The organism is Brenneria izadpanahii (assembly GCF_017569925.1).
Lineage (GTDB): Bacteria > Pseudomonadota > Gammaproteobacteria > Enterobacterales > Enterobacteriaceae > Brenneria > Brenneria izadpanahii.
In genome coordinates, this window is record NZ_CP050854.1 from 689,177 (window position 1) to 746,847 (window position 57,671).

The window sequence follows — 57,671 nt, forward strand, 5'->3', positions numbered from 1 at the left end:
TGGGTTGCCGGCTCCGTTGTGGTGCTCTGGTTGACGGTGACGATAGGCGTGCCGCTGCTGGGGGTGATGCTGCGCGCTTTTATTTCCAATTGGGGCGTTGGCGTCTCTCTCTGGGATGAGCTATCGCTCAACACCTTCCGTACGATTTGGCAGCAGCCCAATCTGTTGCGGGCCATCGTCAACTCAATGGCGATAGGGGTGATCGGCGGGGCGTTGGCCGTGGTCTGCTATCTGTTTATCGGTATAGCCATGCACCGCAAACCCGATGGCGTGACCCGTTTTCTCGACTACAGCGTTCTTGTTCCGCGCGCCGTGCCGGGGCTGTTGGCGGGGCTGGCGTTCCTGTGGGTGTTTCTGTTTTTACCCATGTGGCTGGATAAATCGCTGAAAGAGGGCTGGCTGTCGGCGCTGCCGATGGCGGAGTGGCTACGGGCGAACTGGATCGTCTGGCTGCGCTCATTACGCAGCACCATTTTCAGCGTCTGGTTGGCCTATACCGTGGTATGGATGGCATATGGCCTGCGGTTGATCTCCTCAACGCTGCTGCAGGTCGGTCCTGAGTTGGAAGAAGCGGCGCGCAGCACCGGCGCAAGCCGCGGTCAGATCACTCGTCACATCACCGTTCCGCTGTCGCGTTACGGCCTGATCGGTTCGTGGCTGCTGATGTTCCTGATCTTCGAGCGTGAATATTCCACCGGGGTTTATTTGCTTTCTCCGGGGACCGAAACCATCGGTTCCATGCTGGTTTCCCTGTGGGCGGCCGGCGCGATTGATATCGTCGCCGCGCTCTCCTTTATCAACATTATGTTGGTCGTGCTGGGGTTGGGCATAGCCCTGCGTTTTGGAGTGAATTTACATGATTGAGCTTTCAGTAGAGAACCTGCATTTGACCTATGGCGATAACCCGGTGCTAAAAGGGGTGTCCATGCAGTTGACGCGGGGAGAGGTGGTTTCGCTGCTGGGGCCGTCGGGCAGCGGTAAAACCACCTTACTGCGCGCCGTGGCCGGTTTGGAAAAACCCGCTCAGGGCCGCATTATCATCGGCCGCAATACGGTTTACGATGGCGGCGAGCGCAGTGAAATTCCCGCCGAAGAGCGCAACCTGGGGCTGGTGTTCCAGTCTTACGCCCTGTGGCCGCATAAAACCGTGTTTGAGAACGTCGCCTATCCGCTGAAGTTGCGCAAGATAGCCGCGGCGGAAATCACCCGGCGCGTGCAAGGGGTGCTTGAGCAGCTTGGGTTAGGTCATTTGAGCAAACGCCACCCGCACCAGCTTTCCGGCGGCCAGCAGCAGCGCGTGGCGATCGGCCGTGCGCTGGTCTATAACCCGCCGGTGATCCTGCTGGATGAACCGTTGTCGAATCTCGACGCGAAGCTGCGTGAAGAGGCGCGGGTATTCCTGCGCGAACTGATCATTAAACTGGGTTTGTCGGCGCTGCTGGTCACTCACGATCAGAATGAGGCGATGGCGATCTCCGATCGTATCCTGCTGCTCAATAATGGAAAAATTGAACAGCAGGGCACGCCGCAGGACATGTATGGTTCGCCGACGACCCTATTTACCGCCGAATTTATGGGGAGCAACAATCGTCTGTATGGCAAGATTCGCGAAATGCGCGACGGCAAGGCGATGATCGAAGGCAAGGATTGGGCGCTGTGGGGGCTGGCGGGAGAGGGCGTACAAACCGGCCAGCAGGCGACGGCGGTGATTCGCGTTGAGCGCGTCTGCCTGGACGACGCGCCTGGGGAGAATCAGCTTGAATTGCCGTTGCTGACCAGTATGTATCTTGGCGATCGCTGGGAGTATTTATTCCGCACGGTAGCCGAAGATTTTGTGGTGCGGGCCTACGGCGCCGAGGTGCGGCAATCCGCGTTGTACCGGCTCTCCCTGCCGGCGGAACACCTGTGGATTTTCCCCTCGGCCCAGCCATAAAAAGGGCGCTATTGTTTGAACGGTTCGCTTTCACGGCGGATAACGTGGAAGGTATTGTCAACGTCAGTGCCGAACCGGTATGGTTTTCCGTTAGCGCGTGGTCAGATTTCGGAGAAACAGCGGGAGGCGCAGTAATGCCTCTCCCCTGAGTCCGTCCGCGCAACTCGATCTCACTACAATGAGGGGAGGATAAAAAACGTTTCCGGCGTTTTTTTATGACGTGCGTCACTCTTCTGGATAGTGTCGAGTGAGAATATTTCTTTTGCAGCTTAATTCGTTTATGCTAGCTGAAGCGTTTCAGTTGTGATGTAGGTAACATTTATTCAACGATTCAGCCGTACCCGCAGCTTCCCGTATGGAAGCCTGTCTGAGAAATCAGGGAGATCTCTATTCCAAGGATTACCAGAGGAAGCAGAGGGTAACTGAACGAATCACCAGAAACTTAGTCAACTAAGTCACTGGGTGAAAATCTGTCGGGGGCGGGGTTAAACTCGGTTTACCGCGTCCGACAGGAAAGAGATTCTTGGAATGCCAATGCCGCTGCCACTTCGAGTAAGAAGGATATATCCTATGAGGGTGGTATGATCATCATTACACAGGGAATTGCATGACAATCCGTATTGCTATAAACGGTTTTGGCCGAATTGGCCGTAATGTCTTACGCGCGCTGTATGAGTCGGGCCGCCGGGCAGAGATCTCGGTGGTGGCAATCAATGAACTGGCGAGCGCCGAGGGCATGGCCCACCTGCTCAAATATGATTCCAGCCATGGCCGCTTTCCATGGGATGTCCGTCAGGAGTGCGATCAGCTGTATGTCGGAGATGATTGCATCCGGCTGTTGCATCAGGCGGAGATCCGGCAGTTGCCCTGGCGTGAACTCGGCGTTGACGTGGTGTTGGATTGTAGCGGCGTTTATGGCAGCCGGGAGGATGGCGAGGCGCATTTGGCGGCCGGAGCCAAAAAAGTGCTCTTTTCCCACCCTGGGACGCCCGACCTGGACGCCACGGTAGTATTCGGCGTTAATCACCGGGATTTAAAAACCGAACACCGCATCGTTTCGAATGCATCCTGCACAACCAACTGCATTATTCCTATAATTAAGCTGCTGGACGACGCATTTAGTATTGAGAATGGAACGGTAACGACGATCCACTCTTCAATGAACGATCAGCCGGTGATCGATGCTTACCACCGCGATCTGAGACGCACCCGCGCCGCCGGTCAGTCCATTATTCCGGTAGATACCAAACTGGCGGTGGGCATCACCCGAATTTTCCCGAAGTTTCTCGATCGTTTCGAAGCAATATCCGTTCGGGTTCCTACAATTAACGTTACGGCGATAGATTTAAGCGTCAGCGTGAAGAGAGCCGTAAACGTGAATGAAATTAATGCGCTGTTTCAAAAATCAGCGCATGAGGCATTTCGTGGTATAGTTGACTACACCGAATTGCCGTTGGTTTCGGCCGATTTTAACCATGATCCCCATAGTGCCATTGTTGATGGCACGCAGACCCGGGTTAGTGGCCAGCATCTGATCAAAACCCTGGTCTGGTGCGATAATGAATGGGGATTCGCCAACCGAATGTTGGATACAACACGGGCAATGGCGGCCTGCGGTTTCTAGTACGACGATATTGATTAACGGTCGATATCTCGCTCAAGCAACTTTAAAAGAGAATCAACAAGAGGATTCACCATGTCTGTAATTAAGATGACCGATCTGGATCTGGCTGGCAAACGCGTGCTGATCCGTGCGGATCTGAACGTGCCGGTAAAAGAAGGTAAAGTGACGTCTGATGCGCGTATCCGCGCTTCTCTGCCGACCATCGAAGCCGCCCTGAAACAGGGTGCTCGCGTGATGGTGACTTCCCACCTGGGGCGTCCGACCGAAGGAGAATACAACGAAGAGTTTTCTCTGCTGCCGGTTGTCAATTACCTGAAAGACAAACTGTCTTCTCCGGTGCGTCTGGCGAAAGATTATCTGGATGGCGTAGACGTTGCTGAAGGCGAACTGGTTGTTCTGGAAAACGTACGCTTCAACAAAGGCGAGAAGAAAGACGACGAAGTGCTGGCGAAAAAATATGCCGCGCTGTGCGACGTATTCGTCATGGATGCTTTCGGTACGGCTCACCGCGCCCAGGCTTCAACGCACGGCGTGGGTAAATTCGCGCCTATCGCCTGCGCCGGTCCGCTGCTGTCCGCCGAACTGGAAGCATTAGGCAAAGCGCTGGGTAACCCGGCTCGTCCGATGGTCGCCATCGTCGGCGGTTCTAAAGTTTCGACCAAACTGACCGTACTTGATTCACTGTCTAAAATCGCCGATCAACTGATCGTCGGCGGCGGCATCGCCAATACGTTCGTTGCGGCTCAAGGCCATAACGTCGGTAAATCGCTGTACGAAGCGGACCTGATCCCAGAAGCGAAAAAACTGTTGGAAACCTGCGATATCCCGGTTCCTACCGATGTTCGCGTGGCAACAGAGTTTTCTGAAACGGCTGCCGCGACGACTAAATCCGTCACCGAAATTAAAGACGATGAGCAGATTCTGGATCTGGGCGATGTTTCTGCGGAACGTCTGGCAGACATCCTGAAAAACGCCAAAACCATTCTGTGGAATGGTCCGGTCGGCGTATTCGAGTTCCCGAATTTCCGTAAAGGCACTGAAATCGTCGCCAAAGCCATTGCAGACAGCGCGGCATTCTCCATCGCTGGCGGCGGTGATACGCTGGCGGCAATCGACCTGTTTGGTATCGCCGATAAAATTTCCTATATTTCTACCGGCGGCGGCGCTTTCCTTGAGTTCGTAGAAGGGAAAAAACTGCCGGCAGTAGTTATGCTGGAAGAACGCGCTAAACAGTAATGTTTCAGGCTGAGCGCAGTTTACCGCCTCAGCCTTGGCCGTCCCGTCAATCGTGCCGGGACAGCCATCGATTTAACGATCGATTTTTCTAACCCCACGGCCAACGAAACAGGACACGTAACATGTCTAAAATTTTTGATTTCGTAAAACCTGGTGTCATCACTGGTGATGATGTTCAGAAAGTTTTTGCAGTAGCAAAAGAAAACAAATTCGCACTGCCAGCAGTAAACTGCGTCGGTACCGATTCAATTAATGCCGTGCTCGAAGCCGCAGCCAAAGTGCGTTCGCCGGTGATTGTTCAATTCTCTAACGGCGGCGCCGCATTCATCGCCGGTAAAGGCCTGAAATCCGACGTTCCGCAGCAGGCTGCTATCCAGGGCGCGATCTCCGGGGCGCATCACGTTCATCAAATGGCCGAATACTACGGCGTGCCGGTTATCCTGCACACCGACCACTGCGCCAAAAAACTGCTGCCGTGGCTGGACGGGCTGCTGGACGCCGGTGAAAAATACTTCGCCGCCAACGGTAAGCCGCTGTTCTCTTCTCACATGATCGACCTGTCTGAAGAATCCCTGGAAGAAAACATCGAAATCTGTAGCAAGTACCTGGCCCGCATGGCGAAACTGGGTATGACGCTGGAAATCGAACTGGGTTGCACCGGCGGTGAAGAAGACGGCGTGGACAACAGCCACCTGGATAACTCCGCGCTGTACACGCAGCCGGAAGACGTGGCTTATGCTTATGAAAAACTGAATGCCATCAGCCCGCGTTTCACGATTGCCGCTTCTTTCGGTAACGTCCACGGCGTTTACAAGCCGGGTAACGTACAGCTGACGCCGAAGATCCTGCGTAACTCTCAGGACTTCGTCTCTAAAAAATACAACTTGCCGCACAATAGCCTGAACTTCGTATTCCACGGCGGTTCCGGTTCTACCGCCGCTGAAATTGAAGAAGCAGTAGGCTACGGCGTTATCAAAATGAACATCGATACCGATACCCAGTGGGCAACCTGGGAAGGTATTCTGCAGTACTACAAGAAAAACGAAGGGTATCTGCAAAGCCAGCTGGGCAACCCGGAAGGCGCCGACAAACCGAACAAGAAATACTACGATCCGCGTGCATGGCTGCGTGCCGCACAAGGCACCATGGTAGCTCGTTTGGAAAAAGCCTTTAAAGAACTGAACGCAATCGACGTTCTTTAACTAAGATTCTTAAAGGTCTATCGCTAAGGCTCCCACGGGAGCCTTAATTTTATACGGGTTTTGCCGCAGATTGCGGTTTTTGGTGTGAAAACGAGGCTCTGTCAGGGAGCGTAAGAATCAGGAGTTATTGTATGGAAGAACTGAACGAAGGCGTGCAGCAAGCGACCGGTTGGCTGGTTACTCATCAGGATATCTTGTTGCAGTATGCGGTTAATATCGTTGCCGCATTAGTGATCCTGGTGGTCGGGCTGATTGTCGCCCGCGTGGTGTCGGGAACGATTAATAGAGTGATGGTGAGCCGCTCCATTGATAAAACGGTGGCGGATTTTCTGTGCGCTCTGGTGCGCTATGGCATTATCGCGTTTACGCTGATCGCGGTGCTGAGCCGGGTCGGCGTTCAGACGGCATCGGTGATTGCGGTACTGGGTGCGGCAGGTTTAGCTGTTGGTTTAGCCCTGCAAGGATCGCTGGCAAACTTTGCGGCGGGCGTGCTGTTGGTCATTTTTCGCCCCTTCCGTACGGGAGAGTATGTTGATTTGGGCGGTGTCGCCGGAACGGTCATCCAGGTTCAGATTTTTTCTACCACCTTGCGCACGACGGATGGCAAGATCATCGTGGTGCCGAATGGTAAAATCATCGCGGGAAATATCATTAACAGTTCGCGTGAGCCCGATCGCCGCACGGAGATTATTGTCGGCGTGGCCTATGATGCCGATATCGATGTGGTTAAAAAATTGTTGGGCGACATTGTGGCGGCCGACAAACGCATCCAGCACGATAAAGGCGTGACCATTCGTTTAAATGAGATGGCGGCGTCATCCCTCAATTTTGTGGTATGGGTATGGACCACCAATGGCGATGCCCAGGCGGTTTACTGGGATCTGTTGGAAAGTTTCAAACGGGTGCTGGACGAAAACCGTATCGGTATCCCGTATCCGCAGATGGATGTGCATTTGTATAACGCCGATCGGCAGGAAACCAACTAATTAATGCTTCGGCTTATCCGGGAAGCGATTCCCGGATAAATGCTCTTTCCCCCTTTGATCATATCTCCAGACAACATGAGTCCGCCAAATCCGTATAACGGCCGTGGTTCATTGTTATTAGTTTCTCTAATTAATAATTAGAATATTAAATTTCCATTAATGTTTAACCGCCTCTAGACTGCCGCTCATTGCAACAAGGGTTGTTTGAGGAAAGCGGTTATGTTGACGGTATATCTACAGGGATTTATCTTCGGCGCGGCAATGATTTTGCCTTTAGGCCCACAGAATGCTTTTGTGATGAATCAGGGCATTCGTCGTCAGTACCATTTGATGATCGCGCTTTTATGTTCGCTGAGCGACGTGGCGCTGATTTGCGCCGGGGTATTCGGCGGCAGCGCGCTGCTCAGCCACTCCTCATTGCTGGTGGGGGTGATTACCTGGAGCGGCGTCGCTTTCCTGCTGTGGTACGGCTGGGGAGCATTCAAGGCGGTATTCAGCAAGGATTCGGCGGTGGTTAAGCGCGAAGTGATGGCGCAGAGCCGTTGGCGCATCCTCGCAACGATGCTGGCTGTTACCTGGCTTAATCCGCACGTCTATCTGGATACGTTTGTTGTGCTGGGCAGCTTGGGGAGCCAATTTACCGGATCGGGACGCGGTTGGTTCGCTCTGGGGTCGATTACGGCGTCGTTTTTGTGGTTTTTCGCTTTGGCGCTGCTGGCGGCCAGGTTATCGCCGTGGCTGAATACGCCACGCGCGCAGCGTGTGATTAACCTGTTTGTCGGCATGGTAATGTGGATGATTGCATTACAGCTGGCCCGGCATGGCTGGCAATAAATTACATTGCTTTACACGGGTTTCGGAAATTCGCCTATATTTTGTTGTGTCAGCAATACGTTATGTTACCCGGCATACAGAACTTACCGCCGGCGCGGGCAACAAAGCGGCGGTAAAGCGGTCTGATGACCGTTTCAGCGACAAAATATAAATAAAGGAGTCATTGTGAAGCTAAGAGCCCTAACATTAGCTGCTATGGTTGGTTTAAGTACTTTACCGATGACCGGTCAGGCCGCAGAACTACCGGATGGCCCGCATGTCGTGACTTCGGGCACGGCCAGCGTCGATGCTACGCCGGATATTGCTCGTTTGGCGATTGAGGTCAGCGTGTCATCCAAAGATGCCGCCGATGCGAAAAAGCAGGTCGATGCCCGAGTCGCTCAGTATTTTGATTTCCTGGATAAAAACGGGATTGAGAAAAAGGATATCAATGCGGCCAACTTACGCACCCAGCCGGAATATGATTATCTGAAAACCGGCGGATCGGTGCTGAAAGGTTATCGCGCCGTGCGTCAGGTTGAGGTTACGCTCCGCCAGCTGGACAAGCTGAATGAACTGCTTGATGGCGCATTGAAGGCGGGACTGAATGAAATTCGCACCGTTGACCTGGGCGTGGCCAATCCCGATGGTTACCGCGATAAGGTTCGTCAAAAGGCCATTGAGCAGGCAACCAGCCAGGCTCAATCGCTAGCCAAAGGGTTTAACGCCACTCTTGGGCCTATCTACAGCATTCGTTATCACGTGACTAACTATCAACCTGTCCCCATGGCCCGGATGTTTAAAGCGGCTGATGTGGCGGTGCAGAGTGAAGCTGCTCAAACCTACGAGCAGCAAACCATTCATTTTGACGACCAGGTGGATGTGGTGTTTGAACTTCAGCGCAATCCCGAATAAGCGTTATTCAGGACTGCCGCAATACCTGATGCCCATGCGCCAACAGGGCATCGGTAACCTTCCTCATCATTCTGCTTTCCGGGGCAAAACGGTGCCAATAGAGCATCCGGCGCTGAAACAGCCCCGGCGTCAGATCAATCAGTTCATTGCTGGCCAGCTCTTTCTCGATCTGCAAATGCGGGATCATACAGCAGGTTGTGCCCTGCCGGGCCAACTGCACAAAGGCTTCCGAAGAGTTCACGATATGGCACGGCACGCTGCCGGGCGATAAGTCGAAGTTTTGCTGTAAGAACGCCTGATGCATATCATCAAGGTGATCGAACGCGACGGCCGGCGCGCGTAGCAGGGCGGATCGCGTCACGCCGTTGGGAAAATAGCGGGCGGCAAACGTCGGCGAAGCGACAAACAGATAGTCCAGGGCGCCCAGTTTATCGACCAGGCAGCTTGGCAGCGGCTGCGGCTGAATACTCACGGCGCCCACCACTTCACCGCGGCGCAGTCTTTCCTGCGTCCGGGTTTCGTCTTCCACCTGTAGATTTAAACGAATGGGCGAATCCGCCAGCACGGGTTGCAAAGCGGGCAGCAGCCAGGTCGCCAGACTGTCGGCGTTAACCGCCAGTGACAGCAGCAGCGGAATATCGCTGCTGGTTTCGTTACCTAACCACTCCTCTTCCAGCAGTTCAACCTGATGCAATAGCGCCAGGAGTTTCTGTCCCTGCTCGGTGGGGCGCGGCGGAATTGTTCTGACTAACAACGGCTGACCGAACAGGTTCTCCAACTGTTTGATGCGCTGGGAGACGGCCGATTGAGTTATGCATAATTTCTGCGCTGCGCGCTCAAAGCCCCGCTCACGGATTACGGCATCCAGAGCCTGCAGCGTTCGATAGTCCGGGCGTTTCATGAAAGTAAAAATCCCCTGAGTGAAGTCAGTTTTTTTCACTATGCCACATTTTGTGGTTTTACCATGCAGAAATCTTATTCCCGGATTTTGGTTGACGGACTATATCTATAGCAGGCGTGGATGCGGATTTGTCGCTCGTCCGGGCAGACAAATGGAGATACGATTCCCCGTCCGCCGACTGCATCTGACGCCTATTGGGTATATAATGCCCCCACATTTTCATACTTTCATATCTACGGGCCTGAAACTATGACACAAGATGAACTGAAGAAAGCAGTTGGCTGGGCGGCGCTTGACTATGTTCGTCCCGATACCATCGTTGGCGTGGGGACGGGTTCGACGGCCGCCCATTTTATTGATGCGTTGGGTTCGATCAAACATCAGATTCAAGGCGCGGTATCCAGTTCCGATGCCTCTACGGCAAAATTGAAAAGCCTGGGGATCCCGGTTTTTGACTGTAACGAGGTGGACTCGCTGGATGTTTATGTCGACGGCGCGGATGAAATAAACGGGCATATGCAAATGATAAAAGGCGGCGGCGCGGCGCTGACCCGTGAAAAAATCGTTGCCGCCATCGCCCGTCGGTTTATCTGTATTGTTGACGAATCGAAACAGGTTGATGTGTTGGGCAGGTTTCCGCTGCCGGTTGAGGTTATTCCGATGGCCAGATCTTACGTTGCCCGTGAGCTGGCGAAAATGGGCGGGCAACCGGAATATCGCCAAGGGGTAATAACCGATAACGGCAATGTTATTCTTGATGTCCACAACCTGAACATTATGGATGCAGTAGCCGTGGAGAACCATATCAACGGTATTGCCGGCGTGGTGACCGTGGGACTGTTCGCCAACCGGGGGCCGATATCGCGCTGGTTGGTACCTCAGCGGGTGTGAAAACGGTTAAGTAGCGCGGTAAGGTTATCATTGGTCGCGGCGGGCGCGAGCCGATTGCCGCGACTGAAAATTTTTCATATAAAATCCCTTGAGCGGTTAACAGCTCATTTTTGGTACTTAATATCACTTTTTCTTATTTTATTTGTCGTCAATATGGCTATGGGGCTGTTTGGCAACATTTTTCGCCAGAAATTTTGAGTGCATCTCTAACGCGTGATATGAGCGAAGCAATCGTTTGTATTGCTGACTACGTAATTTTTGTTATGTTGGCAGGGACTGTTTAGCAAACTGTCGCATCTGAAGTCTGAAAATAAGGTCGGGAAATGGCAAAGGTATCACTAGAAAAAGATAAGATTAAATTTCTGTTGGTCGAGGGAGTGCATCAGAGCGCGTTGGAAAATCTGCGTGCGGCTGGTTACACCAATATCGAATATCATAAAGGCGCGCTGGAGCCGGAAGCGCTGAAAGCCTCCATCCGCGATGCGCATTTCGTCGGTATTCGTTCTCGTACCCATTTGACGGAAGAAGTTTTTGCCGCCGCTGAAAAATTGATTGCGGTCGGTTGTTTTTGTATCGGTACGAATCAGGTTGAGTTACCGTCTGCGACAAAACGCGGTATTCCGGTATTTAACGCGCCGTTTTCCAATACTCGTTCCGTAGCCGAAATGGTGCTCGGTGAAATGCTGCTTATGCTGCGTGGTATTCCGGCTGCGAATGCCAAGGCACACCGTGGTGTCTGGAACAAACTGGCCGTTGGCTCCTATGAAGCGCGCGGCAAGAAACTGGGTATCATTGGGTATGGCCATATCGGTACTCAGTTGGGCATTCTGGCTGAAAGCCTAGGGATGCACGTTTATTTCTACGATATTGAAAGCAAGCTGCCGCTGGGAAATGCGCAACAGGTTCGTCATCTTTCAGATCTGTTGAACATGAGCGATGTGGTCAGCCTGCACGTTCCGGAAACGGAAAGCACCCAGAATATGATGGGCGCGGAAGAGCTGGCTCTGATGAAGCCGGGCTCAATTCTGATTAACGCTTCACGCGGTACGGTGGTGGATATTCCCGCGCTGTGCGATGCACTGTCCAGCAAACATATCATCGGCGCGGCGATCGACGTGTTCCCCAAAGAGCCTGCATCCAACAGCGAGCCGTTCCAATCGCCGCTATGCGAATTTGATAACGTGCTTTTGACGCCGCATATCGGCGGTTCAACGCAGGAAGCGCAGGAAAATATCGGCGATGAAGTCGCCGGGAAACTGGTCAAATACTCCGACAACGGCTCTACGCTGTCTGCGGTCAACTTCCCCGAAGTTTCGCTGCCGACCCATAGTGAACGCGCCAGCCGTCTGCTGCACATTCATGAAAACCGTCCGGGCGTACTGACGCAGATTAACCACATTTTTGCCGAGCAGGGGATCAATATTGCAGCGCAGTATCTGCAAACATCCGCCGAGATCGGTTATGTGGTTATTGATGTTGAAACTGACGGCGCGCATACGGCGCTGCAGCTGATGAAGGCGATCCCCGGCACCATCCGCGCCCGCCTGTTGTACTAATATAGCGTTAACCAGCCCCTTTCCGGGGCTGGTGTTTCCCGTCAGAAAGCGATAACCACCTTGCCGCGCATGTGGCCTTCCAGCACTTTATGATGAGCCTGTTGCAGCGTTTCAACGCTCAGCCCTTGCAAGATCTCGCTCGCCGTTCCCTGTAGTTTGCCTGCGTCGATCAACTGGGCGACCTGCTGTAGAATTTTTCCCTGTTGGCCGATATCGGGCGTGGTGAACATACTGCGGGTAAACATAAATTCCCAATGTAAGGCCGCGCTTTTAAGCTTCAGGGTATCCTGATCGAGCGGGTGCTGATTTTCCACGATAGTGCAAACGTGTCCCAGCGGGGCGATCAGCTTGCTGATCGCCGCCCAGTGGCCGTCGGTATCATTCAGACAGAAAATATAATCCACCTGGCTAATGCCTTCTTTTTTCAACTCTTCAACCAGATTGCGATAATCGACAACCAGGTGCGCGCCGCGCTGGCGGCACCATTCGGCCGAGTCAGGTTGTGATGCGGTGGCGATAATTTTTACCGGACTGCGCAAGGCGGCCAGCGAGATCGCCAGCGAACCGACGCCGCCGGCGCCGCCGATGATCAGCAGAGTTTTTTCACTATCCGCCTGCTGGATTTTCAGATGCTCAAACAGGCCTTCCCAGGCAGTAAGGGAGGTGAGCGGCAGCGCCGCCGCCTGCGGCCAATCCAGCGACGATGGCTTATGCGCCGCGATACGGGAATCGATCAACTGCTGCGTGCTATTACTGCCGGGACGGGTAATGTCGCCGGCATACCAGACTTCGTCGCCCGCCTTGAAACCGCTGACGGCGCTGCCGGTTTTCAGCACCACGCCGCTGGCGTCCCAGCCGAGGATACGCGGCTGATGTAAACCGTTTTTGCGCAATCCGGCATGTACTTTGGTATCCACCGGATTAACGGAAACGGCTTTCACCTCTACCAGAAGATCGTATTCACCCGGCTCAGGGATCTCCGGCGTAATGCTAATAAAATTTTCAGGATGTTGGGGATCAACAGCTATCGCATGAACGGTCATGTTGGCGCCTCTTGTCGTTTATTGCCGTACGTAGATGTCTTCTTGTACACAGTGTAGAACGGCATCATGGGATTGATAAGATAAACAGTGGTGGTTGGCGAGGTGATCGAGCTGGTTTTCGGACTGATATCGACCTGGCCCGGATATGTAAATCGGCCCGCGCTGGCGGGCCGTTCGGCGTTACTTGGACATCTTTTTGTATTTGATGCGATGCGGTTCCAGAGCGTCGGCGCCGAGAGTCCGCTTTTTATACTCTTCATACTCGGTGAAGTTGCCTTCAAAGAATTCCACCTTGCCTTCATCCTGATAATCCAGAATGTGGGTGGCGATTCGGTCCAGGAACCAGCGGTCATGGGAAATGACCATGGCGCAGCCGGGGAATTCCAGCAGGGCGTTTTCCAGCGCGCGCAGCGTTTCGATATCCAGGTCGTTGGTCGGTTCATCGAGCAGCAGGACGTTGCCGCCCACTTGCAATAGCTTGGCCAGATGCAGACGGCCGCGTTCGCCGCCGGACAGCTCGCCCACGCGTTTGCCTTGATCGACCCCTTTGAAGTTGAAACGGCCCACATAGGCGCGGCTTGGCATCTCGGTGTTGCCGATACGCATGATATCCTGCCCGCCGGACACTTCTTCCCACACGGTTTTGCTGTTGTCCATGCTGTCGCGGAACTGATCGACGGACGCCAGCGTCACGGTGTCGCCCAGCGTGATGGTGCCTGAATCGGGCTGTTCCTGACCGGACATCATTCGGAACAGGGTTGATTTACCCGCGCCGTTCGGGCCGATGATCCCGACAATCGCCCCTTTGGGTACGGAGAAGGAGAGGTCGTCGATCAACTGGCGATCGCCATAGGATTTGCTCAGATTGGCGACTTCAATCACCTTATCGCCGAGACGCGGACCGGGCGGAATAAACAGTTCGTTGGTTTCGTTACGTTTCTGATATTCCGTGTTATTGAGCTCTTCAAAGCGGGCCAGGCGCGCTTTACCTTTAGACTGGCGGCCCTTGGTTCCCTGCCGAACCCACTCCAGCTCTTTCTCAATGGATTTACGACGCGCCGCTTCGGCAGAGGCTTCCTGCGCCAGACGCTGATCTTTTTGCTCCAGCCAGGAAGAGTAGTTGCCTTCCCAGGGGATGCCTTCGCCACGGTCCAGTTCCAGAATCCAGCCGGCCACATTATCGAGGAAATAACGGTCGTGGGTGATCGCCACTACCGTGCCTTCGAAATCGTGCAGGAAACGTTCCAGCCAGGCCACGGATTCAGCATCCAGGTGGTTGGTCGGCTCGTCCAGCAGCAGCATGTCCGGTTTTTCCAGCAGCAGGCGGCACAACGCGACGCGGCGGCGTTCGCCGCCGGAGAGGTTGGCGACCTTGGCGTCCCAGTCCGGCAGGCGCAGGGCGTCCGCCGCGCGCTCCAACTGGTTGTTCAGATTGTGGCCGTCGTGAGCCTGGATGATCTCTTCCAGTTTGCCCTGTTCGGCGGCCAGCTTGTCGAAATCGGCATCCGGGTCGGCGTAAAGCGCGTACACTTCGTCAAGCCGCTTCAGTGCCGTGACGATTTCGGCGACGGCTTCTTCCACCGATTCGCGCACGGTGTGCTCCGGCTTCAACTGCGGTTCCTGCGGAAGGTAGCCGATTTTGATTCCCGGCTGCGGACGGGCTTCGCCTTCAATGTCTTTATCAATGCCGGCCATGATACGCAGCAGGGTGGATTTACCGGCTCCGTTCAGGCCCAGTACGCCAATCTTGGCGCCGGGGAAAAAGCTGAGGGAGATGTTTTTTAAAATATGACGCTTCGGCGGAACAATTTTGCCGACTCGATGCATGGTATAAACATATTGGGCCACGTTGCGACTTCGCCTCTTTCAGTCTGTGTTGTTATTGACATAATCGTTTATACGCCACGCGGTGCTTGCCACGTTGGGCTTATTGCCTCTGAGGGAAAAACATCTCCCCGGCGGATCGACTATTCTGATCCCGGAGTGTAGCTGGTTTCCATGTTTTATCCCAGCCATCCGACCATTTGCTGTTGTCAGTATACGAAAAAGGCCGTCTGTTAAAAAATCGCCGTTTGCGGCGGCTAAAAGGGGGCTGACAATGACGTTCGCTATAATAAGCCGCCGGGAGCGGTTGCCCGTCATAAAAAAAGTGCGTTTGGTTTGGCATTCTCTCCCGATTGGCGTGTCGTAGTCTTATGTGATGTGCCACACTTAATCCATGTAAACAAGTTCATGATGAACTTGCATGATGTGTTGCACGAGCGGTTTTGTGGTATCGATATTTTAGATTGTATTGATATCTGCATTGATAACGGATGAGGTTAACGCGGGTTATGGTCAAAGCGGGTCATTGGTGGTACGTCATTGCGGCAGTATGTTTGGCGGGGGCTTCAAGTCATGTACTGGCGGATTCTCTGGACGAGCAGCGTCAGCGCTATCAGCAGGTTAAGCAGGCATGGGATAATAATCAGTTGGATACGGTGGCGCAGATTATGCCGACGCTGCGTAGCTACCCGCTTTATCCTTATCTTGAATATCGTTCGCTGACACAAAATCTGAGTCAGGTCAGCGCGTCGCAGGTTAAACAGTTTATCGCCACGCACCCCACGTTGCCGCCGGCGCAAAATCTGAAGACCAGTTTTGTTAATGAGCTGGCGCGCCGCCAGGATTGGTCCGAATTATTGGCTTTCAGCCCGCAGCCGCCGAAACCGGTGACGGCGCGCTGTAATTTTTATTACGCGCAGTGGGCCACCGGACAGCGTCAGGGCGTCTGGGAAGCGACCCGCGATATCTGGCTGACGGGCCGTTCGCTGCCGGCCGCGTGCGACAAACTTTTTACCGTCTGGCAGCAGGCGGGTGAGCAGACGCCATTGACGACGTTGGAGCGAATTCGTCTGGCGATAAACGAGGGCAATAACGGATTAGTGAATTATCTGGTCAAGCAGCTTCCCGACGATTACAAAACCATCAGCGATGCATTGGTGACGTTACAACGCGATCCGCAAACCCTGGAAAGCTTTGCTCGTACGGTGGGGCCGACCGACTTTACCCGTAAGGTGACGCTGGCGGCGTTTAGCCGCGTGGCCCGTCAGGATGTTGATGACGCCCGTTCCATGCTGCCGGTGATTGCGCGTCTGCAAAAAATGAGCGCGGCGGAGCGGCAAGCAATGGAAGAGGTGATCGCCTGGCGTCTTATGGGCAACGACGCTACGCCGGAACAGGCGATCTGGCGTGATAACGTGGCGCAGCGCAGCGCCTCGACGGCACTGTTGGAGCGTCGGGTGCGCATGGCGCTGGGCAATGGAAATCGGCAGGAGTTGACGACCTGGATGGCGCGATTGCCGGCCGAAGCCTTGCAGAAAGACGAGTGGCGCTATTGGCGGGCCATTTTGCTGCTGGAGCAAGGGAAACGCCAGGACGGCGAGGCGTTGCTGCGCGGATTAATGGCCGATCGCGGTTTCTATCCCATGGTGGCGGCTCAAAAGCTGAATGAACCCTATCAGATAAAGATCAATACCGCCGTCAGGCCGGATCGCGCATTATCGCAGCTGCCGGAAATCGCGCGCGTGCAGGAACTGATGTTCTGGCAGATGGACAATCTGTCGCTCAGAGAATGGGTCGGACTGGTCGCCAACAGCAGCGCGCCGCAGCAGGAGGCGCTGGCCCGCTATGCATTTGAACAACGCTGGCCGGATCTCAGCGTTCAGGCGACTATCGTCGCCAAGCTGTGGGATCATTTGGAAGAGCGCTTTCCGCTGGCCTGGAACGACGAGTTTCTGCGTGCCACACAGGATAAAGGCATCAGCCAGAGTTATGCGATGGCGATAGCCCGGCAGGAAAGCGCCTGGAATCCGCAGGCCCGTTCTCCGGTTGGCGCATCGGGGCTGATGCAACTGATGCCGGCGACGGCGCAACACACCGCACAGATGAGTAATATCACCGGGTACAGCAACAGCAGCCAACTCTTTGATCCCCAAACCAACATCCTTCTGGGCACCAACTATCTGGAGTATGTTTATCAGTCGTTCGGCCGCAACCGTATTTTGGCCTCCGCGGCTTATAATGCCGGACCCGCCAGAGTGAATACCTGGCTGAGATACAGCGCGGGACGTATCGACCCGGTGGCGTTTATTGAAAGTATCCCGTTCTCTGAAACGCGGGGATACGTGAAAAATGTTCTGGCCTATGACGTTTTCTATCGCCACTTTCTGCATCAGCCCGACAAAGTGCTGACCGATGAGGAATGGCAGCGGCGCTATTAAGCGTCAGCGCGATCATCCCTCGCAACTTGTGCTATGCTGCTGTACTAGTTAAATAGTATGGCAGCCTGTTATGAATCCGTTATCTCTTACCGATCCCGCGCTCTCTGAGCAAGGAAATAATGACTGGTTACGCTTTGTGGCTTTGCTACAGCAGTCAATGAATGAAGAACTTCACCTGCCGTTATTACAATTGCTGCTGACGGCTGACGAACGTGCGGCCTTGGGAACGCGGGTACGTATTATTCAGGAGCTGCTACGCGGAGAAATGAGTCAGCGTGAGTTGAAAAGCGAACTCGGCGTGGGGATCGCCACCATCACCCGCGGCTCCAACAGCTTGAAGTCCGCGCCGCCCGCGCTGAGAAAGTGGCTGGAGACACAATTGCTCTCCGTAAACGACGGCGCCAAAAAAGGCGATTAGTTTATTGTCTGTACCGGCGTTTGATAGATGGGATTATGGAAAGGGACGAGCGCCAATAGCAGAGCCTGATGATAAACGCTGGCGCGCGACAGTTTCCCATTCGTGAAAACGCCTATCGCGCCGCCTTGATGTTTAATATTCTGAATTCCGGTCAGCCGCGCCATTTCATCGCCTAATTCTCTCCCTTCACGGATACCTTGTAATATACTTTCTGGCAGAATCAGGCCGGCGGAGCGAGATTCACCGCGCTGATGGGGGTTTTCAATCACCATCCAGGCGAATGTCATGCGTTCTTCTATTCCTGCTTCAACACCGACCCAAAAATTAGCTTCGGGGCGCACCTGGCGAGCCATCATTACCCGGTTTCTGGCTCCGGTACGGGTTTCAACCGAACCGAGCGGCTGGCGGGGAACGCCGCTGTCGACGTCGACGCCTTCTATGCGGCAGTTGTCTGCGCCAAAGACATCGGCGAATGCCGAAGTTATCGCCTCAATTTTTGCCGGATTGGTGGTTGCAGCTACAACGTGATACATAACGGTTTTATACTCTTTTAGTTAATTTGACGCAGTATAACGGAAAACAACCATGTTACAGGTATATCTTGTTCGCCACGGCGAGACGGAGTGGAATGTAGCGCGGCGTATTCAAGGGCACTCTGACAGTGCCTTGACGCCTCGGGGTGAGCATCAGGCGCGGCAGGTCGCGCAACGTATGAAAGATTCGGGCATCACGCATATTTTCACCAGCGATTTAGGGCGAACCCGCCAAACCACGGACATTATCGCCCAAGCGTGCGGCGGCAGCCAGGTCATCATTGAGCCAGGTTTGCGTGAACTGAATATGGGGGTTTTGGAGAGCCGTTATATTGATTCGCTGAGCGCGGAAGAAGAGGGATGGCGTAAACAGATGGTGGATGGCACGCCGGACGGACGGATCCCGGAAGGAGAGTCGATGGCGGAAATGGCGAAACGTATGCACGGCGTGCTGGAACGCTGCCTGGCGCTGCCTGAAGGCAGCCAGCCGCTATTGGTCAGCCATGGTATGGCGCTCGGATGCCTGCTCAGCACGATACTCGGTTTACCCGCCTGGGCCGAGCGCCGCCTGCGTCTGCGTAACTGTTCCCTGTCGCGCATCGATTACCAACAGAGCCCATGGCTGGCTTCCGGGTGGGTTATTGAAACAGCCGGAGATGTTTCGCATCTGGATACTCCGGCTCTGGATGAATTGCAGCGCTGAACGCCCGGCTAACGTTGGATAGGAATAAGGTATTCACAGCGGATCGTTTCAGGGACGTCTTCTTTTCTGTCTCTGGACGCGTTTTGTGGTTGAAAACGCTCCGCATCGTATCCTTTGCGGCGAACAAGTTGCAGCGTTGGTAAACAGGTGTCGTACAGCGTAATGATGAAATCCTGTAAGCCGTCCGGCGGGCCGCTGTAGATAAACAAGGCATAGTCTCCTCCGGGCAGGGTGATGGGCTCTCCCGGATAGATGCCTTCAGGTATGTGGCGAGGCTCCAGCGCGGTGGTGTACAGCACATGATGCTCGTCATCCCTATCTTTGTTGGGGTGAGCGTGGTGCAGACCGTACAATAGCGGCGGAATCACGTTGGTATTGGCGAGATATTGGCGCCAGTAATGAATGCGAATTTCCGTGCGAAAGTTACAAATTTGCTCCAGGCTGCATTTGTACTCTTGCGTTACGCCAAGCAGCGGCGTGTCCGGCAGCGTGATAAATTGCGGCTGCGGCATCGTGAATTCACCCAGCCGGATCGGTGGATGAATGCCGAAGGTGTTCCAGTGATCGGCGCGGCGATAGGATGCCGGTGTTTGCGCAAACTGCTTTTTAAAAGCGCGGGTGAAGGTTTGCTGAGAATCGAACCGGTATTGCAGGGCAATATCCAGGATTGGTCTGCCGGTCAGACATAATGCTACGGCGGCTTTGGTTAGCCGGCGGGCGCGAATGTATGAGCCAATGGCATGTCCGGTCACATCTTTGAACATTCTCTGTAAATGCCATTTTGAATAGCCCGCCTTTGCCGCGACATGATCAAGAGATAAAGGCTGGTCGAGATGACTTTCCAGCCAGTTAAGCAAATCACGTATTATACTGGCTTGATCCATAGATCTTCCTCATAGAACACACTGAGCGCTAAGCGTATAGATAGCTGCATCATAGCAATTTTTTTACATTGGCACTGCTTAAGATTTTTACTGCATTCGGTTTGTTATTCGGATAACGCCGTATGCTCAACCGCGGTGATTTATTTGGCATAGCCCTCCTGATATCCCGGTATTCTGCATTTTTCACGTTACGAATGTACTGGCGTCCCCGATTCCCGATTCGCAGGAGCCGAGCCTTCCAGGAGGCGGTAGGCGGCGTTCAAATGTTTGTTTCCCGTTAGCGTCGGTTACCAAGTCTTACAAGTGCGCAGGCCCGGTTATGCTCGCCTTCCTGTATCTTGAAATCTATCGGGTATAATGGGCTATCGATAATCAATGATGAACAATTTGAGAAGCAGGAATATGAATAAAAAGTTCGTAGTGGGCGCTGGTCTGCTGATGTTGTCCTGGGGTTCTGTTCAGGCTGAACAGATTGGTTCAGTCGATACAACGTTTAAGCTGTTGGGGCCGGACCACAAAATCGTGGTGGAAGCGTTTGACGACCCCGATGTCAAAAATGTGACCTGTTATCTTAGCCGGGCGAAAACCGGCGGCATAAAAGGCGGATTAGGGTTAGCGGAGGATACGGCGGATGCGGCGATTTCCTGTCAGCAGGTCGGCCCGATAGAACTTACCGATAAAATTAAAAGCGACGGTTCAAAAGGGGAAGTCGTGTTTCAGAAACGAACGTCGTTAGTGTTTAAGAAGCTACAGGTCGTGCGCTTTTACGATCAGAAACGCAACGCGCTGGTTTATTTGACCTATTCCGATCGGCTGGTGGATGGATCGCCGAAAAATGCGTTAAGCGCCGTACCCGTTATGCCGTGGTGAAGGGCAACTGCGGCAAGCAAAAAAGAAAACCGCCGGTAAGATAGGTGGGAAGGAAATGGCCGAAGCAGAGAATATATCTGCTTCGGCTGTGTAAGATTAGTCTTCCAGGTCGCCGCAGAAACGATAACCTTCGCCGTGGATGGTGGCGATGATTTCAGGCGTATCCGCTGTAGACTCGAAATGTTTACGGATACGACGGATGGTGACGTCGACCGTACGATCGTGAGGCTTCAGCTCGCGGCCGGTCATTTTTTTCAACAGCTCCGCGCGGGATTGAATCTTGCCCGGATTTTCGCAGAAATGCAGCATGGCGCGGAATTCACTGCGCGGCAGCTTGTATTGTTCGCCAGCGGGGCTGATCAGTGAACGGCTGTTGATATCCAGTTCCCAGCCGTTAAACCGGTAGCTTTCAACCAAACGGCGTTCTTCCGTGCCGCCGCCCAGATTCATGGTGCGGGACAGCAGGTTGCGGGCGCGGATAGTCAATTCGCGGGGATTGAATGGCTTGGTGATGTAGTCGTCCGCGCCAATTTCCAGCCCCAGTATTTTATCTACTTCGTTATCACGGCCGGTGAGGAACATCAGGGCAACGCTGGCCTGTTCGCGTAATTCACGGGCCAACAGTAGACCGTTTTTGCCTGGCAGATTAATGTCCATAATCACCAGATTAATGTCGTTCTCGGACAAAATATGGTGCATCTCCGCGCCGTCGGTGGCTTCGTGAACGATGTATCCTTCCGCCTCAAAAATACTTTTGAGGGTATTGCGAGTTACCAACTCGTCTTCAACAATAAGAATGTGAGGCGTCTGCATGTTTGCTACCTAAAATTGCCAACTAAAATTATAAATATCGGAAGTACAGAAGTCGCTGTTATCATTGGAGTTTTAAAGGCAATAATCACCATCTCACTCAACATTGGACTAAAGTACGTAAATTCGTTCCTGGTGCACATTTCACCTGCCTAAAGATACGGCGGACAGACGATCGTGGCGTGGTTAACCGCACTCAAAGTGGCGCATAGTTTAACCTTATTAACAGCAACATAACAGTAAGCTCTGATTTTGCTTACTGATAAATATACGGTTCTGTTGACATATATCAAATTTCATTGTAGCACGTTAACTATTTTGTGAAAAACACTTACAAGATTGCCAGCTTAGCTCACAATTTAGCATTTTTTGTGAACGATTCAGCATAGTAAATGCTGATAGTAGGAACACGGGCGTTTAATGTAAAATAAAATTAATTAACTTATTGAATTTAAATAAATAATTCCATTGTCGCCGATGATTGTTGGCGCCTGGCGAAAGCTCTTCCGTCAATCTGTTTTTCTTTTCAATAACGGCATTATATTCGATTTTTTGTTGTTTTATTGTTAACTCTTGGCGGTGGTTAATGAGAATTTTTTACGGTCGGGAGAGGCGGTGTAGCGGTTTTTTTATGGCGGGTCTTCTTTTCGCGCCGCCGCCGCATGAATGACGCCTGACGCTGCCGAGGAGAGATATGCAGTTTCATATTATTTTGGTCGAGCCCGCACGGGCTGAAAATGTAGGCGCCGCGGCAAGGGCAATGAAAACGATGGGATTTGGCGGGCTACGCATCGTCGGCAGTCGCGTTCATCAGGAACCCGCCGCCCGCAGGGTTGCGCATGGCTCCGGGGATATCCTGGATGCGGTGACGACATTTCCCACGCTGGCGGACGCATTGGCGGATATCGATTTTACCATTGCGACTACGGCCCGCAGCCGGGCCAGGTTTCGTTACTATTGCACGCCTGCCGAACTATTGGGCGTAATGCAGGAAAAACAGGCGTGGGTAGGGACCACCGCATTGGTTTTCGGACGCGAGGACTCAGGCCTGACCAACGAAGAACTTGCGTTGGCGGATATTCTAACCGGGATACCGATGAAGGCGGATTATCCGTCTTTGAATCTTGGTCAGGCGGTGATGGTGTATTGCTATCAACTGGCGGAGTTGATGCAGGTAAAACCGGATGCCGCCGCTCCGCCGCCGCCAGGGCAGCTATCGGCATTACGTCAGCGATTGGAGCGGTTGTTGGTTAATCTGGCGGTGGAGGATGATGAGAAATTACGGGACTGGATTCATCAACGGCTGGGGCGTTTGGAGAAACGGGACACCGCAATGTTGCATATGCTGCTGCATGATATCGAAAAAGCGATATCAAAATAAAAAGTCTTCAAACGGTGTTATTTTGGATGAATAAGTTGGTTTATCGCGCTTGGTAAAAAATAATTCCATACTCATGGGGTTTTTTGGTTTATTTCTCTTTTCCCCATTCCGGTTTGATGACGCGGGAAAAAAGAAATCCGTTGACTTCAAGACGCAATTGCCCTAACTAATAGGTCGGTCAAATCTAAATTTACTAAGATAAGTTTTTATGATGCGTAATATCAGCCTGATCACCACGATTATTACCACCACCATTACAACCAGTAACGGTGCGGGCTGACGCATACAGAAGAATCGAAAAAAGCCCGCACTTGACAGTGCGGGCTTTTTTTATGGCTTATGGCGAGCGATTCCAGTTTGCCACAGTGGCATTCAAAAATGCTTGCGGCGTTTTTGGCGGCGGAAATTCAGGAGAAAAGATAAAAATGCGAGTGTTGAAATTTGGCGGGACTTCAGTGGCAAATGCGGAGCGTTTTATACGCGTCGCCGATATTATCGAAAGCAATGCGCGCCAGGGACAGGTTGCCACTGTACTGTCAGCGCCGGCAAAAATTACTAACCATTTGGTGGCGATGATTGAAAGAACCGTCGCCGGACAGGATTTGCTGCCTCATCTTAACGACGCTGAAACCATCTTCTCTTCTTTGCTAAACGGCCTTGCGCAATCTCAACCCGGTTTTGACGGCGCCCGCCTTAAGGCGCTGGTGGATCAGGAGTTCGCGCAATTGAAGCAGGTTTTACACGGCATCGCTTTGCTGGGGCAGTGTCCCGATAGCGTTAACGCCTCCATTATTTGCCGTGGCGAAAAGCTGTCGATCGCCATAATGGAAGCGGTGTTACAGGCTAGGGGTTACTCCGTTGCCGTGATTAATCCGGTAGAGAAACTGCTGGCTCAGGGGCACTACCTTGAATCTACCGTCGATATCGCCGAGTCTACCCGCCGTATCGCCGAAAGCGAGATCCCTGCCGACCATGTGATCCTGATGGCCGGTTTCACCGCGGGCAACGATAAAGGTGAACTGGTGGTGCTGGGCCGCAACGGTTCGGATTACTCCGCCGCCGTGCTGGCCGCCTGTTTACGAGCGGATTGTTGTGAAATCTGGACGGATGTCGATGGCGTTTATACCTGCGATCCGCGTCAGGTGCCGGATGCCAGATTATTGAGATCGATGTCCTATCAGGAGGCGATGGAGCTATCCTACTTCGGCGCCAAAGTCCTCCACCCCCGCACCATCGCTCCTATCGCCCAGTTCCAAATTCCCTGCCTTATCAAGAATACCGAAAATCCCCAGGCTCCCGGCACGCTTATCGGGTTAGACAGTACCGATACGCAGTATCCGGTTAAAGGCATCACCAATCTGAATAATATGGCGATGTTCAATATTTCCGGTCCGGGAATGAAAGGTATGGTCGGGATGGCGGCGCGCGTATTTGCCGCGATGTCTCGGGCGGGTATCTCCGTCGTCCTGATTACGCAGTCATCTTCCGAATACAGCATCAGCTTTTGCGTGTCGCAGAATGAACTGGCCCGCGCCAAAAAGACGCTGGAAGAAGAGTTCTATCTGGAATTGAAAGAGGGGATTCTGGATCCGCTGGATGTGATGCAGCGCCTGGCCATCATCTCGGTGGTCGGCGACGGCATGCGCACGCTGCGCGGCCTTTCCGCCCGTTTATTCACCGCGCTGGCGAGCGCCAATATCAATATTGTTGCCATCGCTCAGGGCTCGTCCGAGCGTTCAATTTCGGTTGTGGTCAATAATGATATGGCGACAATCGGCGTTCGCGTCGCGCATCAGATGCTGTTTAATACCGATCAGGTCATTGATGTGTTCGTGATTGGCGTCGGCGGCGTCGGCGGCGCGCTGCTGGAACAGATCCACCGTCAGCAGCCATGGCTGCGGCAGAAGCATATCGATCTACGGGTGTGCGGCATCGCCAATTCCAAGGCGTTGTTGACCAACATTAACGGCATCCCGATGGATAACTGGCGCGAAGAGCTGGCGAAAGCCCGTGAGCCGTTTAACCTGGGCCGCCTGATCCGTCTGGTCAAGGAGTACCATTTGTTGAATCCGGTGATTGTCGACTGTACGTCAAGCCAGGCGGTTGCCGATCAGTACGCCGATTTCCTGGCGGACGGTTTCCATGTCGTCACGCCGAACAAGAAAGCCAACACCGGATCGATGAATTATTACCAGCAAATACGCAATGCGGCGTCGCAGTCGCGCCGTCGATTCCTGTACGACACCAACGTGGGCGCCGGCCTGCCGGTTATTGAGAACCTACAGAATCTGCTGAACGCCGGCGATGAACTGATCCGTTTTACTGGTATCCTATCCGGATCGTTGTCCTTTATTTTCGGTAAGCTGGATGAAGGCATGTCGTTGTCTGAAGCAACGCGGCAAGCTAAAGAAAAAGGCTATACCGAGCCCGATCCGCGTGACGACCTGTCCGGCATGGATGTGGCGCGCAAGCTGCTGATCCTGGCGCGTGAGGCCGGTTATAAGCTGGAGCTGGAGGATATTGACGTCGAATCCGTATTGCCGCCCAGTTTCGACGCCTCCGGCGATGTGGACGACTTTATGAGCCGTTTGCCGTCGGTGGATGATGAATTCTCCAGCCGTATCGCCAAAGCGCGCGATGAAGACAAAGTGCTGCGTTATGTCGGCGCGATCGAGAATGGACGCTGTAAAGTTCAAATCAGCGCGGTAGGGAGCAATGACCCGCTGTTTAAAGTTAAAGATGGTGAAAATGCGCTGGCCTTTTACAGCCGTTACTATCAGCCATTACCATTGGTATTACGGGGGTATGGCGCAGGTAACGATGTTACCGCCGCCGGTGTCTTTGCAGATTTACTGCGTACCCTGTCATGGAAGTTGGGAGTTTAATTATGGTTAAGGTGTATGCGCCCGCATCAATAGGCAATGTCAGCGTCGGATTTGATGTTCTGGGAGCCGCGGTTTCGCCGGTAGACGGTTCACTACTGGGAGACTGCGTCTCCGCTGTTGCGGCGGATCGGTTCAGTCTGCGTTGCGAAGGCCGCTTCGTCGGCAAGCTGCCGGATGATCCGAAGCAAAACATTGTGTATCAGTGCTGGGAGCGTTTCTGTCAGGAGATCGGTAAAACCATTCCGGTGGCCATGACGCTTGAGAAAAATATGCCGATTGGCTCAGGGTTGGGGTCCAGCGCCTGTTCCGTGGTGGCGGGACTGATGGCGATGAATGAGTTCTGCGGCAAGCCGCTGGACGATACCCGGCTGTTGGCGCTAATGGGAGAATTGGAAGGGCGCATTTCGGGCAGCGTGCATTATGATAATGTGGCTCCCTGTTTCCTCGGCGGCATCCAGTTGATACTGGAAGAGGGGGGATTATCAGCCAGCCGGTGCCGGCCTTTGATGATTGGCTGTGGGTCATGGCCTATCCGGGCATTAAAGTATCGACGGCCGAAGCGCGGGCTATTTTGCCGGCGCAATATCGCCGCCAGGATTGCATCAGCCACAGCCGTTATCTGGCCGGTTTTATCCATGCCTGTCATACCGGTCAGGCCTCGCTGGCCGCCAAACTGATGAAAGATGTAATAGCAGAACCTTATCGGACGAAACTGCTGCCCGGCTTTGCCGAGGCGCGGAAGGCCGCACAGGATATCGGAGCGCTGGCTTGCGGCATTTCTGGTTCGGGCCCGACGTTATTTTCCGTATGCGACGAAATGGATAGCGCTCAGCGTCTGGCTGACTGGCTACGGGATAACTATTTGCAGAACGATGAAGGTTTTGTTCATATTTGCCGTCTGGATACGACTGGCGCACGACAACTGGGATAATGCATGAAACTCTACAATCTTAAAGATCATAACGAGCAGGTCAGTTTTGCTCAGGCTATCAAACAAGGGCTGGGAAGTCAGCAAGGGCTGTTTTTCCCCCTGGAATTGCCCGAGTTCAGTCTGACTGAAATCGACGCGTTGCTGGAATTGGATTTCGTTACCCGCAGCAGCCGCATTTTGTCCGCTTACATTGGGGATGAGATGTCTGACGAAACGGTATACCAGCGCGTCAAGGCGGCATTTGCTTTCCCGGCCCCGGTCGTTTCCGTTACCGACGATATCGCTTCACTGGAACTGTTCCACGGACCGACATTGGCTTTTAAAGATTTCGGCGGCCGTTTTATGGCGCAGATGCTGACTGAAGTGGCGGGCGACAATAAAATCACCATTCTTACCGCAACCTCCGGGGATACCGGCGCCGCAGTCGCTCACGCATTTTACGGTCTGGAAAATATCCGCGTGGTGATCCTCTACCCGCGCGGCAAAATCAGCCCGTTGCAGGAAAAACTGTTCTGTACGCTGGGCGGCAATATTCACACCATCGCGGTCGACAGCGATTTTGACGCCTGTCAGGCATTGGTTAAGCAGGCTTTTGATGATGAAGAGCTGAAGCAAACCATTGGGTTAAACTCGGCTAATTCGATTAATATCAGCCGCTTGTTGGCGCAGATCTGTTACTACTTTGAAGCCGTGGCCCAACTGCCGCAAGAGGCGCGTAATCAACTGGTGGTATCCGTTCCTAGCGGCAACTTCGGCGATTTGACCGCAGGTCTGTTGGCCAAGTCGCTCGGCCTGCCGATTAAACGCTTTATCGCCGCAACCAATGCGAACGATACCGTGCCGCGTTTCCTGAGCAATGGCGTGTGGGAGCCGAATAAAACCGTCGCCACCTTATCCAACGCCATGGATGTAAGCCAGCCGAACAACTGGCCGCGTGTGGAAGAACTGTTCCGCCGTAAAAACTGGCAGTTGAAAACATTGGGTTTTGGTTCGGTAAGCGATGAAACCACCAAAACGACCATGCATGAACTCGACGCGCTGGGTTACACCTCAGAGCCTCATGCGGCGGTTGCCTATCGTTTATTGCGCGATCAGCTGCAACCCGGCGAATTCGGGCTGTTTCTGGGAACGGCGCATCCGGCGAAGTTTAAGGAGAGCGTGGAAGCGATTCTGGGTAAAAAACTGGAACTGCCCGAAGCGTTGGCGAAACGCGCCGATCTGGATTTGCTGTCGCATAACTTCCCGAACGATTTCGCGCAGTTGCGTCAGTTCCTGATGACGCTGCCGCGCTAAACGTCACCGACGGTCATTCCCGTCTGTTAGCGCCGCCGTCCCCGCGGCGGCAGGCGGGAGCCGTTGTTGAAGTCATGCGCCGTCGCAGAAATAACGGAAGGATTGGGGAGGACGCCGGCGTGTAGGGGTTATCATCATTGCTCGCGGCGTTTAAACACCAGTTCATGGGCGGAGGATTCCGCCTCGGCGAAGTAATATCCATCCAGATTAAAATCTTTCAGTTGTTCAGGCTGCGTCAGCCGGTTCTGAATGATAAAGCGGCTCATCAACCCGCGCGCTTTTTTGGCGTAAAAGCTGATGACTTTAAACTTACCGTTTTTCTCATCCAGGAATACCGGTTTGATGATTTGAGCGTTTAATTTTTTAGGGTTGACCGATTTAAAATATTCGTCAGAGGCCAGATTAATCAGAATATCGTCGCCCTGTTCGCTTAATGCCTGATTGAGCTTTTCGGTGATGATATCGCCCCAAAAGCTATAGAGATCCTTGCCTGCCTTGTTGCCGAGTTTGATCCCCATTTCCAGCCGATAGGGCTGCATTAAGTCCAACGGGCGTAAAACCCCGTATAAACCAGACAGCATGCGTAAATGTTGCTGGGCAAAATCAAAGTCGTCTTCGCTAAAATCTTCCGCCGCCAATCCCGTATAGACATCGCCTTTAAAGGCCAATAATGCCTGCCGCGCGTTATCAGGGGTGAAATCCGGGTGCCAGTCATTAAAACGCACGGCATTCAGGCTGCCCAGTTTATCGCTGATGCCCATGAGCGATGAGATCTGCGCAGGCGTCAGTTTTTTACAAATGGAAATCAACTGGCTGGAGTAATCCAGCAATTCCGGCTGGGTATAGCGTTTTGTCGCTAAAGGACTGGTGTAATCAAGGGTTTTTGCGGGTGAAATGGTTATTAACATGCGCCATGTCCTATAGAGCTGATTTCAGTGTCTATACTGTAGCAAAAATCAAGCAAGAAAACGGCGATGGCTATAACAGGGGACGGTAATCATCAGTTCGCTTGATTTATAGCTGAAAAATAATTAGCTGGTAAAGTTTTCCCATACGGCTCTTTTATCTAATGTCTGCAACGGCCGCAGGGAAACATAGTGATACGGCGCGATGAAACCGGGATGAAAAGGCTTTCTTGCGCCGGATTTCGCGCGTGTTATTATCAGATTTAGGCGACGACACAATGCCACCAGTTCATGCACTAATAATCCACGCATAAACAATGAGAAACGCCAACATGACGGATAAACTGACTTCCCTACGCCAATTGACAACGGTTGTGGCTGATACCGGTGATATTGCGGCAATGAAATTGTACCAACCGCAGGATGCCACAACTAACCCTTCACTGATTCTGAATGCCGCTCAAATTCCTGAATACCGAAAGCTGATTGATGAAGCGATTTCCTGGGCGCGCGCTCAGAGCGGCAATCGTGATCAGCAGATTACTGACGCCACCGATAAACTGGCCGTCAACATCGGGTTGGAGATCCTGAAACTGATCCCCGGCCGCATTTCAACAGAAGTTGACGCTCGTCTTTCCTACGACACCGAGGCCAGCGTCGCAAAGGCCAAGCGCCTGATTAAGCTCTATAACGATGCGGGCGTCAGCAATGACCGTATTTTGATCAAGCTGGCTTCCACCTGGCAGGGGATTCGCGCCGCAGAGCAGTTGGAGAAAGACGGCATCAACTGTAATCTGACGCTGCTGTTCTCCTTTGCGCAGGCTCGCGCGTGCGCCGAAGCCGGCGTATTCCTGATTTCGCCGTTCGTTGGCCGTATTCTGGATTGGTATAAAGCCAATGGCGATAAGAAAGAGTTCGCTCCTGGCGAAGATCCGGGCGTGATTTCCGTTAGTGAAATTTATAATTACTACAAAGAACACGGCTATGAAACGGTGGTTATGGGGGCGAGCTTCCGTAATTTGGGTGAAATCCTTGAGCTGGCCGGATGCGATCGTCTGACCATCGCGCCGGCTTTGCTGAAAGAGCTGTCCGAAAGCGAAGGCGAAGTGGTTCGTAAACTTTCTTATACCGGCGAGGTTAAAGCACGTCCGGCTAAGATGACCGAAGCGCAGTTCTACTGGCAGCATAATCAGGATCCGATGGCCGTTGATAAACTGGCGGATGGTATTCGCAAGTTTGCGGTCGATCAGGAAAAATTGGAAAAAATGATTGCCGCATCGCTGTAAAAGACGGTTGGAAAAAATAGTCGGATATCTATCCGGCTATTTTTTTGTCGCACGTAATACCGTGCTGTAAATATTGACTCTGTGTAATGTTTTTCAGTCTGCCGGCGCGCGGGTTTTATTACGCGGATTTCCCTGCGCCAGGTTTCGCTGACCCGTCGCGAGTACCGTTCGAATCCGCTCCGTCTGCCTTGCCGCCTGCCTGCAACTCGAATTATTTAGAGGATGGGCATACCATTTGACGCCCATTAGATGGGGTAATAAGTTAAGAAATGGTTCATAATCGGCGGTTTTTATTTCCCAGATAAACTGTAACTAAATAAATTGTTATTTAGCTACAGTATTTCGCACTTTCTTGGCGACATAAAGTTTTTCATCTGCCCGGTTCATGACTTCTATTAAACCCTCGGATTCAATATGGTATTCAACCAGTCCGATACTAACCGTTAAGCCGACGTCTTTCCCTAATATTTCACTGCGGGCTTTGCTGATCCTTAATCTGGCGCGCTCTGCGACTTCATAGGCCTCGCTTAACGCGATATTAGGTAAAATAATAGCGAACTCATCACCGCCAATCCGGCCGAAAATATCTTCCCGGCGGAATGAGTTTTTAAAGATATCGGCCACCAGCCGTAATGCGTCATCCCCGGCGCTATGGCCGAAGGTATCATTCACGCTCTTAAAGTGATCGATGTCGATAAGAATGACGCATAAGGGGCGTTTGGAAAAATTGGATATGCTCAGAGCCTTGTTGGCGGCCATAAAAAACGCATCCCGGCGCAGGCAGCCGGTTAAATCGTCATACTTTGCCGTTAAGGGTAACTCTATCAGGTATTTCCTGGCGAGAATGGAAAGCAGACTGCCTAGTATGGCAGTGAGCAGCACAATGCTTACGATGCCGATAATGGAAGTGGTGGTGGAAAACGTATCGAGTAGCGAAGGGTAAGGCTCGTTTGACGTTGTTCTGATGCGAATGCCCAGCAGGTCGTCCTGCGCCGACAGAATAGGGAAAATGACGGTTAGCGTGCCTTTTCCGGCAAAACTCCCAATCGATGGGAGTTTATTCTGACACACTCGAATAATGGTCATATCATTAAATTTCAGTTCCGACGTTGATAATCTATTGATACATTCACCACGAACATCACGGGTATTAAATGCAAAAGTTCTCATCCGGGCCAAAAGATAACGTCCTGTTTTCTCCGTTATATCAGCTTCTGTTACATCTCCGGAATTATATGATTCATAAGTTTTAATTATTGAATCCAGGTCATGCCTTTCTACCTTCCAGGTTCTTTTGTTTGATTCATGTATGGAAATGATGGAGACGGAAAAGGAAATAAAACCAAAAATAATGAAGGCGGACATAGGATGAGAAAAAAGTTCTAATATCTTATACTTAGCGCTATTCATGAATATTCCCTTGGCGTGACTTTTTTACTTATTATCTTTTATATGAAAATACGTGCTAACTTTACCATATTATCCAAAATCTGGTGAGGTTTAATGGCCGGGCCGACTGCTTTTTCTTTGTTTAAATGGCTTTATTTGGGAAAAATCTGAAGCTGTTTGTTCGGTGACGGAAATCGCTATGTCGCTATTACCTTTTATAGCTTCAACGCCGACGATGACCTGATTAAAATCGACTTGTTTCCTTTTTAAAACGGTATTTAATAATAATTATCATATATCGTCATGAACGATATTCCATGTCGTGATCCTGTCGTAGAATATTTCTTTCTATTGGCGCTCAAATTAGACAATATCCTGATAAAATTGGTTTTTTATTTTATTAGAGGGCTGCTATGAACGTACTGCATGTTGGTTTGGTCTCCATTTCCGATCGGGCATCCAGCGGGGTTTATCAGGATAAGGGTATTCCCGAGCTGGAAACATGGCTGGCGTCCGCATTGACGACGCCTTTTGAAGTTGAAACCCGTCTGGTTCCTGATGAACAAGTGCTGATTGAACAGACGCTATGCGAACTGGTTGATGAACGGGGTTGCCATCTGGTGCTGACCACGGGCGGTACAGGGCCGGCGCGTCGCGATGTGACGCCTGACGCGACGTTGGCCGTTGCCGATCGTGAAATGCCGGGCTTTGGTGAACAGATGCGGCAAATCAGTCTGCGGTTTGTGCCAACGGCCATTCTGTCCAGGCAGGTGGGGGTGATTCGTAAACATGCGCTGATTCTTAATTTGCCTGGGCAGCCTAAATCCATCAAAGAGACGCTGGAAGGGCTGAAAGATGCTGATGGCAACGTTATCGTCGCCGGTATTTTTGCCAGCGTTCCCTATTGTATACAGTTGCTGGAAGGGCCATATGTGGAAACCGATCCAAAGGTCGTAGCAGCTTTTCGCCCTAAAAATGCCGTGCGCGAAATAAAAAACTGAAGTTGAGCTATTTCACAAATAAGATCCAGTCTTGCTGGTGTATAAAAATTTTGCCGGTATAGTAATCCCAGCTTTACACTTAATGGTAAATTTTTGTTTATCCCGACACTGGCATGGCACGGTAAATTATGCGACGCGATCACCAACCTCATAGTCGATTGAACCGACAGGATTACAAAACACTTTCTCTGGCCGCGCTGGGCGGCGCGCTGGAGTTCTATGATTTCATCATTTTCGTCTTTTTCGCGGCGGTTATCGGCGATCTCTTTTTCCCTGCGGATATTCCTGAATGGGTTCGCCAGGTTCAGACCTTTGGCATTTTCGCCGCCGGCTATCTGGCTCGTCCGCTGGGGGGCATCGTCATGGCCCACTTCGGCGATCTGGTCGGCCGTAAAAAAATGTTTAGCCTGAGCATTTTGCTGATGGCTCTGCCAACGTTGGCGATGGGCATGCTGCCTACTTACCAATCTATCGGCATCGCTGCTCCGTTATTGCTGTTGCTGATGCGCGTGCTGCAAGGCGCGGCGATTGGCGGCGAGGTGCCTGGCGCATGGGTGTTTGTGGCGGAACATGTTCCCCGTTCCCGCATCGGTTTTGCCTGCGGTATCTTGACCGCCGGCCTGACGGTGGGGATCTTGCTGGGATCGATGATTGCGACATTGCTGAACACCCTCTTTACCCCAGAGCAGTTGGCGGGCGGCGGCTGGCGTTTGCCGTTCTTCATCGGTGGGATCTTCGGTCTGGTGGCGATGTATCTGCGCCGCTGGCTACAGGAAACGCCCATCTTCATTGAAATGCAGGCCCATAAAAAACTGGCCTCGGAATTGCCGCTGAAATCCGTGGTCGTCAACCATAAGAGGGCGGTGGTGGTTTCCATGCTGCTGACCTGGATGTTGTCGGCCTGCATCGTGGTTGTAATCCTTATGGCGCCCACTTATTTACAAAAAGTACATGGCATCCCCGCCGCACTGGCGTTGCAGGCCAACTGCCTGGCTACGATCGCGTTGATGTTCGGCTGCGTCGCCGCCGGCCTGCTGATCGATCGTTTCGGCACCAGCAAGATTTTTATTTTCGGCAGCCTGCTACTGGCCGCGTGCAGTTGGTTTTTCTACAGTGTGGCGGCAAGCGACACGGAACTGCTGTTCGTCGGCTATGCGATTACCGGATTCAGCGTCGGGGTCGTCGGGGCCGTGCCTTACGTGATGGTGAGAGCTTTCCCGGCCGAAGTGCGTTTTTCCGGGATCTCCTTTTCCTATAATGTGGCTTACGCCATTTTCGGCGGGCTGACGCCGATTTTCGTCACCTTGATAATGAAGGTGACTCCGCTGGCGCCGGCCTGGTATGTGTTAACGTTGGCTGGCGTCGGGGTATTGCTGGGAATTTATTTGCACCGAGACTTGAATAGCGAGGAGACGCCGCAAATTATCGGCGAGGAGCGTTCTCGTTCAACCGTGGGCATTTAATGCATTTTCGGTTGCCGTCGATAAAACAGGCTCCGCCGGATTAGCGGGGCCTGTTTTCATATTCAGCTTACGCGGCGTTCGCCGATGGGCAGAACCTTGCGGCCTGATTGTTCGTTCAAGACTTCCGCCATCGCCAGATAAATTGCGCTTGCTCCGCAGATAATGCCTTCGAAGCCGGCAAAGGTCAGCAGCGTATGGTTGCCGGTAAAATTACCGACGGCCAGTAAAGCGAACAGTACGGTCAAACTGGCGAATACAAACTGTAATGCAAAGTTGGCCCGCAATGTTCCAAAGAACATAAACAGCGTAAAGATCCCCCACAGGCCGAGGAATACGCCCAGGAAACGGGCATCGCTGGCTTCCGCCAGACCCATTTTAGGCAGCATGATAATGCCGACTAAGGTTAACCAGAAAGCGCCGTAGGAGGTGAACGCGGTTACGCCGAAGGTATTTCCTTTCTTATATTCCAGTAAACCGGCCAGGATCTGGGCAATGCCTCCGTAAAAGATGCCCATGCTGAGAATAATGGAAGAGAGCGGGAAAAAGCCTGCGTTGTGCAGGTTTAATAAAATCGTCGTCATCCCGAAGCCCATCAGTCCCAACGGACCGGGATTCGCCAACTTGTTCGTGTGCATAAATCCTCTGCAATAACAGATTATTAATGTTTCCTTCCGCACTTGACGTTGGCGCAGTGATGGCGGCGACTTCAAGCACATTGAGGAAGGTGTTTGGTTAAGGTGCTATTGTCGCCATCACGCCGGGAATATCCCTTTTTGCGGCGAGCGCGGCATCATATCGGGCGTTTTGCAGGGATACAACAGAGCAAATCAACAATAGTTTGATCGAACAAGGGATAAAGCCCATTTTTTTTCATTGCCCCCCTTGATGATGAAATTGTTGACCCCATCTTATTTTCAACCAAAACAGTTTGACCGAATTAAAAAGGGTTATGTTGGCCGTTGACCTTGCTTAGCGCCGTTAAATTATGGGGCTAAATGAGAGGAAAACGATGTTGCGCAGTTGAAAAGCAGCATTCCGCCCACATAGTAGGTTGAACTACCACACCGAATATGACTTTTTAGTGGAGATGTTTAGATGGGTAAGATTATTGGTATCGACCTTGGTACAACCAACTCTTGTGTAGCGATCATGGACGGTACGCAGGTTAAGGTACTGGAAAACAGCGAAGGCGATCGTACGACTCCTTCAATTATTGCTTACACGCAAGACGGTGAAACTCTGGTTGGCCAGCCGGCTAAACGTCAGGCGGTGACTAACCCGCAGAATACGTTGTTTGCAATTAAACGTCTGATTGGCCGTCGTTTTAAAGATGAAGAAGTACAGCGTGATACCAATATCATGCCGTACAAAATCATTGAAGCCGACAATGGCGATGCCTGGTTGGAAGTAAAAGGCCAGAAAATGGCTCCGCCGCAAATTTCAGCTGAAGTGCTGAAGAAAATGAAGAAAACGGCTGAAGATTATCTGGGCGAGCCGGTCACCGAAGCGGTTATTACCGTACCGGCTTACTTCAACGATGCGCAGCGTCAGGCGACAAAAGACGCCGGCCGTATCGCTGGTCTGGAAGTGAAACGTATTATCAACGAACCGACCGCCGCCGCACTGGCGTATGGTCTGGATAAAGAAGTCGGTAATCGCACCATCGCGGTATATGACCTGGGCGGTGGTACATTCGATATCTCTATTATCGAAATTGATGAAGTTGATGGCGAAAAAACCTTTGAAGTTCTGGCGACCAACGGTGATACCCACCTGGGCGGCGAAGACTTCGACAGCCGTTTGATCAACTACCTGGTTGATGAATTCAAGAAAGAACAGGGCTTCGATCTGCGTAACGATCCTCTGGCGATGCAGCGTCTGAAAGAAGCGGCGGAAAAAGCCAAAATCGAGCTTTCTTCCGCTCAGCAGACCGACGTTAATCTGCCGTACATCACCGCGGATGCGAGCGGTCCGAAACACCTGAACATCAAAGTGACTCGCGCCAAACTGGAGTCTCTGGTTGAAGATCTGGTGAATCGTTCTCTGGAACCGCTGAAAGTCGCTCTGAAAGATGCCGGTCTGTCTGTTTCTGAAGTTAAGGACGTGATCCTGGTCGGTGGTCAGACCCGTATGCCGCTGGTGCAGAAAAAAGTGGCCGACTTCTTCGGTAAAGAACCTCGTAAAGACGTTAACCCGGATGAAGCGGTTGCTATCGGCGCTGCGGTACAGGGCGGCGTGTTGTCCGGCGATGTGAAAGACGTTCTGCTGCTGGACGTTACCCCGCTGTCTCTGGGTATCGAAACCATGGGCGGCGTGATGACGGCGCTGATTGCCAAGAACACCACCATCCCGACCAAACACAGCCAGGTGTTCTCTACGGCGGAAGACAATCAGTCTGCGGTGACGATTCACGTTCTGCAGGGTGAACGTAAACGCGCCAGCGATAACAAGTCCCTGGGGCAGTTCAACCTGGATGGTATTCAGCCGGCGCCGCGCGGTATGCCTCAGATCGAAGTTACCTTCGATATCGATGCTGATGGTATCCTGCACGTTTCCGCTAAAGATAAAAACAGCGGCCGCGAGCAGAAAATCACGATTAAAGCCTCTTCTGGTCTGAATGAAGAAGAAATCCAGAAAATGGTTCGTGAGGCAGAAGCGAATGCGGAATCCGACCGTAAGTTTGAAGAGCTGGTTCAGACGCGCAACCAGGGCGATCACCTGTTGCACAGTACGCGTAAACAGCTGGAAGAAATCGGTGATAATCTGGCCGCCGACGACAAGACAGCGATCGACGACGCTCTGAAAGCATTGGAAAGCGCGCTGAAAGGCGAAGACAAGGCGGATATCGAAGCGAAAATTCAGGCGCTGGTTCAGGCTTCGGGTAAATTGCTGGAAGCGTCTCAGCAGCAGGCTCAGGCCGGCGCTGAAAGTGCAAGCGCCGCCGGTGATGCTTCTGCTCGTAAAGACGACGATGTAGTTGATGCCGAGTTTGAAGAAGTAAAAGATAAAAAGTAATCGCCCTTAAGCGGGCGCAGTAACGGTGACTAGGGACTGTTGCTGGCAACCAGCACGGGCGTTGAGGAAACTCTACGCCCGTGCACGCATGTTGAGGGCAGGAAAAAAAGAATGGCGAAGCAAGACTATTACGAGATTTTAGGCGTTGCTAAAGATGCCGATGAGCGTGAAATCAAGAAGGCCTATAAGCGTCTGGCGATGAAGTATCACCCGGATCGTAATCCTGGCGATAGCACTGCCGAGACGCGGTTTAAAGAGATTAAAGAAGCCTACGAGATCCTCACCGACTCCCAGAAACGCGCCGCCTACGATCAGTACGGCCATGCTGCATTTGAACAAGGTGGTATGGGCGGCGGCGGTTTTGGCGGCGGTGCCGATTTCGGTGATATTTTTGGCGACGTTTTCGGTGATATTTTTGGCGGCGGCCGCCGTCAGCGCGCGAGCCGGGGCTCCGATTTACGCTATAACATGGAATTGACGCTGGAAGAAGCAGTCCGCGGCGTCACCAAAGAGATCCGTATCCCTACGTTGGAAGAGTGCGACGCATGTCATGGCAGCGGGGCTAAGCCTGGTAGTTCTCCCGTTACCTGTCCCACCTGTCATGGCAATGGTCAGGTGCAAATGCGTCAGGGCTTTTTTACTGTTCAACAGACTTGTCCGCACTGTCATGGCCGCGGCAAGATCATCAAGGATCCGTGCACGAAGTGTCACGGTCATGGGCGTGTAGAAAAGAGCAAAACGCTGTCGGTGAAAATCCCGGCCGGTGTGGATACGGGCGATCGCATTCGTTTGTCCGGCGAAGGGGAAGCGGGGGAGCATGGCGCGCCAGCGGGCGATTTATACGTCCAGGTTCAGGTAAAAGCGCATCCTATCTTCCAGCGCGAAGAAAACAACCTGTACTGTGAAGTGCCGATTAACTTCGCCATGGCCGCTCTGGGCGGAGAAATCGAAGTGCCGACGCTGGATGGCCGTGTGAAGCTGAAGGTGCCGGCGGAAACGCAAACCGGCAAACTGTTCCGCATGCGCGGCAAGGGCGTGAAATCAGTACGCGGCGGCGCGCAGGGCGATCTGCTATGCCGGGTGGTGGTGGAAACCCCTGTCAGCCTGAACGAGCGGCAAAGGCAACTGTTGCAAGAGCTGGCGGAAAGTTTTGGCGGCCCGTCGGGCGAAAGAAACAGTCCGCGCTCTAAAAGTTTCTTTGACGGCGTGAAGAAATTCTTTGACGATCTGACTCGCTAACGTTGCCGCGCCTGCGCTGCAGACAAAAACCGGCTGAAAAATCATCAGCCGGTTTTTTGCGTTTGCCGGCAAGTCATAATTAAAAATGCGTCGTTCCCGCCTGCGCGAGGCGGCGTTTCTTGTGCTCCGAGCCGTCGGCGCAAAGATGACGGTGGGCGATGGTATTAGCGGGGGAGTGAGGATGCGGTCGTAAGGCGCTTCTTCGCGGGATAAAACGCTGGTGGTTTTAGATGCAAAAAAACCGGCCTGAGCCGGTTTTTTTAACAGCAATATGCGAAAACGCAATTATTGCATAGCGTTGATGCGCGCAACCAGATTGGATTTATGACGTGCAGCTTTGTTCTTGTGGATCAGGCCTTTGCTTGCCTGGCGATCCACGATCGGTTGCATATCGTTAAACGCATTCTGTGCCGCTTCTTTATCGCCAGTAGCGATCGCCGCGTATACTTTCTTGATGAAAGTACGCATCATGGAGCGACGGCTTGCGTTATGCTTGCGGCGCTTCTCAGACTGTACGGCGCGTTTCTTAGCTGATTTGATATTAGCCAAGGTCCAACTCCCAAATATATTCTATCGAGGACAATTCAAAGGCCGAGGAATATGCCCTTTTAGCCTTCGTTTGTCAATGGATTTGTGCAAATAAGCGTCGTTTGTACGTCAACGCTTGTTTCGTTGTGATGGCGCAGGATTTTAACAGCTTCAGACCGTGGAATACAGCTTTTCACGTCATAAATTTACCCGGATGTCATTAATCATCGGTAAAACCGTCAATCACGGATAAAACCCCGGCGGAACGCCTGACTTCCTAGCCGGAATAGACCCGGCCATCGGCATCCGGACAACAAAATTAGCAACGGTATCCGCAATGCTGTCAGTAAAAGGCGCGAATCGCGGGTTAACCTTACTCGCTGTACAAGGTATAATCCGCCGATTTCCATTATTTAACCCATTTGTTTTGAGCCAGCTATGCAGCTAATTCGCGGTATACACAATCTTCGGGCGCGCCACTATGGCTGTGTGCTCACTATTGGTAATTTTGACGGCGTGCACCGCGGACATCAGATGCTGCTGGAACGTCTGAAACAGGAGGGGCGCTTGCGGGGCCTCCCGGTGATGGTGATGATATTCGAGCCTCAGCCTCAGGAGCTGTTTTCCGCTGAGAAAGCGCCTGCGCGGTTGACGAGTCTGCGCGATAAAGTGAATTATTTGAAGAAAGCAGGCGTGGACTATTTGCTGTGCGTCAAGTTTGACCCTCGCTTTGCCGCTAATCATGCGCAAACCTTTATTTCTACTTTACTGGTGGAAAAGCTGGGCGTCAGGTTTCTGGTGGTGGGGGATGACTTCCGTTTCGGGGCTGGCCGGCAGGGCGATTTCCTGTTATTACAGAAGGCTGGCGCGGACGCGGGGTTTGAGGTTATCAGCACGGCTTCATTCTGTAATGATGGTAAGCGAGTGAGCAGCACCGCCGTACGGGAAGCGCTCATGAACGATGATTTAACGCTGGCGGAAAACCTGTTGGGGCATCCTTATAGTATTTCCGGGCGAGTGGTTCATGGCAATGCGCTGGGGCGGACAATAGGCTTCCCTACCGCCAATCTGCCGTTAAAGCGTCAGGTATCGCCGGTTAACGGCGTTTATGCCGTCAGCGTGTACGGCCTTGGCGATAAACCGATACCGGGCGTCGCCAATATTGGTTCGCGTCCGACGGTTACCGGAGACAAGCGCCAGCAGCTTGAGGTGCATCTGCTGGATACGACGATGGATTTGTACGGTCGTCATATAGAAGTGGTGCTGCGCAAAAAGATACGTAATGAACAGCGGTTTGCTTCGCTTGAGGCGTTAAAGCGGCAAATCGCGGACGATGTGGTGACGGCCCGGATATTTTTTGGGTTAAAGACACCGGTTTAATTTTTCTAGCCGAAGACGAAATCGAGAATCTAATGAGTGACTATAAGACTACCCTGAACTTGCCGGAAACAGGGTTCCCGATGCGTGGCGATTTGGCCAAGCGTGAACCTGGCATGCTGAAACGTTGGTATGAACAGGATCTATACGGGATTATTCGCAATGCTAAAAAGGGCAAAAAAACCTTTATTCTGCACGATGGCCCTCCCTATGCGAATGGCAGCATTCATATTGGTCACTCGGTTAATAAAATTCTTAAAGACATTATCGTTAAGTCTAAAACGCTGTCTGGCTATGACTCGCCGTATGTGCCTGGCTGGGACTGCCATGGGCTGCCGATCGAACTGAAAGTCGAACAGCTTATCGGCAAGCCGGGCGAGAAGGTCAGCGCCGCGGAGTTCCGCGCCGAATGCCGTAAATATGCGGCCGAACAGGTTGCCGGCCAGAAGAAGGATTTCATCCGTCTCGGCGTATTGGGCGACTGGGAACATCCCTACCTGACGATGGACTTCACGACGGAAGCCAACATCATTCGTACGCTGGGCCGGGTCATTGAGAACGGCCACCTGCATAAAGGCGCCAAGCCGGTGCACTGGTGCGCCGATTGCGGTTCCGCGCTGGCGGAAGCCGAAGTGGAATATTACGACAAAACGTCGCCCGCGATTGACGTTGCGTTTAACGCCGTCGATGCCGCCGCCGTCTGTGCGAAATTCGGCGTAAGTCAGGTTGATGGTCCGCTTTCTCTGGTCATCTGGACCACCACGCCGTGGACGCTGCCCGCCAACCGTGCGATTGCGCTGAATTCAGCGTTCGTTTATCAACTGGTTCAGATAGAAGGCCGGGCGTTGATTCTTGCCGCCGACCTGGTGGAAAGCGTGATGAAGCGCATCGGCGCCGAAAGCTGGGAAGTGCTGGGCGAATGCCAAGGCGGCGATCTTGAATTATTGCGCTTCCAGCATCCGTTCATGGGCTTTGATGTGCCGGTCGTTTTGGGCGACCACGTGACGCTGGATGCCGGTACCGGCGCGGTGCATACCGCTCCCGGACATGGCCCGGAAGACTATGTCGTCGGTCAGCAATATGGACTGGAAATCGCGAATCCGGTCGGGCCGAACGGCTGCTATCTGACCGGAACTTATCCCGAACTGGACGGCAAGTTTGTCTTCAAGGCTAACGACATCGTCGTCGAGATCTTGCGCGAACACGGCGCTCTGCTGCATCTGGAAAAAATGTTGCACAGCTACCCGTGCTGCTGGCGGCATAAAACCCCGATCATCTTCCGGGCCACGCCGCAGTGGTTCATCAGCATGGATCAGAAAGGTCTGCGTAAACAGTCGCTGTCTGAAATCAAAAGCGTGCAGTGGATCCCGGACTGGGGCCAGGCGCGTATTGAAGCGATGGTCGCCAATCGCCCTGACTGGTGTATTTCCCGTCAGCGCACCTGGGGCGTGCCGATGTCGCTCTTCGTCCATAAAGAGACGGAAGAACTGCATCCCCGCACCAAAGAATTGATCGAAGAAGTGGCGAAACGCGTCGAGAAAGATGGCATTCAGGCGTGGTGGGATCTTGATCCGAAAGAGGTGCTGGGCGCCGATGCGGATAACTACGTTAAGGTTCCCGATACGCTGGATGTTTGGTTCGACTCCGGATCGACGCATGCCTCCGTGGTTGAAGTTCGCCCTGAATTCGGCGGCCATTCGGCGGATATGTATCTGGAAGGTTCCGATCAGCATCGCGGCTGGTTTATGTCATCCCTGATGATTTCGACGGCGATCAAAGGAAAAGCGCCTTACCGTCAGGTACTGACGCACGGTTTCACCGTCGATGGTCAGGGACGCAAAATGTCCAAATCGATCGGCAATACCATCAGCCCGCAGGATGTCATGAATAAACTGGGCGGCGATATTCTGCGTTTGTGGATCGGCTCAACCGACTATTCCGGTGAAATCGCGGTGTCGGATGAGATCCTGAAACGTTCGGCCGATGCCTATCGCCGTATTCGCAACACCGCGCGTTTCCTGCTGGCCAACCTGAATGGGTTTGATCCGAAGACGGATATGGTGAAGCCGGAAGAGATGGTGGTGCTGGATCGCTGGGCGGTCGGCTGCGCGAAAGCGGCGCAGGAAGAGATCGTCGAAGCCTACGACAGCTACGATTTCCACCGCGTGGTGCAGCGTCTGATGCAGTTCTGTTCTATCGAGATGGGTTCATTCTATCTTGATATCATCAAGGATCGTCAGTACACCGCGAAGAGCGACAGCATCGCCCGCCGTAGCTGTCAGACGGCGCTGTACCATATTTCCGAAGCGCTGGTTCGCTGGATGGCGCCTATCCTGTCATTCACCGCGGATGAAATCTGGGGATATCTGCCTGGTGAACGCGCTCAGTATGTGTTTACCGAGGAGTGGTATGACGGTTTGTTCGGTCTGGATACGGCAGACGTCATGAATGACGCTTTCTGGGCCGAGATCCTGAAAGTTCGCAGTGAAGTGAACAAAGTGATCGAACAAGCGCGTAACGACAAGCGTATCGGCGGATCGCTGGAAGCGTCCGTCACGCTGTATGCCGATGCCGGTCTGGCGGATAAGCTCAATCAGCTGCGTCAGGAACTGCATTTTGCCCTGCTGACTTCAAAAGCGAAGGTTGAATCGTACGAAAATGCGCCAGCCGATGCACAGAGCACTGAACTAGCTGGATTGAAAATTGCCTTAAGCAAGGCGGAAGGGCACAAGTGTCCGCGTTGCTGGCATTACGAGTCAGATATCGGTACTGATACCGATCATCCCGACATTTGTGGTCGCTGCGCGACCAACGTCGGCGGCAAAGGCGAAGAGCGTAAATTTGTCTGATGAATAAATCGATCTGTTCGAGTGGGTTGCGCTGGCTTTGGCTGGCGCTGTTGGTTCTGGTTGTCGACCTCGGCAGCAAGCAGTGGATTCTGGCCAACTTTGCGCTGGGGGACACCCAGCCGCTGATTTCGCATCTGAATCTGCACTATGCCCGCAATTATGGCGCGGCATTCAGTTTTCTGGCTGATAAAGGCGGTTGGCAACGCTGGTTTTTTGCCGGTATCGCCATCGCCATCGTGATCGCCATGCTGGTGCTGATGTATCGCGGCAGCGCGCGCCAAAAGCTGAATAACATCGCCTATGCGTTGATTATCGGCGGTGCGTTGGGCAATCTATTTGACCGCATGTGGCATGGCTTTGTCGTGGATTTTATCGACTTCTACGTCGGCGATTGGCACTTTGCCACGTTCAATCTGGCGGATAGCGCTATCTGTGTCGGCGCGGCGCTCGTCGTGCTGGAAGGCTTTTTCAGTAAACATGACGATTCGGTTAAGCAAAAGGGCCATTGATGTCTGAGACTGTACAGAGCGACAGCGCGGTGTTGGTACACTTCACTCTGACCCTGGAAGACGGTTCAGTGGCGGAATCCACCCGCGAAAACGGCAAGCCCGCGTTGTTTCGTCTTGGGGATGGCAGTTTGTCCGATGAACTGGAGCGGCATCTGCAAGGCTTGAAACGCGGTGAGAAATGTCAGTTCACGCTACCGCCGGAATCCGCTTTCGGCTCGGTGAACCCCGATATGATCCAGTTTTTCCTGCGTCGCGATTTTGCCCAGACCGGGGTACCGGACGTGGGGACCATTATGTTGTTCAGCGGTATCGGCGGTACTGATATGCCTGGGATTATCCGCGATGTGGCGGAAGAGTCCGTTACGGTGGACTTTAATCATCCGTTGGCCGGTCAGTCTATTACGTTCGATCTGGAAGTGTTGGACATTGATCCATCTCAGCAGGAGGTTCCTCATGCAGATCTTGCTGGCTAACCCGCGTGGCTTTTGCGCCGGGGTTGATCGCGCCATCAGCATTGTTGAACGGGCGTTAGAGATATTTGGCACGCCGATTTATGTGCGTCATGAAGTGGTGCATAACCGCTATGTCGTCAACGGATTGCGTGAGCGTGGCGCGATATTCATTGAGCAAATAGAAGAAGTGCCGGACGGCTCGATTCTGATTTTCTCCGCGCACGGCGTATCCCAGGCCGTGCGCAATGAAGCGAAAAACCGCGATCTGACGGTCTTTGACGCGACCTGCCCGCTGGTGACTAAGGTGCATATGGAAGTGGCGAGAGCCAGCCGTAAAGGCGTCGAAGCTATCCTTATCGGCCATGCCGGGCATCCGGAAGTGGAAGGCACGATGGGGCAGTACAGCAACGAGGACGGCGGCATGTATTTGGTTGAGTCGCCGGACGATGTGTGGCGGCTACAGGTAAAGGATGAAAACAACCTGTGTTTTATGACGCAGACCACGTTGTCGGTTGATGATACGTCGGCGGTCATTGACGCGTTGCGTGAGCGTTTCCCGCGCATTATCGGCCCGCGCAAGGACGATATCTGTTATGCCACCACCAACCGCCAGGAGGCGGTGCGTAGTCTGGCGGGGATGGCGGATGTGGTGCTGGTGGTGGGTTCAAAGAACTCTTCTAACTCCAATCGGTTGGCAGAACTGGCGCAGCGGGCCGGTAAAGCCGCTTATCTGATTGATGCCGCGGAAGACATTCAGGAAAGCTGGCTGGCCGGCATTGATCATGTCGGCGTGACGGCCGGCGCATCGGCGCCGGATATTCTGGTGCAGCAGGTGCTCAGCCGTTTGCAGGCGTTAGGCGGCAAGGTCACGGTTGAAATTCAGGGGCGGGAAGAAAACATCGTCTTCGAAGTGCCGAAAGAACTTCGCGTCGAGGTGAAGCAAATCGACTAACCTATTCCGGCGGTGGCGCAATTTTCCCCACCGCCTTTTTTATCGCTTCCATATCCTCTGAGTCATCGTCATCACCCATTAATATTAATCTGATAAAAATGCATGTTTATGCGTTACTGCTTTCGCGCCGCGGATTCAGGCGGCAGGTTGAGATGGTTTTTACTGATTTAATTTTCCCGCTGACATAATTTTCTAATCTGGTGACGAATACGCTGGCGGTAGCACTTCGCGCCCGTTAACCTAACGTATACTCAGCACCTTGAAATTCATTGGGTATATTTCATAGCGGAATTAGCAAAGAGAGAGACATTATGAAGGATTCATCGATCCGTATCGCGGTTGCCGGGGCCGGCGGTCGCATGGGGCGCCAGCTTATTCAAGCGGTTGAACAAACTAAAGGCGCCGTATTTGGCGCGGCGTTGGAACGTCAGGGCTCTTCTCTGGTGGGCGCCGATGCGGGCGAGCTGGCCGGAGTGGGAAAATCTGGCGTGGCGGTGAGCGATAGCCTGGATGCCGTTTGCGATGATTTTGATGTTCTTATCGATTTTACCCGCCCCGAAGGCACGCTGGCCCATCTGGCGTTTTGCCGCCGGCACCACAAATCGATGATTATCGGCACTACAGGCTTTGATGAGCAGGGAAAAGCCGCTATTCGCGAAGCCGCACAGGATATCGGCATTGTTTTCGCCGCTAATTTCAGCGTTGGCGTGAATGTCATGCTGAAACTGCTGGAGAAAGCCGCCAAAGTCATGGGGGATTACACCGATATCGAAATTATTGAGGCTCATCACCGCCATAAAGTGGATGCGCCCTCAGGTACGGCATTGGCGATGGGAGAAGCCATCGCCGGCGCGCTGGGGCGGGATCTGAAGGCTTGCGCCGTGTATGCCCGGGAAGGACATACCGGAGAACGCGATCCGAAAAGTATCGGTTTTGCCACCGTGCGGGCGGGCGACATCGTCGGCGAACATACGGCGATGTTTGCCGATATTGGCGAACGCGTTGAGATTACCCATAAGGCTTCCAGCCGCATGACCTTCGCAAATGGCGCGGTTCGCGCTGCAATATGGTTAAAGGATAAGAAATCCGGGCTGTTCGATATGGGCGATGTGCTGGGTTTGGATGATTTGTAAAAATAATTAATTTATTAATTAATTGATATAAGTGGCGATTTTTTATCGCTACTTGTATTTTTTGCCTTTTTATCTTGTTTTTTAATCAAAGCCTTTATTTTTCCTGTTTTATCGCTTTATTCGGGGCGTTTTCGGCTGTTGAAGCCCTGTAATCGGCGATATTGGTCGATTATTGCGCTTGTTTCAGCCATGTGAGTCGGCAACCGTTTTCTTTCCCTAGTTAACATACCTTTTTACGGTTGAGGGGCGGTATTTATACCATAAAGGATAAAAAGAAGAGAAAAAGTGCGGTTGAAGTGGACAATTCAGCCGACCATCATTAAAATGCGCCCAATTTGCCAAAAATTTACCTTGAGGGTGGTTTTTGCGTTGATTTAGATCGATTAATCTGAATTAATATGCAAATAACATGATTTTTTATTCCTTGGAGGGTGTTTTGATTAAGTCAGCGCTATTGGTTCTGGAAGACGGAACCCAATTCCATGGTCGGGCCATCGGGGCGGAAGGGTCGGCAGTGGGGGAAGTGGTCTTCAATACGTCGATGACCGGATATCAAGAAATCCTTACTGATCCTTCCTATTCCCGCCAGATTGTCACTCTCACTTATCCCCATATCGGTAATGTCGGCACCAACGAAGCCGATGAAGAATCATCTTCCATACAGGCTCAGGGGCTGGTCATCCGCGACTTGCCGTTGATTGCCAGTAACTACCGCAGTGAAGAAGGTCTTTCTGAGTACCTTAAACGCAACAACGTCGTCGCCATCGCCGATATCGATACCCGCAAGCTGACTCGACTGCTGCGCGAGAAAGGCGCGCAGAACGGCTGCATTATTGCCGGCGACGAACCGAGCGCCGAACTGGCGTTGGAAAAGGCGCAGGCGTTTCCGGGGCTGAAAGGGATGGACCTGGCGAAAGAGGTCACCACAACGGAAAGCTATGGCTGGTCGCAGGGGAGCTGGAAGCTGGAAGGGGGGCTGCCCGCCGCCACGCCGGAAAGCGAACTGCCTTACCATGTGGTGGCTTACGACTACGGCGTGAAGCGCAATATTCTGCGTCTGCTGGTGGACAGAGGATGCCGCCTGACGGTGGTTCCCGCGCAGACATCGGCGGAAGACGTTTTGAAACTTAATCCCGACGGGATCTTCCTGTCGAACGGTCCGGGCGACCCGGAGCCTTGCGACTACGCCATCCGGGCGATTAAAACTTTTCTGGAAACGGATATCCCGGTATTCGGTATCTGTCTCGGCCACCAGTTGCTGGCGCTGGCAAGCGGCGCGCAGACCATCAAAATGAAGCTTGGTCACCACGGCGGCAACCATCCGGTAAAAGATCTGGATAACGACCGCGTAATCATCACCGCGCAGAACCACGGTTTTGCGGTTGATGAAAATAATTTGCCCGACACGCTGCGCGTGACGCACATATCGCTGTTTGACCAGACGGTGCAGGGGATTCATCGCACCGATAAACCGGCGTTCAGTTTTCAGGGACACCCCGAGGCCAGCCCCGGACCGCACGATGCGGCGCCGTTTTTCGACCACTTTATCGAATTGATTAAGACTTACCGTTCTTCAGCAAAATAATCAGGAGCGAGAAAATGCCAAAACGTACAGATATTAAAAGCATCCTGATTCTGGGCGCCGGCCCGATTGTCATCGGCCAAGCCTGTGAGTTCGACTACTCTGGCGCACAGGCGTGTAAAGCGCTGCGCGAAGAGGGATACCGCGTCGTCCTGGTTAACTCAAACCCGGCGACCATCATGACCGATCCGGAAATGGCCGACGCCACCTATATCGAGCCGATTCACTGGGAAGTGGTGCGCAAGATTATCGAGAAAGAGCGTCCTGACGCGATACTGCCGACGATGGGCGGCCAGACGGCGCTGAACTGCGCGCTGGAGCTGGAGCGTCAGGGTGTGCTGGCCGAATTCGGCGTGACGATGATTGGCGCAACCGCCGATGCCATTGATAAAGCCGAAGATCGCCAGCGTTTCGACAAGGCGATGAAGAAGATCGGGCTGGATACCGCGCGCTCCGGCATCGCGCATAATATGGAAGAGGCGCTGGCCGTCGCGGCTGACGTGGGCTTCCCCTGTATTATCCGCCCTTCCTTTACCATGGGCGGCACCGGCGGCGGGATTGCTTATAACCGTGAAGAATTTGAAGAAATCTGCGAACGCGGCCTGGATCTGTCCCCCACCAACGAATTACTGATCGATGAATCGCTGATTGGCTGGAAAGAGTACGAAATGGAAGTTGTCCGCGATAAACACGACAACTGCATCATCGTCTGCTCCATCGAAAACTTTGACGCCATGGGGATTCACACCGGTGACTCCATCACCGTTGCGCCGGCGCAAACGCTGACCGACAAAGAATATCAAATCATGCGTAACGCCTCGATGGCGGTGCTGCGCGAGATCGGCGTGGAAACCGGCGGTTCTAACGTACAGTTTGCGGTAAACCCGAAAAACGGCCGCCTTATCGTTATCGAGATGAACCCGCGCGTTTCCCGTTCTTCGGCGCTGGCGTCCAAAGCGACCGGTTTCCCGATTGCGAAAATCGCCGCCAAGCTGGCCGTTGGCTATACGCTGGATGAACTGATGAACGACATTACCGGCGGCCGCACGCCCGCGTCGTTCGAACCTTCCATCGACTACGTCGTCACCAAGATCCCGCGTTTTAACTTCGAGAAATTCGCCGGGGCCAACAACCGTCTGACCACGCAAATGAAATCGGTAGGCGAGGTGATGGCGATCGGGCGTACTCAGCAGGAGTCGTTGCAGAAAGCGTTGCGCGGTCTGGAAGTGGGGGCGACGGGATTCGATCCGAAAGTGGATCTGGACGATCCGGAGTCATTGACGCAAATCCGCCGCGAGCTGAAAGATGCGGGCGCCGAGCGGATATGGTACATCGCCGATGCCTTCCGCGCCGGCATGTCGGTGGACGGCGTATTTAATCTGACCAATATTGACCGTTGGTTCCTGGTGCAAATTGAAGAGCTGGTGCGCCTGGAAGAGCAGGTCGCCGAGAAGGGCGTTACCGGCCTGGATGCGGCATTCCTGCGCCTGCTGAAACGGAAAGGTTTTGCCGACGCGCGTCTGGCGGCGTTGGCCGGCGTGGCTGAAAGCGAAATCCGCAAGCTGCGTGATAAGTTCGATCTGCACCCGGTCTATAAGCGCGTGGACACCTGCGCGGCGGAATTCGCCACCGATACCGCCTATATGTACTCCACCTATGAGGATGAGTGCGAGGCTAACCCGAATCAAGATCGCGACAAAATCATGGTGCTGGGCGGCGGGCCAAACCGTATCGGGCAGGGGATCGAATTTGACTACTGCTGCGTTCATGCCGCGCTGGCGCTACGTGAAGACGGTTATGAAACCATCATGGTGAACTGTAACCCTGAAACGGTATCTACCGATTATGACACCTCCGACCGTTTGTACTTTGAACCCGTTACGCTGGAAGATGTGCTGGAAATCGTGCGTATCGAGAAGCCGAAAGGCGTCATCGTACAATATGGCGGACAGACGCCGCTGAAGCTGGCGCGTGCGCTGGAAGCGGCCGGGGTGCCGGTAATCGGAACCAGCCCGGATGCCATCGATCGCGCGGAAGACCGCGAACGTTTCCAGCAGGCGGTTAACCGTCTGGGCTTGAAACAGCCGGCTAACGCCACCGTGGTGGCGATTGAGCAGGCGGTGGAGAAAGCGCGCGGCATCGGCTATCCGCTGGTGGTTCGTCCTTCCTACGTGCTCGGCGGCCGGGCGATGGAAATTGTGTACGACGAAATCGACCTGCGCCGCTACTTCCAGAATGCGGTCGTGGTTTCCAACGATGCGCCGGTGCTGCTGGACCATTTCCTGGACGACGCCATTGAAGTTGACGTGGATGCCATCTGTGACGGCGAGCGCGTGCTGATTGGCGGCATCATGGAGCACATTGAGCAGGCGGGCGTTCACTCCGGCGACTCAGCCTGTTCTTTGCCGGCCTATACGCTGAGCAAAGAGATTCAGGACGTCATGCGTCAGCAGGTGGAGAAACTGGCGTTTGAACTTTGCGTTCGCGGCCTGATGAACGTGCAGTTTGCGGTTAAGAACAATGAAGTCTATCTGATTGAGGTTAACCCGCGCGCGGCGCGTACCGTCCCGTTCGTTTCCAAAGCGACCGGCGTGCCGCTGGCGAAAGTGGCTGCTCGGGTAATGGTCGGACAATCTCTTGAGCAGCAGGGCGTGACGAAAGAAGTGATCCCGCCATACTACTCGGTGAAAGAAGTCGTTCTGCCATTCAACAAATTCCCTGGCGTAGACCCGATTCTGGGGCCGGAAATGCGTTCGACCGGTGAAGTGATGGGGGTTGGCCGGACATTCGCCGAAGCGTTCTCCAAAGCGATGCTGGGCAGTAATTCGCCGATGAAAAAATCCGGCCGCGCGCTGCTGTCGGTGCGTGAAGGGGATAAGGCCCGCGTGGTGGATCTGGCGGCCAAACTGCTGAAGCACGGCTTTGAACTGGATGCGACCCACGGTACGGCTATCGAATTGGGCGAAGCGGGGATTAACCCTCGCCTGGTGAACAAGGTTCATGAAGGCCGTCCGCACATTCAGGATCGCATTAAAAACGGCGAGTATACCTATATCGTCAATACTACGGCGGGACGCCAGGCTATTGAGGATTCCAAGCTGATTCGCCGTAGCGCCTTGCAGTATAAGGTTCACTACGATACGACCATGAATGGCGGATTCGCCACGGCGATGTCGTTAAATGCCGATCCGACGGAGAAGGTCACCTCGGTGCAGGAAATGCATGCTTTGATTAGAGGCCGCTAAGTTACCTTGCTAGCAGGTTAGCCGGCGTTTGCGCTTCGCAAACGCCGGCTTTATTTTTTTGGGCCGGATGCTTATCGGTAAACGGCGGCGGACACAAACGCTTATCCGATTTTTTCTGCTGTATTTCACCCGTTTTACTTTTCACTGTTTCCCGCTTCCCCTGAACAAAGCCAGATAATCGCCTACACTTATTGTGTTGTTTGAATTTTTATGCCGAAAGATATTCTCAACATAGAGGCGAAATATGGATTTGAATGAAAAAAAACAGTCTGTAGATAAGAAAACCGCACTGCCACAGACAGCAAAACATCCGTCGACGGCGTATCCGCAGCCCCCTTTTGAACGTCAGCCGCAGGATGCGCCGGGGCTTGCCAGCAAAATGAAGCCGCTTCCCGATCACGGCGAAAAAAGTTACCGGGGAAGCGGGCGGCTTAATGGCCGTAAGGCGCTAATCACCGGCGGGGATTCGGGAATAGGGCGCGCCGTTGCCATCGCTTACGCCAGGGAAGGAGCGGATGTTGCGATTAACTATCTGCCGGAAGAGGAACCTGACGCGCAGGAAGTCATTGCGCTGATCCGCGCCGAAGGACGAACAGCGGTCGCGATCCCCGGCGATATTCGGACGGAGGCTTTCTGCCAACGTTTAGTCAAGGAAGCGGCGGAAAAACTGGGAGGGCTGGATATCCTGGTGAACAATGCCGGTCGGCAGCAGTATGCCGAATCCATTGAAGATCTGTCGACGGAAGCCTTTGATGCGACGTTTAAGACCAATGTTTATGCGCCATTCTGGATCTCGAAAGCCGCAATGGCCTATTTGAAAGCGGGTTCCGTCATTATTAATTCGTCATCCGTACAGGCCTTCGATCCCAGTGCGATCCTGCTGGATTATGCCCAGACCAAAGCTTGCAATGTTGCTTTTACCAAAGCGCTGGCCAAGCAGGTCGCCAAAAAAGGGATTCGCGTTAACGCGGTGGCGCCGGGGCCTTATTGGACGCCGTTACAGTCGAGCGGCGGGCAGCCGATGGATATGGTGATGAAATTCGGTGAAAGTACGCCGCTGGGCCGACCTGGGCAGCCCGTGGAGATCGCGCCGCTGTACGTGACGCTGGCGTCGTCGGAAAACAGTTTCACATCGGGACAGGTATGGTGTTCAGATGGCGGGACAGGCGCTGCCTGACAGGAATGGAAAGGGCCGTCGAACGGCCCTTGAAAAAAAGTTAACTCAGCGCAACCTTGATACCGAGCGCAATCAAAACCGTCCCCAGCAATTTATCCACCAGTTTTTGCGCCTTTTCCAGACCTCTGCGTACCAGGGAACTCTGGAAAAGCACCACCAGCAACGGCCACCAGATAACAGACAGCCCCCAAATGATCGCGGCGTACCACAGCTTTTCGCCGACGCCGGAATTGATGCTTAATACCTGAGTAAATACGGCCAGGAAGAACAGAGTCGCCTTCGGATTAAGCAGATTACATAGGTAGCCTTGTAAAAACGCTTTTTTCAGGCTGACGCGCTGCGGCGACAAATGAGAAACATTCATTTTACTGCCGCCGCGAGACAGCAGCGCCTGAATTCCTACCCATATCAGATAAGCGGCGCCGGCGTATTTCAGCAGATTAAACAGCCATGGCGTGGTGGTGATGACGACGGCCAGCCCGGCTACGCAGTACGCCATATGGGTGGCTACGCCGCAAATTACGCCAAACGACGTCATCAGTGCGGCGAGACGCGGATAGCGAACCGAATTTTTGATCACCAGAAAAAAGTCGGGACCGGGAGAAAGCATTCCCAACGTGGCAATGGTGGCGACAAACAGCGATGTTTCGAACATGATGTGTTCCATATGACGAAAATAGTAAGACAAAACGGGTAGAATAATAACGTCAGAGTAATTAATTATCACCACCAATATTGGCTATTGGCTTGCAATATGTTAACAAGTTGCCTTGCCTTTTTTAGGGTTATTCTTCCGTGCATAGAATCGGGATAAAAACATGGTCAGTGAAACAACACAGCAAAGGGAGATAACCCGGTTGTGTATTCAGTGCGCGCTTTTGCTGTTGCAGCATGGCGCGGAAAGTATGGTTGTGGAAAAGTTATCTTCTCGGCTCGGCGTGGCGCTGGGGGTTGATAGTGTTGAAACTTCAATCTCAGCCAACGCCATTGTACTAACCACGATAATGCAGGGAAATTGCCTTACATCCACGCGAAATAATGTCGATCGCGGCATCAATATGCATGTGGTGACCGAGGTGCAGCATGTGGTGATTATGGCCGAACATAAATTGCTGGATGTGGAAGGCGTGGGAAAACGTTTCGCCCATATCACGCCGTTGCGCTATCCGCGTTGGTTGATGGTGTCGATAGTGGCGCTCTCCTGCGGCTGTTTCAGCCGGTTGAATGGCGGCGGTTGGGATGCCTTTATGGTGACGATGATCGCCAGCGGACTGGCGATGTATGTCAAACAGATCTTGACCGCGCGCAAGCTTAATCCGCTGATTAACTTTTGTATGACGGCCTTCGTGGCGACCTCGGCCTCCGGGCTCCTGATGAAACTTCCCATATTCCAGCAGGCGTCCACGGTGGCGATGGCGGCCAGCGTGCTGCTGCTGGTTCCCGGTTTCCCGCTGATCAATGCGGTGGCCGATATGTTCAAGGGCCACGTCAATACCGGGTTGGCCCGTTGGATGGTCGCGAGTCTGTTGACGCTGTCGACCTGCATTGGCGTCGTGATGGCGTTAGCGCTGTGGGGGTTACGCGGATGGGCTTAAGTCTATTGTGGGCGCTGTTGCAGGATATGGCTCTGGCAGCCGTTCCGGCACTGGGATTCGCCATGGTGTTCAACGTTCCGGTCAAAGCGTTGCGTTATTGCGCGGCCCTTGGCGCGTTGGGCCATGGCGTGCGATTTATCGCCATGTATTTCGGTTTGAATATCGAATGGGCGTCTTTTCTGGCGGCGATTACTATTGGAATCATCGGCATTCGCTGGTCGCGCTGGCTGCTGGCGCATCCCAAGGTTTTTACCGTCGCCGCGGTTATTCCTATGTTCCCGGGGATCTCCGCCTATACCGCGATGATTTCCGTGGTGGAAATTTCTCATCTTGGCTACAGCGAAGAATTGATGAATATCCTGATGACCAATTTTCTGAAAGCCAGTTTTATCGTCGGCGCGCTGTCTATCGGACTGTCGCTGCCGGGGATATGGTTATATCGTAAGCGCCCCGGCGTGTAGCCCCAACGGAGCCCTTGTAAATATTCTTCTATAAGATGTATCCATATCGACGAGTGCGGGGGCTTTCCGTATAGTGTCAGCAATTTTCTGACCTACAGGGTTTCACCATGGTTATTAGTTTGATTGCCGCATTGGCGGTAGATCGCGTTATCGGCATGGAAAATGCCATGCCGTGGCACTTACCGGCGGATTTGGCATGGTTTAAACGTAATACATTCGGTAAGCCGATCGTCATGGGCCGCAATACTTTCCGCTCTATCGGCCAGCCGCTGCCCGGCAGGCTGAATATTGTCGTCAGCAGTCATCCGGGCGATGATGAGCGCGTCACCTGGGTCTCTTCGCTGGATGAGGCGATTGCGGCGGCCGGCGACGTGGAAGAGGTGATGGTGATTGGCGGCGGAAGCATTTACCAGCAGATGTTGCCCCTGGCTAACCGCCTGTATCTGACCCACATCGACGTGGAGGTGGAAGGCGATACGCATTTCCCGGATTATGAACCTGACGAGTGGAGGTCCACTTTCAGCGAGTTTCATGATGCGGATGAGCACAATTCTCATAGCTACTGCTTTGAGATTCTTGAAAGAAATTGAGTTCTTTCATCTAACGCGCCGGCGTTGTTTAAGATGCCCGCCTGAAGCGGGCATAACCAAAGAGGCAAGAGCGGCTTGTCGACGAGGATTACTCGGCGTTGCCCGGTTCAGAACGAGACAAGGATTGTTGCGTGAAATACCGCTTGTCTTCCCAGCGCAGCATGGTCAGTTCCCCCCCCAGCAGCAGCCCGTATCCAATGCGTAAATATTCTCCGGCGTGCCTTTCCCGTTCAGCGAAGCCCAATGCCCAAAGGCGATAGCATAGCCTGCTTCCGTGATCTGGCTTGGTAACTCGAACCAGGGTTTCAGCAATGACGGCGCCTGCGTCGGCGCGTCTTTGCAGATCATATCCAACTGACCGCCGGAGAAGCAGTAGCGCATCCGGGTGAAAACGTTGGTGCTGAAACGCAGGCGGGCAAGACCGCTGAGTTCGGTGCTCCAGTGATTCGGCATATCGCCGTACATCGAATCGAGAAACAGCGGATAGCTATCGCTGCTCAGAATGGCTTCCACTTCACGCGCGCACGATTTTGCCGTCTCCAGATTCCACTGCGGCGTAATGCCGGCATGCGCCATCACCAGTTTTAAATCATCATCGACCTGCAGCAGCGGCTGCCGGCGCAGCCAATTTATCAGCTCATCGGCGTCTGATGCCTTCAGCAACGCGGAAAGCCGATCTTTGGGTTTGCTGCAACTAATCCCCGCGTAGACGGCGAGCAGATGTAAATCGTGATTTCCCAGAACAACGCGGACTGCAGCGCCGAGCGAGCGGACAAAACGCAGCACTTCAAGCGAATCCGGGCCGCGGGCGACCAAATCGCCGGTCAGCCATAGCGTATCCTGTTGCGGATTAAAGGAAACTTGCGCCAATAGCGCCTTGAGTTCAACTAAACAGCCGTGAACATCGCCAATTAAATAAGTAGACATAATTAGTGTATCAGTGAGGGGATCGCCAAACGGAATACGGGGATACTGACTTGAAAATCATTACCCTGATGATCGAGCATCTGGTAATGTCCTTCCATCGTACCTAATGGGGTTTCCAATATCGTGCCGCTGGTGTACTGGAATTCGCTTCCCGGCTGTATAACCGGCTGTTCGCCAACAACGCCTTCGCCCTGAACTTCGGTCTGGCGTCCATTCGCGTTGGTAATCAACCAGTAACGACCGCAAAGTTTTACTTCATGCCGCCCCAGATTGCGGACAGTAATCGTATAAGCGAATACGAAACGTTCTTCATCGGGCTGTGACTGAGACTCAACATAGAAACTCTGAACCTGTACACAAACGCGGGGGGCATTAATCATCACGTCAACTCCAGTTATTCCTGTGCAGCGGCAGGATGCTCGGTCAGCCAGTTTGCCAACCGGCAGTATTGCTCAACCGTAACATTTTCGGCCCGGCAGCTTGAGTCGATATCCAACTCGGCTAGCTGTTCCGGCGTAAAGAGATTACCCAGGCTGTTGCGCAGCGTTTTACGACGTTGATTGAACGCCTCGGTCGTAAGCCGGCCTAATACGCGGATGTCATTTACCGGATATGGAACCTGGGCGTAAGGAACCAACCGGACAACGGCGGAATCGACTTTCGGCGCCGGTTTGAACGCGGTAGGCGGTACTTCCAGCACCGGGATCACCTGACAGTAATATTGGGCCATGACGCTTAAGCGGCCATAGGCCTTGCTGTTCGGGCCGGCGACCAGACGGTTAACTACTTCCTTTTGCAACATAAAATGCATGTCGCGGATAGCCTGAGTATAGCTGAACAAATGGAACATCAGCGGCGTTGAAATATTATAAGGCAGATTGCCAAAGACGCGCAGGGGTTGCCCGGCCAGCTCGGCCAATGCCGAAAAATCCACCGTCATCGCATCCTGCTGGATAATGGTCAGCTTATCTTTCAGCGTCGGATGGCTCTCCAGTCTTGCGGCCAGATCGCGATCCAGCTCGATCACCGTAAAGCGATCCATACGCTCGCCGACCGGTTCGGTCAAAGCGCCCAGGCCGGGGCCGATCTCGACGATAGCCTGGCCAGGTTGCGGATGAATGGCGGAAACAATGCTGTCGATCACGAAACGATCGCTCAAAAAGTTTTGCCCAAAACGTTTACGGGCGAAGTGACCTTGGTGTACTCGATTATTCATTAATGTGTTGCGTCATTTTAATGGCAAGATTTAATGCCGTGATAAAGCTGCCGGCATCGGCGGTGCCGGCGGCGGCCAGTTCCAAGGCGGTGCCGTGATCGACCGAGGTGCGAATGAACGGCAGCCCCAGGGTAATATTTACCGCCCGGCCGAATCCCTGATATTTCAGAACCGGCAGGCCCTGATCGTGATACATCGCCAATACCGCGTCAGCGTGTTGCAGGTACTTCGGCTGAAACAGCGTATCTGCGGGTAACGGACCAATAAGGGCGATACCCTGCTGGCGTAGTTCGTCCAGCGCGGGCGTGATGACATCCAGCTCTTCACGCCCCATATGGCCGCCTTCGCCCGCGTGGGGGTTCAAACCGCAAACGTAGATTTGCGGTTGTTCGATGCCGAATTTGGTCTGCAGATCGTGATGCAGAATGGTAATGACTTCATGCAGGCATTGCCGGGTAATGGCGGCGGAGACGTCAGCAAGCGGCAGATGGGTGGTCGCCAACGCCACCCGTAACTCTTCGGTCGCCAGCATCATGACAACGCGTTTGCAGTGACTGCGATCGGCAAAAAATTCGGTGTGCCCGCTGAACGGCACGCCGGCATCGTTAATGATGCCTTTGTGCACCGGTCCGGTAATCAGGGCGGCGAATTCTCCGTTCAGGCAGCCGTCGCACGCCCGCGCCAACGTCTCGACGACATAGGCGCTGTTG

The 57,671-nt window shown here is 53.2% G+C and carries 48 protein-coding genes, 4 pseudogenes and 1 other annotated feature (2 of these 53 running past the window's edge); of the genes and pseudogenes, 36 read left to right on the top strand and 16 right to left on the bottom strand.

Going from position 1 to position 57,671, the window contains the following annotated elements:
• The 8 genes and pseudogenes from HC231_RS03085 to HC231_RS03120 all read left to right on the top strand — a co-directional run.
• A pseudogene (locus HC231_RS03085) lies at positions 1-864 on the top strand (ABC transporter permease); it begins 905 nt to the left of the window's first position.
• Positions 857-1,933, top strand: a complete 1,077-nt coding sequence (locus HC231_RS03090) for an ABC transporter ATP-binding protein (RefSeq protein ID WP_208229674.1) — start codon at positions 857-859, stop codon at positions 1,931-1,933. Before HC231_RS03085 ends, HC231_RS03090 begins: the two are co-directional and overlap by 8 nt.
• A 607-nt stretch (positions 1,934-2,540) precedes the next feature.
• Positions 2,541-3,557, top strand: a complete 1,017-nt coding sequence (epd, locus tag HC231_RS03095; protein WP_208229675.1) for an erythrose-4-phosphate dehydrogenase — start codon at positions 2,541-2,543, stop codon at positions 3,555-3,557.
• A 72-nt stretch (positions 3,558-3,629) separates the two neighbouring features.
• Complete coding sequence (pgk, locus tag HC231_RS03100; RefSeq protein WP_208229676.1) at positions 3,630-4,793, top strand: phosphoglycerate kinase; 1,164 nt, start codon at positions 3,630-3,632, stop codon at positions 4,791-4,793.
• Between the two features lie 122 nt (positions 4,794-4,915).
• A complete protein-coding gene (gene fbaA / locus HC231_RS03105; protein ID WP_208229677.1) occupies positions 4,916-5,995 on the top strand; it encodes a class II fructose-bisphosphate aldolase in 1,080 nt (359 codons plus the stop codon).
• Positions 5,996-6,126: 131 nt separating this feature from the next.
• Entirely contained in the window at positions 6,127-6,981 is an 855-nt protein-coding gene (mscS, locus tag HC231_RS03110; RefSeq protein WP_208229678.1) for a small-conductance mechanosensitive channel MscS, read from the top strand.
• A 219-nt stretch (positions 6,982-7,200) separates the two neighbouring features.
• Positions 7,201-7,815: an arginine exporter ArgO gene (argO, locus tag HC231_RS03115; RefSeq protein WP_208229679.1), complete on the top strand. Its 615-nt coding sequence runs from the start codon at positions 7,201-7,203 to the stop codon at positions 7,813-7,815.
• A 165-nt stretch (positions 7,816-7,980) separates the two neighbouring features.
• Positions 7,981-8,709 carry an oxidative stress defense protein gene (locus HC231_RS03120; RefSeq protein ID WP_208229680.1) on the top strand — a complete coding sequence of 243 codons (729 nt, stop codon included), beginning with the start codon at positions 7,981-7,983 and terminating at the stop codon, positions 8,707-8,709.
• 7 nt (positions 8,710-8,716) lie between these two features.
• On the opposite strand, the gene HC231_RS03125 is transcribed toward HC231_RS03120, so the two are convergent.
• Positions 8,717-9,610, bottom strand: a complete 894-nt coding sequence (locus HC231_RS03125; protein ID WP_208231201.1) for a LysR family transcriptional regulator ArgP — start codon at positions 9,608-9,610, stop codon at positions 8,717-8,719.
• A 249-nt stretch (positions 9,611-9,859) separates the two neighbouring features.
• Between HC231_RS03125 and rpiA the strand changes: the two are divergent.
• Together rpiA and serA are read left to right on the top strand one after the other, a co-directional pair.
• Positions 9,860-10,515: pseudogene (gene rpiA, locus HC231_RS03130) on the top strand (ribose-5-phosphate isomerase RpiA).
• A gap of 309 nt (positions 10,516-10,824) precedes the next feature.
• Positions 10,825-12,057, top strand: a complete 1,233-nt coding sequence (serA, locus tag HC231_RS03135) for a phosphoglycerate dehydrogenase (protein ID WP_208229681.1) — start codon at positions 10,825-10,827, stop codon at positions 12,055-12,057.
• 41 nt (positions 12,058-12,098) lie between these two features.
• On the opposite strand, the gene HC231_RS03140 is transcribed toward serA, so the two are convergent.
• Together HC231_RS03140 and ettA are read right to left on the bottom strand one after the other, a co-directional pair.
• Entirely contained in the window at positions 12,099-13,100 is a 1,002-nt protein-coding gene (locus tag HC231_RS03140; protein WP_208229682.1) for a zinc-binding alcohol dehydrogenase family protein, read from the bottom strand.
• 180 nt (positions 13,101-13,280) lie between these two features.
• Positions 13,281-14,948 carry an energy-dependent translational throttle protein EttA gene (gene ettA, locus HC231_RS03145; RefSeq protein WP_208229683.1) on the bottom strand — a complete coding sequence of 556 codons (1,668 nt, stop codon included), beginning with the start codon at positions 14,946-14,948 and terminating at the stop codon, positions 13,281-13,283.
• A gap of 485 nt (positions 14,949-15,433) precedes the next feature.
• On the opposite strand from ettA, the gene sltY reads away from it, so the two are divergent.
• The gene (gene sltY / locus HC231_RS03150) at positions 15,434-17,362 is read left to right on the top strand and encodes a murein transglycosylase (RefSeq protein WP_208229684.1); all 1,929 of its coding nucleotides are present in this window, start codon (positions 15,434-15,436) and stop codon (positions 17,360-17,362) included.
• A 70-nt stretch (positions 17,363-17,432) separates the two neighbouring features.
• On the top strand, positions 17,433-17,780 hold the full coding sequence (trpR, locus tag HC231_RS03155) for a trp operon repressor (protein WP_208229685.1): 348 nt from the start codon (positions 17,433-17,435) through the stop codon (positions 17,778-17,780).
• On the opposite strand, the gene yjjX is transcribed toward trpR, so the two are convergent.
• Positions 17,777-18,313: an inosine/xanthosine triphosphatase gene (yjjX, locus tag HC231_RS03160; RefSeq protein ID WP_208229686.1), complete on the bottom strand. Its 537-nt coding sequence runs from the start codon at positions 18,311-18,313 to the stop codon at positions 17,777-17,779. The genes trpR and yjjX overlap by 4 nt on opposite strands.
• Positions 18,314-18,365: 52 nt before the next feature.
• On the opposite strand from yjjX, the gene gpmB reads away from it, so the two are divergent.
• Entirely contained in the window at positions 18,366-19,016 is a 651-nt protein-coding gene (gpmB, locus tag HC231_RS03165) for a 2,3-diphosphoglycerate-dependent phosphoglycerate mutase GpmB (protein WP_208229687.1), read from the top strand.
• 8 nt (positions 19,017-19,024) lie between these two features.
• On the opposite strand, the gene robA is transcribed toward gpmB, so the two are convergent.
• On the bottom strand, positions 19,025-19,900 hold the full coding sequence (gene robA, locus HC231_RS03170; protein ID WP_208229688.1) for an MDR efflux pump AcrAB transcriptional activator RobA: 876 nt from the start codon (positions 19,898-19,900) through the stop codon (positions 19,025-19,027).
• A 402-nt stretch (positions 19,901-20,302) separates the two neighbouring features.
• Here robA and creA point away from each other — a divergent pair, with 402 nt between their 5' ends.
• Positions 20,303-20,770 (top strand): protein CreA, encoded by a 468-nt coding sequence (creA, locus tag HC231_RS03175; protein ID WP_208229689.1) that lies wholly within the window; start codon positions 20,303-20,305, stop codon positions 20,768-20,770.
• 96 nt (positions 20,771-20,866) lie between these two features.
• Here creA and arcA read toward each other — a convergent pair whose 3' ends face one another.
• Positions 20,867-21,583, bottom strand: coding sequence for a two-component system response regulator ArcA (gene arcA, locus HC231_RS03180; RefSeq protein WP_208229690.1), 717 nt, complete (start codon positions 21,581-21,583; stop codon positions 20,867-20,869).
• Positions 21,584-22,274: 691 nt separating this feature from the next.
• Here arcA and HC231_RS03185 point away from each other — a divergent pair.
• The 5 genes and pseudogenes from HC231_RS03185 to thrC all read left to right on the top strand — a co-directional run bounded on the left by HC231_RS03185 (position 22,275) and on the right by thrC (position 28,070).
• Positions 22,275-22,961 carry a tRNA/rRNA methyltransferase gene (locus HC231_RS03185; protein ID WP_208229691.1) on the top strand — a complete coding sequence of 229 codons (687 nt, stop codon included), beginning with the start codon at positions 22,275-22,277 and terminating at the stop codon, positions 22,959-22,961.
• A 211-nt stretch (positions 22,962-23,172) separates the two neighbouring features.
• The gene (gene thrL, locus HC231_RS24295) at positions 23,173-23,241 is read left to right on the top strand and encodes a thr operon leader peptide (RefSeq protein WP_072065937.1); all 69 of its coding nucleotides are present in this window, start codon (positions 23,173-23,175) and stop codon (positions 23,239-23,241) included.
• Positions 23,180-23,295: a sequence feature (Thr leader region), on the top strand. (Overlaps the previous gene by 62 nt.)
• 91 nt (positions 23,296-23,386) lie before the next feature.
• Positions 23,387-25,846: a bifunctional aspartate kinase/homoserine dehydrogenase I gene (thrA, locus tag HC231_RS03195; protein WP_208229692.1), complete on the top strand. Its 2,460-nt coding sequence runs from the start codon at positions 23,387-23,389 to the stop codon at positions 25,844-25,846.
• Positions 25,847-25,848: 2 nt separating this feature from the next.
• Positions 25,849-26,777, top strand: a pseudogene (gene thrB, locus HC231_RS03200) (homoserine kinase).
• A gap of 3 nt (positions 26,778-26,780) precedes the next feature.
• Complete coding sequence (thrC, locus tag HC231_RS03205; RefSeq protein ID WP_208229693.1) at positions 26,781-28,070, top strand: threonine synthase; 1,290 nt, start codon at positions 26,781-26,783, stop codon at positions 28,068-28,070.
• 134 nt (positions 28,071-28,204) lie between these two features.
• Here the strand turns inward: thrC and yaaA are convergent, their stop codons facing one another.
• Positions 28,205-28,978: a peroxide stress protein YaaA gene (yaaA, locus tag HC231_RS03210; RefSeq protein ID WP_208229694.1), complete on the bottom strand. Its 774-nt coding sequence runs from the start codon at positions 28,976-28,978 to the stop codon at positions 28,205-28,207.
• A gap of 329 nt (positions 28,979-29,307) precedes the next feature.
• On the opposite strand from yaaA, the gene tal reads away from it, so the two are divergent.
• Complete coding sequence (gene tal, locus HC231_RS03215) at positions 29,308-30,261, top strand: transaldolase (RefSeq protein WP_208229695.1); 954 nt, start codon at positions 29,308-29,310, stop codon at positions 30,259-30,261.
• A 324-nt stretch (positions 30,262-30,585) separates the two neighbouring features.
• Here tal and HC231_RS03220 read toward each other — a convergent pair whose 3' ends face one another.
• Positions 30,586-31,671, bottom strand: coding sequence for a GGDEF domain-containing protein (locus HC231_RS03220; RefSeq protein ID WP_208229696.1), 1,086 nt, complete (start codon positions 31,669-31,671; stop codon positions 30,586-30,588).
• A gap of 392 nt (positions 31,672-32,063) precedes the next feature.
• Here HC231_RS03220 and mog point away from each other — a divergent pair, with 392 nt between their 5' ends.
• On the top strand, positions 32,064-32,651 hold the full coding sequence (gene mog, locus HC231_RS03225) for a molybdopterin adenylyltransferase (RefSeq protein ID WP_208229697.1): 588 nt from the start codon (positions 32,064-32,066) through the stop codon (positions 32,649-32,651).
• A gap of 128 nt (positions 32,652-32,779) precedes the next feature.
• A complete protein-coding gene (locus HC231_RS03230) occupies positions 32,780-34,114 on the top strand; it encodes an MFS transporter (RefSeq protein WP_208229698.1) in 1,335 nt (444 codons plus the stop codon).
• Between the two features lie 62 nt (positions 34,115-34,176).
• Here the strand turns inward: HC231_RS03230 and satP are convergent, their stop codons facing one another.
• A complete protein-coding gene (gene satP / locus HC231_RS03235; RefSeq protein WP_208229699.1) occupies positions 34,177-34,749 on the bottom strand; it encodes an acetate uptake transporter in 573 nt (190 codons plus the stop codon).
• A gap of 460 nt (positions 34,750-35,209) precedes the next feature.
• Between satP and dnaK the strand changes: the two genes are divergently transcribed.
• Complete coding sequence (dnaK, locus tag HC231_RS03240; RefSeq protein ID WP_208229700.1) at positions 35,210-37,129, top strand: molecular chaperone DnaK; 1,920 nt, start codon at positions 35,210-35,212, stop codon at positions 37,127-37,129.
• 111 nt (positions 37,130-37,240) lie between these two features.
• Positions 37,241-38,368 carry a molecular chaperone DnaJ gene (dnaJ, locus tag HC231_RS03245; RefSeq protein ID WP_208229701.1) on the top strand — a complete coding sequence of 376 codons (1,128 nt, stop codon included), beginning with the start codon at positions 37,241-37,243 and terminating at the stop codon, positions 38,366-38,368.
• A gap of 285 nt (positions 38,369-38,653) precedes the next feature.
• Here the strand turns inward: dnaJ and rpsT are convergent, their stop codons facing one another.
• Positions 38,654-38,917: a 30S ribosomal protein S20 gene (rpsT, locus tag HC231_RS03250; protein WP_009111382.1), complete on the bottom strand. Its 264-nt coding sequence runs from the start codon at positions 38,915-38,917 to the stop codon at positions 38,654-38,656.
• A 417-nt stretch (positions 38,918-39,334) separates the two neighbouring features.
• Between rpsT and ribF the strand changes: the two genes are divergently transcribed.
• The 8 genes from ribF (at position 39,335) to carB (ending at position 50,995) form a co-directional block, all read left to right on the top strand.
• Positions 39,335-40,276, top strand: a complete 942-nt coding sequence (gene ribF, locus HC231_RS03255; RefSeq protein ID WP_208229702.1) for a bifunctional riboflavin kinase/FAD synthetase — start codon at positions 39,335-39,337, stop codon at positions 40,274-40,276.
• Positions 40,277-40,308: 32 nt separating this feature from the next.
• Positions 40,309-43,122, top strand: a complete 2,814-nt coding sequence (gene ileS, locus HC231_RS03260; protein ID WP_208229703.1) for an isoleucine--tRNA ligase — start codon at positions 40,309-40,311, stop codon at positions 43,120-43,122.
• A complete protein-coding gene (lspA, locus tag HC231_RS03265) occupies positions 43,122-43,631 on the top strand; it encodes a signal peptidase II (RefSeq protein WP_208229704.1) in 510 nt (169 codons plus the stop codon). The genes ileS and lspA overlap by 1 nt, the downstream gene beginning before the upstream one ends.
• Entirely contained in the window at positions 43,631-44,104 is a 474-nt protein-coding gene (fkpB, locus tag HC231_RS03270) for an FKBP-type peptidyl-prolyl cis-trans isomerase (protein WP_208229705.1), read from the top strand. The genes lspA and fkpB overlap by 1 nt, the downstream gene beginning before the upstream one ends.
• A complete protein-coding gene (gene ispH / locus HC231_RS03275) occupies positions 44,085-45,035 on the top strand; it encodes a 4-hydroxy-3-methylbut-2-enyl diphosphate reductase (RefSeq protein ID WP_208229706.1) in 951 nt (316 codons plus the stop codon). The genes fkpB and ispH overlap by 20 nt, the downstream gene beginning before the upstream one ends.
• A 311-nt stretch (positions 45,036-45,346) precedes the next feature.
• The gene (gene dapB, locus HC231_RS03280) at positions 45,347-46,168 is read left to right on the top strand and encodes a 4-hydroxy-tetrahydrodipicolinate reductase (RefSeq protein WP_208229707.1); all 822 of its coding nucleotides are present in this window, start codon (positions 45,347-45,349) and stop codon (positions 46,166-46,168) included.
• 436 nt (positions 46,169-46,604) lie between these two features.
• On the top strand, positions 46,605-47,753 hold the full coding sequence (carA, locus tag HC231_RS03285) for a glutamine-hydrolyzing carbamoyl-phosphate synthase small subunit (RefSeq protein ID WP_425490506.1): 1,149 nt from the start codon (positions 46,605-46,607) through the stop codon (positions 47,751-47,753).
• 14 nt (positions 47,754-47,767) lie between these two features.
• The gene (gene carB / locus HC231_RS03290) at positions 47,768-50,995 is read left to right on the top strand and encodes a carbamoyl-phosphate synthase large subunit (RefSeq protein ID WP_208229709.1); all 3,228 of its coding nucleotides are present in this window, start codon (positions 47,768-47,770) and stop codon (positions 50,993-50,995) included.
• A gap of 1 nt (position 50,996) precedes the next feature.
• On the opposite strand, the gene HC231_RS03295 is transcribed toward carB, so the two are convergent.
• Entirely contained in the window at positions 50,997-51,140 is a 144-nt protein-coding gene (locus HC231_RS03295) for a hypothetical protein (protein WP_208229710.1), read from the bottom strand.
• 99 nt (positions 51,141-51,239) lie between these two features.
• On the opposite strand from HC231_RS03295, the gene HC231_RS03300 reads away from it, so the two are divergent.
• Entirely contained in the window at positions 51,240-52,172 is a 933-nt protein-coding gene (locus HC231_RS03300; protein ID WP_208229711.1) for an SDR family oxidoreductase, read from the top strand.
• 40 nt (positions 52,173-52,212) lie between these two features.
• On the opposite strand, the gene HC231_RS03305 is transcribed toward HC231_RS03300, so the two are convergent.
• Positions 52,213-52,827 (bottom strand): LysE family translocator, encoded by a 615-nt coding sequence (locus HC231_RS03305; RefSeq protein WP_208229712.1) that lies wholly within the window; start codon positions 52,825-52,827, stop codon positions 52,213-52,215.
• Positions 52,828-52,990: 163 nt separating this feature from the next.
• Here HC231_RS03305 and HC231_RS03310 point away from each other — a divergent pair, with 163 nt between their 5' ends.
• From HC231_RS03310 to folA, 3 genes are all read left to right on the top strand, one after another.
• The gene (locus tag HC231_RS03310) at positions 52,991-53,767 is read left to right on the top strand and encodes a threonine/serine exporter family protein (RefSeq protein WP_208229713.1); all 777 of its coding nucleotides are present in this window, start codon (positions 52,991-52,993) and stop codon (positions 53,765-53,767) included.
• A complete protein-coding gene (locus tag HC231_RS03315; protein ID WP_208229714.1) occupies positions 53,758-54,228 on the top strand; it encodes a threonine/serine exporter in 471 nt (156 codons plus the stop codon). Before HC231_RS03310 ends, HC231_RS03315 begins: the two co-directional genes overlap by 10 nt.
• A 107-nt stretch (positions 54,229-54,335) precedes the next feature.
• A complete protein-coding gene (folA, locus tag HC231_RS03320; protein WP_208229715.1) occupies positions 54,336-54,818 on the top strand; it encodes a type 3 dihydrofolate reductase in 483 nt (160 codons plus the stop codon).
• 88 nt (positions 54,819-54,906) lie between these two features.
• Here folA and apaH read toward each other — a convergent pair.
• The 4 genes and pseudogenes from apaH to pdxA all read right to left on the bottom strand — a co-directional run.
• Positions 54,907-55,745 (bottom strand): annotated as a pseudogene (gene apaH / locus HC231_RS03325) (bis(5'-nucleosyl)-tetraphosphatase (symmetrical) ApaH).
• A 2-nt stretch (positions 55,746-55,747) separates the two neighbouring features.
• On the bottom strand, positions 55,748-56,125 hold the full coding sequence (gene apaG, locus HC231_RS03330) for a Co2+/Mg2+ efflux protein ApaG (RefSeq protein WP_208229716.1): 378 nt from the start codon (positions 56,123-56,125) through the stop codon (positions 55,748-55,750).
• A gap of 14 nt (positions 56,126-56,139) precedes the next feature.
• Positions 56,140-56,961, bottom strand: coding sequence for a 16S rRNA (adenine(1518)-N(6)/adenine(1519)-N(6))-dimethyltransferase RsmA (gene rsmA / locus HC231_RS03335; protein ID WP_208229717.1), 822 nt, complete (start codon positions 56,959-56,961; stop codon positions 56,140-56,142).
• Positions 56,954-57,671, bottom strand: partial view of a 4-hydroxythreonine-4-phosphate dehydrogenase PdxA gene (pdxA, locus tag HC231_RS03340; RefSeq protein WP_208229718.1) — the 3' portion only. Its footprint extends 284 nt past the window's final position; only the last 718 of its 1,002 coding nucleotides appear in the window; its start codon lies off the right edge, out of view; the stop codon is at positions 56,954-56,956. Before pdxA ends, rsmA begins: the two co-directional genes overlap by 8 nt.

What these genes read in the sequence shown, in the direction of transcription:
- ispH (WP_208229706.1), top strand. Translation starts at nt 44,085, where the DNA reads ATGCAGATCTTGCTGGCTAACCCGCGTGGCTTTTGCGCCGGGGTTGAT.
- HC231_RS03230 (WP_208229698.1), top strand. Translation starts at nt 32,780, where the DNA reads ATGCGACGCGATCACCAACCTCATAGTCGATTGAACCGACAGGATTAC.
- ribF (WP_208229702.1), top strand. Translation starts at nt 39,335, where the DNA reads ATGCAGCTAATTCGCGGTATACACAATCTTCGGGCGCGCCACTATGGC.
- thrC (WP_208229693.1), top strand. Translation starts at nt 26,781, where the DNA reads ATGAAACTCTACAATCTTAAAGATCATAACGAGCAGGTCAGTTTTGCT.
- rsmA (WP_208229717.1), bottom strand. Translation starts at nt 56,961, where the DNA reads ATGAATAATCGAGTACACCAAGGTCACTTCGCCCGTAAACGTTTTGGG.
- robA (WP_208229688.1), bottom strand. Translation starts at nt 19,900, where the DNA reads ATGGATCAAGCCAGTATAATACGTGATTTGCTTAACTGGCTGGAAAGT.
- ileS (WP_208229703.1), top strand. Translation starts at nt 40,309, where the DNA reads ATGAGTGACTATAAGACTACCCTGAACTTGCCGGAAACAGGGTTCCCG.
- arcA (WP_208229690.1), bottom strand. Translation starts at nt 21,583, where the DNA reads ATGCAGACGCCTCACATTCTTATTGTTGAAGACGAGTTGGTAACTCGC.
- apaG (WP_208229716.1), bottom strand. Translation starts at nt 56,125, where the DNA reads ATGATTAATGCCCCCCGCGTTTGTGTACAGGTTCAGAGTTTCTATGTT.
- HC231_RS03125 (WP_208231201.1), bottom strand. Translation starts at nt 9,610, where the DNA reads ATGAAACGCCCGGACTATCGAACGCTGCAGGCTCTGGATGCCGTAATC.
- tal (WP_208229695.1), top strand. Translation starts at nt 29,308, where the DNA reads ATGACGGATAAACTGACTTCCCTACGCCAATTGACAACGGTTGTGGCT.
- lspA (WP_208229704.1), top strand. Translation starts at nt 43,122, where the DNA reads ATGAATAAATCGATCTGTTCGAGTGGGTTGCGCTGGCTTTGGCTGGCG.
- thrA (WP_208229692.1), top strand. Translation starts at nt 23,387, where the DNA reads ATGCGAGTGTTGAAATTTGGCGGGACTTCAGTGGCAAATGCGGAGCGT.
- HC231_RS03305 (WP_208229712.1), bottom strand. Translation starts at nt 52,827, where the DNA reads ATGTTCGAAACATCGCTGTTTGTCGCCACCATTGCCACGTTGGGAATG.
- folA (WP_208229715.1), top strand. Translation starts at nt 54,336, where the DNA reads ATGGTTATTAGTTTGATTGCCGCATTGGCGGTAGATCGCGTTATCGGC.
- dapB (WP_208229707.1), top strand. Translation starts at nt 45,347, where the DNA reads ATGAAGGATTCATCGATCCGTATCGCGGTTGCCGGGGCCGGCGGTCGC.
- HC231_RS03315 (WP_208229714.1), top strand. Translation starts at nt 53,758, where the DNA reads ATGGGCTTAAGTCTATTGTGGGCGCTGTTGCAGGATATGGCTCTGGCA.
- trpR (WP_208229685.1), top strand. Translation starts at nt 17,433, where the DNA reads ATGAATCCGTTATCTCTTACCGATCCCGCGCTCTCTGAGCAAGGAAAT.
- yaaA (WP_208229694.1), bottom strand. Translation starts at nt 28,978, where the DNA reads ATGTTAATAACCATTTCACCCGCAAAAACCCTTGATTACACCAGTCCT.
- gpmB (WP_208229687.1), top strand. Translation starts at nt 18,366, where the DNA reads ATGTTACAGGTATATCTTGTTCGCCACGGCGAGACGGAGTGGAATGTA.
- yjjX (WP_208229686.1), bottom strand. Translation starts at nt 18,313, where the DNA reads ATGTATCACGTTGTAGCTGCAACCACCAATCCGGCAAAAATTGAGGCG.
- HC231_RS03300 (WP_208229711.1), top strand. Translation starts at nt 51,240, where the DNA reads ATGGATTTGAATGAAAAAAAACAGTCTGTAGATAAGAAAACCGCACTG.
- HC231_RS03220 (WP_208229696.1), bottom strand. Translation starts at nt 31,671, where the DNA reads ATGAATAGCGCTAAGTATAAGATATTAGAACTTTTTTCTCATCCTATG.
- satP (WP_208229699.1), bottom strand. Translation starts at nt 34,749, where the DNA reads ATGCACACGAACAAGTTGGCGAATCCCGGTCCGTTGGGACTGATGGGC.
- pgk (WP_208229676.1), top strand. Translation starts at nt 3,630, where the DNA reads ATGTCTGTAATTAAGATGACCGATCTGGATCTGGCTGGCAAACGCGTG.
- HC231_RS03140 (WP_208229682.1), bottom strand. Translation starts at nt 13,100, where the DNA reads ATGACCGTTCATGCGATAGCTGTTGATCCCCAACATCCTGAAAATTTT.
- mscS (WP_208229678.1), top strand. Translation starts at nt 6,127, where the DNA reads ATGGAAGAACTGAACGAAGGCGTGCAGCAAGCGACCGGTTGGCTGGTT.
- HC231_RS03310 (WP_208229713.1), top strand. Translation starts at nt 52,991, where the DNA reads ATGGTCAGTGAAACAACACAGCAAAGGGAGATAACCCGGTTGTGTATT.
- HC231_RS03185 (WP_208229691.1), top strand. Translation starts at nt 22,275, where the DNA reads ATGCAGTTTCATATTATTTTGGTCGAGCCCGCACGGGCTGAAAATGTA.
- carB (WP_208229709.1), top strand. Translation starts at nt 47,768, where the DNA reads ATGCCAAAACGTACAGATATTAAAAGCATCCTGATTCTGGGCGCCGGC.
- sltY (WP_208229684.1), top strand. Translation starts at nt 15,434, where the DNA reads ATGGTCAAAGCGGGTCATTGGTGGTACGTCATTGCGGCAGTATGTTTG.
- fkpB (WP_208229705.1), top strand. Translation starts at nt 43,631, where the DNA reads ATGTCTGAGACTGTACAGAGCGACAGCGCGGTGTTGGTACACTTCACT.
- fbaA (WP_208229677.1), top strand. Translation starts at nt 4,916, where the DNA reads ATGTCTAAAATTTTTGATTTCGTAAAACCTGGTGTCATCACTGGTGAT.
- HC231_RS03090 (WP_208229674.1), top strand. Translation starts at nt 857, where the DNA reads ATGATTGAGCTTTCAGTAGAGAACCTGCATTTGACCTATGGCGATAAC.
- argO (WP_208229679.1), top strand. Translation starts at nt 7,201, where the DNA reads ATGTTGACGGTATATCTACAGGGATTTATCTTCGGCGCGGCAATGATT.
- dnaJ (WP_208229701.1), top strand. Translation starts at nt 37,241, where the DNA reads ATGGCGAAGCAAGACTATTACGAGATTTTAGGCGTTGCTAAAGATGCC.
- epd (WP_208229675.1), top strand. Translation starts at nt 2,541, where the DNA reads ATGACAATCCGTATTGCTATAAACGGTTTTGGCCGAATTGGCCGTAAT.
- mog (WP_208229697.1), top strand. Translation starts at nt 32,064, where the DNA reads ATGAACGTACTGCATGTTGGTTTGGTCTCCATTTCCGATCGGGCATCC.
- serA (WP_208229681.1), top strand. Translation starts at nt 10,825, where the DNA reads ATGGCAAAGGTATCACTAGAAAAAGATAAGATTAAATTTCTGTTGGTC.
- creA (WP_208229689.1), top strand. Translation starts at nt 20,303, where the DNA reads ATGAATAAAAAGTTCGTAGTGGGCGCTGGTCTGCTGATGTTGTCCTGG.
- dnaK (WP_208229700.1), top strand. Translation starts at nt 35,210, where the DNA reads ATGGGTAAGATTATTGGTATCGACCTTGGTACAACCAACTCTTGTGTA.